The sequence below is a fragment of the Alcanivorax sp. genome (genome assembly GCF_017794965.1).
In the GTDB taxonomy this organism is placed as follows: Bacteria; Pseudomonadota; Gammaproteobacteria; order Pseudomonadales; family Alcanivoracaceae; genus Alcanivorax.
On sequence record NZ_CP051240.1, the window covers coordinates 1,834,565 to 1,892,235 of the forward strand.

Here is a 57,671-nt window from a genome sequence, read left to right on the forward strand (position 1 = left end):
GCCGTATTCCGGAGTCATGTTGGCGATGGTGGCACGGTCACCCACGGACAGGCTGTCTGCACCTTCACCGTAGAATTCCAGGTAGGCGCCAACCACACGCTCCTTACGCAGGAACTCGGTCAGGGACAGTACCAGGTCGGTACCGGTGATGCCCGGCTTCAGCTTGCCGGTCATTTCCACACCGACGATGTCGGGCAGACGCATCATGGACGGGTTGCCCAGCATCACGTTCTCGGCTTCCAGACCACCCACACCCACGGAGATCACGCCCAGGGCGTCGACCATGGGGGTGTGGCTGTCGGTGCCCACACAGGTGTCCGGGAAAGCCACGCCGTCACGCACCTGTACCACCGGAGACATCTTCTCCAGGTTGATCTGGTGCATGATGCCGTTACCCGGCGGGATCACGTCGACATTATCAAACGCGGTCTTGGTCCAGTTGATGAAGTGGAAGCGGTCCGCGTTGCGGCGCTCTTCCACGTCACGGTTCTTCTGGAACGCGTCTTTCTCGAAACCGGGGTGTTCTACGGCCAGGGAGTGATCCACGATCAGCTGGGTCGGCACTACCGGATTGACTTTGGAGGGGTCACCGCCCTTCTCGGCGATGGCATCACGCAGACCGGCCAGATCAACCAGTGCGGTCTGACCCAGAATGTCGTGACACACCACGCGCGCCGGGTACCACGGGAAATCCATGGTGCGCTTGCGCTCGATCAGCTGCTTCAGGGAGTCGGTGAGATCCTCCGGGTTGCAGCGACGCACCAGCTGCTCAGCCAGGATACGCGAGGTGAACGGGAGTTTGTCATAGGCCCCAGGCTGGATGGCGTCGACAGCCGCACGGGTGTCGAAATAGTCCAGCTGGGTGCCGGGAAGCTGCTTGCGATATTCAGTGTTCATAGCCTGGGACTCTTTGTGAGTGTGCTTTCAGGATGAGCCTGGGATTAGATGAAACTGTGGGAGTCTGCTTGCAGACGAAAGATTTCGCTTGCAAGCAAGCTCCCACAAAAGGCTATTAGCCTCGCTCTGCGATCGGAGTAACCGGACGCAGTTCTTCACCGGTGTAGTCCGCGCTCGGACGGATGATGCGGTTGTCCGCACGCTGCTCCATCACGTGGCCAGCCCAACCCGTCAGGCGGCTCATCACGAAGATCGGGGTGAACAGCTTGGTCGGGATACCCATGAAGTGGTACGCAGAAGCGTGGAAGAAATCAGCGTTACAGAACAGCTTCTTCTCGCGCCACATGACTTCTTCACAACGTACGGAAACCGGGTACAGCACGGTGTCGCCCACGTCGGCAGCCAGCTTCTCGGACCATTCCTTGATGATGGCGTTACGCGGATCGGATTCGCTGTAGATCGCGTGACCGAAGCCCATGATCTTTTCCTTGCGCTCCAGCATGCCCATCATTTCCTGCTCGGCGTGATCGGCAGAGGTGAACTTCTCGATCATGTCCATGGCAGCTTCGTTGGCGCCACCGTGCAGCGGACCACGCAGGGTGCCGATGGCACCGGTGATGCAGCTGTGGATGTCGGACAGCGTGGAGGCACACACGCGAGCGGTGAAGGTGGAAGCGTTGAACTCGTGCTCTGCGTACAAGATCAGGGACACGTTCATGACGCGCTCATGCAGCTCGTTGGGCTTTTCGCCACGCAGCATGTGCAAGAAGTGGGCGCCGATGGAATCGTCGTCAGTGTTTTCTTCAACACGCACGCCATCGTGGCTGAAACGGTACCAGTAGCAGATGATGGACGGGAAGCAGGCCAGCATGCGGTCGATGGCTTCTTCCTGGGTCGGGAAAGCGCCCATTACGGTGGTGTCTTCCTGCTCCAGGTTACCCAGCATGGAACAACCGGTACGGATCACGTCCATGGGGTGGGCGTCAGCCGGGATGCGCTCGAGCACTTCTTTCAGCGGCTGGGGCAGACTACGCAGACCTTTCAGCTTGGTCTTGTAGGCATCCAGTTCTGCCTGAGTGGGCAGCGCGCCCTTCAGGATCAGGTGTGCCACTTCTTCGAATTCGCAGTTCTCAGCGAGATCCTTTACGTCATAACCACGGTAGGTCAGACCGGAACCGGATACGCCCACGGTGGACAGTGCGGTTTTACCTGCTACTTGGCCACGCAGACCCGCGCCGCCGAGTTTTTTGCCTTCTGCCATTGTTCATCTCCTGGTTAATCTGTTTACAACAATGTCTTGATCACCGTAGGGCGGAAATCGTTAACACCGACCTCCTCCGTCCTTTCTCTGGCGGAGATGGGCTGACGCCCATTTCCGCCCTACGATGTTGAATCTTTCATCTCTGCTGTGGGAGCTTGCTTGCAAGCGAATGATTCGCCTGCAAGCAGCCTCCCACAATGAGGTGCTTGCTTAGCCCTTGTTCTGGGCGAACAGCGCGTCCAGTTTCTGCTCGTAGTCGTGGTAGTTAAGGAAATCGTACAGCTCCATACGTGTCTGCATGATGTCCACCACGTCTTTCTGGTGACCGTTTTCGCGGATGCTCTGGTACACCTGCAGGGCCGCCTTGTTCATGGCACGGAAAGCGCTTAGCGGGTACAGAACCATGTCTGCACCGGCTTCAGCCAGCTCTTCACGGGTGAACAGCGGCGTGGCACCGAACTCGGTGATGTTGGCCAGCAGCGGTACATCGCCCAGACCTTCCTTGAACGCCTTGTAGTCTTCCAGGGTGTGTACGGCTTCCGCGAAGATGCCGTCTGCACCGGCTTCGATGCACGCCTTGGCACGTTCTACCGCAGAGTCCAGACCTTCCATCTGGAACGCATCGGTACGGGCGATGATGAAGAAGTCGTCGTCGGTCTTGCCATCAACAGCGGCCTTCACACGGTCAACCATTTCAGCCTGGGTCACAATTTCCTTGTTGGGACGGTGACCACAACGCTTCTGGGCAACCTGATCTTCCAGGTGCACGGCGCCCGCGCCAGCCTTGATCATTTCCTTGACGGTGCGGGAGATGTTGAACGCCCCGCCCCAGCCGGTATCGATGTCCACCAACAGCGGGGTTTCTACGGCACTGGAGATACGACGCACGTCTTCCAGCACGTCATTCATGCTGGTCATACCCAGGTCAGGCATGCCGTAGCTGGCGTTGGCCACGCCACCACCAGACAGGTAGATAGCACGGTAGCCGGTCTGCTCGGCCATCATTGCCGCGTAGGCGTTGATGGTACCCATGATTTGAAGGGGCTTTTCTTCCGCAAGCGCTTTACGGAAACGGCCGCCGGCGGTCAGGTTTGCTGACATGGCGTTCTCCTATTAGTCGGATTTCAGGTTTTCCGCCTTGTGGGCGGCATATTGGGTTTCAATATTCTTTCTGGCACTGCTGATATGACGGCGCATGAGCAGCTCTGCCATTTCGCCATCCCGGGACTCGATGGCCTCGAGAATCCGGCGGTGTTCGTTAAGGGCTTTCTGTGGGCGGTTTGCCACGGAGCTGAACTGGTAGCGATACATGCGCACCAGATGGTAAAGCTCGCCAATGAGCATCTGGCTGAGGGTGGCATTGTGGCTGCCCTGAATGATGCGGTAGTGGAAATCCAGGTCCCCTTCCCGCTGGAAATAGGCAGTGTCTTCGCGCAGGTCCTGCTGCTGTTCGTGCTGGTCGAGCACATCGTAGAGGCCCAGAACCTCTGCCGAACTCATGCACTCTGCCGCCAGACGGGCGGCCATGCCCTCCAGCGCTTCACGGACATGGTAAATTTCGATCAGATCATCGAAGCTGAGCGAGGCGACACGGGTGCCCACATGGACTTCGCGCTGCAACAGCTTGCGGGATTCAAGACGGCGAATGGCTTCACGGAGGGGGCCACGGCTTACCCCGTAGCGGCTGGCCAGCTCGGTTTCGCTGACCTTGGAACCGGGGGGAATCTCACCACGCACAATATCATCCTGTAACCGGGCAAATACCCGGTCAGCAAGGGTTCGTGCGCTTTCAGGTGAGGCAACAGACATAAATCAGCCCGATTGTTGACAATCTGAACAACCGGGCTGGACTTTACGCCCCTATACGGGATGTTTCAAGGACCATTGTTGACAATGAGTCATGCAGGCCTGAGTGATCATGGCAATCCATGCAGGGCTCAGGCTGTTGCAGAGGAGAAAAGGAAAATGACCTGGGAAGTCGCTGACAGGCGCGCCCTCGCCTGCCAGCAAACTGCCCCGCCGGGCTTATCCGGCAAGACGAATCAGGGAGTACAGCCGTCTTCGGCGAACTGCACCGCACCAGACTGCAGAGAAGCGAATACCAGACTTTCAATATCGGTGGGGGATTCCTGACTGGACCACCCTGAGCGCTGAATGGCTGGCAGGAATTGCAGATCAACCCAGCCTGCACGAATCTGGTCATCGAAATTGGCATCACCCAGGCGGTACATGGGAGAACAGGTGCCATCCAGATCGATGCGCCCTTGAATTTCCACGTTATAGTGCGGCGCCACCCCACGAACATCCAGCCCCGGCGCCAAACGCAAGAACACATTGACGCTATTGGAGTCAGGCAAGGTACGGGTCACCATGCCAACCTCATGGGCGGTGCCACAGGCGCCATTATCACCAGTGGTAATCAAGCCATCAGAACCAATGGACAGACAAAAGTCCGCCAGATCGTTTTCATCTTCACGCACGCGCTCGGTGGTGATGTCCACGGTTGTGGATCCCCGAGTGATGGATTCAGGATAGTTCGCGCCAATCTCGAGGGTTGGATTAGGGATAGACTCGCACTCACTGCCATCATCAGCCTCCCCGACACAGGGCCGCATCAGGCTTACCCGATAATCCCCGACTACCGAAGCCAACACTGCCGCATCAAGCGCAATCTCTACCGAGCCGGTTTTGGTGCCACGCACCGGCATGGGGCTTTCTGAAGTCCCGGGATCGCCATCATCCGGACGGGGTACAGCTCGGCCAAGCAGCTCTCCCGCTACTTCACCCTTTTCGTTCCCCTGCACCGTGTAACTGGTGTTCGGATAATCCAGATCAAAGTCACTGCCACCCCCGGTGGATATGCCCGTGTAAATGGTTTGCCCCAGAATCCTGCCCTGCAGCTGGGCATCCGTGTTTGAAGGAGGGGTATCGCCAATCCCGGCACCGGTCAATTGTACTGACTCGGTCAGAGTGTCGCTGTTGACCAGCAAAAGGGTATCGGACAAAGACGCCGTGCTTTGCAGACCCACGAAATCCACTTCCGATTCCGTGTCCGTAGAACGAATCAGCTGCCCACCCGCGAGCACCTTGCCCGAGGGGAGGAACAGACTGTTCATGGCGAGGGCAAAACGGGAGCCGTCTTCCGCCCTGAAATCACAGTCATCAACCAACAGGCACTCACCGGCACTTTCCAGTGAATAAAGCCCGGCACGGGTACGATTGGCAGCCTGTGCGATGCGCGCTTCATAGGCGGTTGTGTCAGCCTCGAATCTGGCAATGGCATCCTTGGACTCTGCCGCGAGTGCAGCATCGATCTTGTCCAACAGATCCTGCCAGGCCAGTACAAAGGCATTGTAATCACTGTAACCATCGAACGGTTGGCTGGGAATATCGCCAGCGTTTTCATCAATAACATCGTTAATGTCGACGCCCGTGCCAAGCTCCAGTTCTGCAGCACTGCGTGTCTGAATGCTTACCTCGTTATCCGCATCCCCATCGTTGTCCAGCGCCTGCAGCAACGCAGAGCGATACAGTACCGAATCATCGACAGCACTTCGGGTCGGAGGCAGAATCAGGTCAGCAACGGTGACCTGAAAGTTATCCTTGCGCAGCTGCTGGGGAAACAGGAAGGAACCGAGGGTAATCTTGTTGCCTTCAAACAGGCCATTGCCCAGGAAAAATTCGATTTCCCGGCTACTGGCCGGACAAAGCGCGGTGTAGGGAGGAATGACCGTCGCTTCACCATCCGTATCCGTGGTGGTGCGCTCTGTGTCCGAGGTGAAAAACACCACTTCGGTACCGGTGCAGCGATACCCCACGTTACTGATCTTGGGCCCGGTGAGCTCAACAAATACCTCACCACGCACAGTCTGGTCGCAAGGCGCCCCTGCGGGACACCCGGGGACAGTGGCATCAGAAAAGTCCTCACCGCCGTTACAGCCCATCAGAGCCAGAGACAAGGCAGTCAAAGCAAACAAAGCACGCATATTCAGTTCCTGTGATTCAGCAGGAGAGCCGATTATTGCCCCATCAGGACAAGCTCACCCTGCGTCACTTGTAATAATCCGTCTGTACCTGGCTGCTCTTCAAAATAAGGAAGGAAAACAACCAGGTACCGTTGACCTGTTTCCCGCTCGAGGGTTCCCTGCAGATAGCCAAAGCGGTACCAGGTTTCCGGGTACCGACGGCTGAAAGGTTGATCCACCAGCATGACCGGCGAGCCATTGGCATCCAGCCAGAGCAGCTCCACCGCCAAATAGCCTTTCTTTTTGACAAAGGCATTGAGCGTGACAGCCGCCACCCCCTCGTCCACCTTGAAGACCATGGCGCGATAAGCGCCCTCACCTGCCATCTGCGGGCTGTCGGCATGGAAATCCACCAGCGTCTCGCTGCCGGTCTTTAGCGTCTCCGCGGTGTCCAGCATATGAACACAACAGTCCGCACGCAGGGGCCGGTAGGTTTCCAGGTAGCCCACCTCCCCTACTGTTTCATAAGGGGCGGGGGCGGCAGCAGCAGCGGCACGCTCAGCACCCATATCCAGTGGCCGGCTGACCAACTGGCCCGTTTCATCAATATAGGTGACAAAACGCTGGTTCTCACGCTCCGCCAGCTCTTCATCCACCTCGCCACTGGGGCGGTAGTCCTCCAGAGTCTCCATGGGCTGGTCATTGGCTGCATCCACTTTCGGACTGGAGGTGGCTTCAGGCGGGTTGGCCGGTGCGGGTGAAGCCGCTGCCGGCGGTTGGGCTTCTGCCGGGCGCTCCAGCGTCACCAGGTTGCCCTGGGCGTCTGTGTAGACGTACAAACCACTGGATTGATCGCCTGTGGGCATGGAGCTCTGGCACCCTGCCAGAGCCACCAGAGCCAATGCAAGTAGATGTCGCATTAAAATTTCGTTCTGAAGGCCAGGCCGACCATGGTGACGGTGGCCTCTGTTTTGATGTCCAGGCCAGCATAGGGGTTGTAGACCACATTATCGATACCGGTGCAGTTTGCTGCACAACTGATATTGGCCGGAATTTCATCCTTGCTCTGCAGCATGCCAATACCCAGATCGATGTCGGTATCCTTGTCCCACTTATAGCCCATGCCAAGGCTGTAATAGCGGGCCTCATTGATCGGCACCATAGGACTACGGCGGTCGTCAGGAATGGCGGAGGCCCGTGGCTCGTAGCCCGCACGCAGCTGGATACGGCCAGTCAGATCATAGGCCGCACCAAACGCCAGGTTCCAGGTGGACTGAAAGTTCAGCGGATAGCTAAGTCGGGTCGGGGTGGATCCCGGCGAAAAAAGACGCGCCAGACTCAGTACTGCTGAGCTACGATCAAACACGATATTGAACGCATCCCACTCTTTGTAGTCCGCCCAGACCGCATCCACATTGAATTGAAGCCGTTCGGTGGGCTTGATCTTGATACCGGTCTGGAAGGTGGCGGGCATGGTCAGGTCCATGCTTACCCGCCCTACTTCCTCTTCACCCACGTAGGAGGGAATACCCAGCACCGCCAACGCCAGGGCACCGGTGGCCGAACCGCCGATACCGTTGATGGTCTCACGGGCAGCATTGGAATAAGTGATCTTGTAGTCGCCCTTCATGTGCGTCTTGGCGGCAGAGCGCCAGGTGGCGCCCCAGGCAAAGCGATCATTGGGCTCCCAGAGAATCCCCAGGTTATAGGACGGGCTGAAACGCTGATCCATGGCCACATCCAGAGACGCCATGTTCTTGAAGGGGCCCAGACCCTCTTCCGGACGACAGATACCAAACAGGATCAAATCCAGAGCAACGTTGGATTCGCCTTCGAAGGGTGCACAGATGCTCTCATCAATCACCCGGGCAAAGCCGAGCAATTCATTGGGGGCACGAAAATCCTGTTCCAGGGCGATGGCCTGATAACTCATGCCGATGGACGCCCCGATATAGAGCTCGTCGTTAACCTGGTAACCAATGGAGGGCGACAGGTAGGTAATCCGTTCCAGGGCCACCCGCTCGCCCATGTAGTTACCCACATCGTCTTCGTCACGGTAAAAACCGGCTGCCAGCGGCAGGTAGGTCGCGGTGGCAAAGGTGAACTTGGAGCCTGCCGGGCGAATGGAAAACGCCGGCAACGGGCCGGCAATCAGCGGGCCTGGGGGCAGATCCACCGTATCGTTCACGAACGGCACATACAGGGAGATCCCTTCCACCGTACTGGTGGCGGTCTTGAAACTGCGACAAAAATCCACACCGTCGTTGGGCACATCGTCACAGACTACAGGATCGTCAGAAAAGCCGAACACGTTATAGCCAGGAGGCGCACTGAATTCGGATTCCAGTGAGAAATCGGCCCCCACAAACTGAAGATCCATGCGCCGGCCATCCAGCTTTGCCAGACCCGCCGGGTTGAAGTGAATGGCGGAAATCCCCGGGGGATCAGCTGTCACCGCATGACCCATGCTCATGGCTTTCACATCAATGGCGATGTTATTGGCAAGCTGCGCACTGGCCGCACTTGCCATCATCCCGCAGGCGGCTGCCAATAACCGCAATGCTGGCCTTTTATCATTATTCTTCATGGCTCACCCCATCCAACTGCATTCACTGCTCAGGCACCGGGTTTCAGGCCGGAAAAATCGATCGGCATGGACAGCCCTAGCAGTACATCGGGGGAATCTTCGGTCAAACCGAAACCGAAGCTGAGGTTGATGATGCGGTTACTGGATGTCCGCAGGCCCAGCGAGGTGTTGACCACACTGGATGTGGAGTCCTCCGACGCTGCGGTGTAATCCTGGAACACGAAGTCAGTCTGGAAATTATAGGATTGCTGGTAGCTGGCACTGAGGGACACCTCATAGGACAGCGAGTACGCCAGTCCCATGGAGAAATTGAGGCTGTCCCCCGGGCGTACTTCCTCCAGAATCTCGCCGCCGCGGATCTGATTCAGGCCTGTCACATCAAAGGCCATGGTGTAGCCCATGGACCCGAACAGCACCACCGGGTCAATCACCTTGCTCACGCTCAGACCTGCGCCCAACGAGTAGTAGCCTGAACCGCTGGACACCTCTTCCCGCACATTCAGCTCGTAGGGGCTGTCGCCGGTGGGCGTACTCAGGGTGGTGTAGAGCGTAGTGTTCATGGCCCCCGGCTTCACCGGGAACGGCTGAAAGCGCAAACCAAAGGACACATCGCCCAAGGCGGCCTGGGAGACATCTTTCTCGGTGTCATACTTGTAGGACACCGGCAGACGGGTATTGAACGTCAGGTTGTTCCAGATGCCGTAATCCAGCGACAGGGAGGAGGCAAAGGAATGCTGGGCATCCTGCTCGATGCGGAAGCGGCTGATGCTACCGGTGTCTTCATCGATGGCGATATCGATGCGGTCATCCCGGTAATAGTTGTAGTTGGCAGAGAAGTTCAGGGACATCTGGCCGCTGGGCAGCAGTGAATACTGTTTCTCCGCCGCCTGGAAGACTTCTTCCAGGTTCTTTTCCTGGGTGACGTCATCCTCGTGGGTCTGCAGCGCTTCACGGGCTTCATCCACGCTGTCTGCCGCCCAGGCAACATGCTGCGCCAACAAGAGTGCAGCCGCGGCGGCCACCTTCCCAGACATCATCTTCATGCAAGCCTTCCTTTATTCTGTTTGTTATTTGCCACTGCAGGCTGTTTCTTATTTACGGTAGTAAGTCCGGGTCGGCACGTTGATCACCCGTTCCGAGCCATCTTCATCCGTCACCAGGACGCGGGTCAGCGTACTCGCCTTGTCCGCCCAGTTTTCGACCGGCGCAGTAAACACCGGAAACACCTCAAACGCCCAGCGATTGATGGTGCGCTCATCCAGCAACCTCAGGTCGTAATCGGTCAGCTCCAGACCCTCTTGGGGCTCGAAGCCGTTTGGAAACACGATAAACAGCACGTTCTGGTCCCAGATTTCCAGAAACTTGCTTTCGGTAAAGCTGATGTTGCCCAGTGCCGGATCCGCCACAAAGACATGGCCATCCTGGTATTGTTTCAGCACTACGAAGTGTTTAAAGCCCCCGTAGGCGATAGGAACAATGGCCGGGTGATCCAGCTCCCGGATGTCGTCCATTTCTGCCCTGAACCCACCACTGGGATGCCCCAGCGCCGTCGCCAGGCGCTTCATATCCAGCAGGGAGAAGCCCCGTCGTTCTACAATCTTGTCCGTTTCCCCGAACCGCAGCAGACCTTCCATGATCTGACGTTCCTGAAACTGACGCCCCAGATACTGGTTAAGCACCGTGGTCAACGCGGCGGAGCCACAGGAATAGTCGTACGCCTGGCGGGTCACGTTGTGATAGCGGAACTCGGAAACCGGCTTCTCGACCACGATTCCGCGGTCTCTCATTGGGGCAGGACGGGTCGGGTGCTCATAGTAGATCTCCCCTTTTTTGGGGGGCTCGATCACCACGGACTCATTGGCAGCAAAGTAGATCAGCGCCACACCCAGCATGGAAGTCAGCATGTAATGGCATCCAGCGTTATTGTTATTGTGTGTTTCTAATATGAGGACAAATGTTAACTAGGTCATGATGGGTAGGCAACAACCTATTCTGACGGCTGAGGCCGGCATTTCAGCCAATAAAAAACCCGGCCGAAGCCGGGTTTTATATTTCTGCCAGAATTAGTGACCGCTGACAGAGATAGTGGTGCCATTCAGGTTCAGACCAACCAGTTCAACATCACCAATCGGAGTGGAGTTACCCAGTGCCAAATCTGTCATGGCCACAGTCAAACCAGCGGTACCAAGAGTCTCAATACCAATAATAAGACCAGTAGTGCTATCAAGATTTACACCAAGAGAAGTGGTGATATCACCAGCTTCAGCAGTACCAGTAACCGCAATGCTGGTGGCAGAAATGGAACCACCTGTCGTAGCGGTTGCATCGTTCAGGCTGAAGTTGTTGATGGTAATACCACCGGTAATCGTAGTATCAAGAGCGATCATTTGAGTACCAAAAGTACCAACAGTTTGCAGCTCATTACCCAGCTGGATATTCATGGTCGTTGCACCAAGAACGATATCCATGCTATCCAAAATTACTGCTGATTGGTTAGCAACTGCTGTACCCATGCCATTACTGGTTGCAACGCTGATATCACCAGTGGAAATTGAGGTACCAGAGGGAATGGATACGGCAACATTCAGCACAGGAGCAGTTGCCGCTGAGTTACCGTCAGCATCAATAACAACATCGATAGCGTTGCCGCCAGTATTCACAACCATGTTTTCGATAACGATCGCACCTGCATCACCACTGATAGAAGCAAGGCCATCGTTATCATGAACATTAACGTCCAAGCTAAGTGAAGGGGTAGTGATACCCAAGGTAATACCGTCCTGACCAGTTACAGCGGCCAGTGCTTCGTCCTGCATGGGCTCGAGAGCCAGGGCGCTCATGGGCGCGGCGGCTACGGCAGCTGCAAGAGCAAGTTTCTTAAAACCCATTGTTGTTCTCCTCGTGTGCACAACGTTGTGTGTTGTTGTAATCCTTATAAGCACCCTGGTCATTACAGAGTACACATGTACGTTAACACACCGGTTACAAAAGCCAATGCGACAGTTACAAAGAGAATTGAAGACAAGAATGAAGGCCATCCTTTTGAATTTATTGAATAAAAACACCTCAAGAGACAAATTAACACTTTCGTATCATTGCAATTCATTGTGAACCATGTTCTTAGTGTTACGGCGCGTAACACTGTTGGGAACAATTCAGGTTACAGGTACACTGGCCCACCCTGTTTAGACGTGGCGCCATGAATCCGAGCTGTGTTTTTTTACTTGAAGGGCAACTCGTCGCCCTTCCCACCCCGTTGCAGACACTGACGCTGACGGCGCCGGAAAAGGCTTCCGCCCTGATCCAGGAAGTTAACCGCCGGCTGGCCACAGATTGTGCCTTCGCAGCCGGACTGATTCCCTACGAATTCAACAGCGGGAATAATGCCTCACCACTTGTGATCCACCTCTACCCGTCTCGCCCGGTACCTTTACCCACCGCTTTCCAGGCGGGCACGTTTGAGCTTGGCGCTGCCTTCCAGGCGCAAGTCAGCAAAACCGACTATCTCGCCAGCCTTGCACGCATTAAAGCGTACCTGGCCGCCGGGGACTGTTATCAGGTTAATCTGGCCCAGCGCTTTGCCACTACCTTTACGGGGTCACCATTAACGGCCTGGCTGAACCTGCAGGCAGATCACCCTGCCCCGCACAGTTGCTACTTTGATAGCGGCGCCTCAACCGTATTTGGAGTGTCACCAGAGCGCTTCCTTTCTATCCAGGGTCGCAAGGTCGTTACCGAACCCATCAAGGGATCCCGACCGCGCAGCCTGTCACCCGCAGAAGACAAGGCGCTGGGGGATGAATTACTGGCAAACCCCAAGGACAGGGCTGAGAACCTGATGATTGTGGATTTGCTACGCAATGATCTGGGCGCCGTCTGCACCCCCGGTTCTGTCACCGCAGCGCCACTGTTCGAATTGCGCAAGTTCAGCAATGTGCAGCACCTGGTCAGCACCATTCAGGGGGAGCTGCGTAGCGATGTATCGTCACTGGAGGCGCTGCTCCAGGCATTTCCTGGCGGCTCTATCACCGGGGCCCCGAAGAAAAGAGCCATGGAAATCATCGCGGAACTGGAGCCGGCTCCCCGTGGCGCTTACTGTGGCAGCTTCTTCTGGATGGATAATCAGGGCAATCTGGACAGCAACATCCTGATTCGCACCCTGCAAACGGAAGGCAACAACCTCTATTGCCATGGCGGCGGTGGCATCGTGTTCGATTCCGATCCAGAGGCGGAGTATGAGGAAAGCCGCTTCAAGGTGGAGAAGCTGATGGGGGCGCTGGAGAGTCGCTTTCTTGCCAAAGACTGACACACACATTCCTGCGAGCTACCTTCACCGGACTATCTCCCGTCGAAGCCATCTGCCAGGTCCAGAAAACCTTCGTTTGCAAGCAAACTCCCACAAAGCTCTCCTGCGCATCTACCCCCTCCTTAGTGGGAGCTCTCTGTGCTCGTCAGGGTATGCTTACAAATGAAGGGCTTCTGCATCTCCATGGCTAAAGGCTTCCCTTGCAAGCAAGGTCCCACAATTGCATCTCTACCTTAGAGATCCCCCCTGTGGGAGTTTGCTTGCAAACGAAGTTATTTGCTTGAAGGCTGGTATAGACCGGCCTTGAGACAAACGCCTACGGGATATACACAAATGGCTTACAGATTTTAAGGAGCCAGCCTCAAGATAGTTCCAATGCTCTTCGGCATGCTTGAGAAATGAAAACTCATTTCAAGAGCAAAGCCCTGAGACAGGGCCGTTATAGCGCCGCCGACAACATCTACCTTGTCACCACCGCTTGCCATGAGCGCACGCCAACGTTTCTGTTATTCAGCCATGCCCGTATCGCAATAAACGCCATCCGCCATAGCGACATGCAGGGGTTTTCCTCGACCTATGCCTTTGTCATCATGCCCGACCATCTCCATTGGCTTTTCCAGTTAGGATCAAAAGACAAGCTTTCCCGGGTTGTGCAAAGAGTGAAATCACAGGTTAGCCGTGAAATAAGGCAGTCTGATTCGTCGAAGCAGCAGGTCTGGCAGTCGGGCTTTCATGACCATGCCGTTAGGGATGAGGAAAGCCTTGTTGAAATAGCCCGCTATATCGTAGCGAATCCATTACGGGCCAGGCTTGTTCTGAATGTCGGGGATTATCCCCACTGGGACTGTATCTGGGTGGGCGAAGGTGATGTTCTGTAGGGCATGGAGTGACTGGCAGGGGAAACCTTCGTTTGCAAGCAAACTCCCACAGGGGGGGGGCCCCCTTAGGTGGAGGTGAACTGTGGGACTTTCTGCTTGCAAGGGAATTTTTTAATCTGGAGGGAGAAGCCCCTTTCGCATGCAGGCAAACTCCCACTGGGGTGACCCCTTAGGTGGAGGAGCAATTGTGGGACCTTGCTTGCAAGGGAAGCTTTTACATGTGGAGTGGAGAGCAGCCCTTCGCTTGCTAGCATACCCTGATGAGCACAGAGAGCTCTCACCAGGGCACACCGACACCGCTGCGCGGCACAAAAAAGCCGCGCCCGACCATGGGTGCGGCTTTTTCAGCTTCAACTGGCACCGACACGCCCCCGCGTTGTTGCGTGAAGCGTGATGAGTGCAGCGTCTCTTACAACGGAATATCCCGCGGGCTGGCCTTGACGATTTCCTTTTTCAGGTCTTCGTAGCTGTGCACGGCCGGGAACTGCGGGAATTCAGCAATCACATTATCCGGCGCATGGAACAGGATGCCCTGTTCCGCTTCTGCCAGCATAGTGGTGTCGTTGTAGGAATCACCCGCTGAAATGCAGTGGTAATTCAGGCTGTGGAACGCCTTGATGGACATCCGCTTCGGGTCTTTCTGACGCAGTTTGTAGTCGGTGATCTTACCCTTCTCGTCCACTTCCAGACGGTGGCAGAACAGGGTCGGCCAGCCCAGTTTCTTCATCAGCGGCTTGGCGAATTCGTAGAAGGTGTCGGACAGGATAATCAACTGGAAGTTCTCGCGAGCCCAGTCTACAAACTCCTTGGCACCGTCCAGCGGGTCCAGGGTGTCGATGACTTCCTGGATATCGGGAAGGCCATAGCCATTCTCGTCCAGGATACGCAGGCGCATCTGCATCAGTTCATCGTAGTCCGGGATGTCCCGGGTGGTGGCTCGGAGCTCTTCGATTCCGGTTTTTTCGGCAAAGTTGATCCAGATTTCCGGGATCAGGACCCCTTCCAGGTCGAGACACAGCAATTCCACGGCATTCCCCTATGGGTTGATCAGGCGCGCACAATGTAGCCGCGGGGCCTGTAGAAATCAATTGGCGTGGGTAAAGGGGGGAGTTACCACAGAGGGAACCGGGGTCGCTGGATGCCTGAAGCCAGATGCCTGACGATAAGATGGCAACAGCAGGTTGCACCATGTGCTTGTGCTTACACTATGCGTTATAGCGATATCGGTCCGGCTGCTCTGATTTGGTTACCATTGGCTTCTTTCGCGGAATACAGCCTTTCTGCCCAGGATTTGCTTTGCGGAATGCGCTCTTCTTTAGCATCAGGCATCCGGCGTCCAGCGTTTGGCGTAGAGTCGGAAAATCTCACCCTCCAGTCAGTTTTGGCTTGCCTCAGTTACCTCTTGGTAAACCCGGCATTAACGAATCGGCAGTTCGATATCCGCAAACAGGGCTTCCCGCTCTTCCCGGTTGCTGGCCTTGATGGCCGCTTCCACCCGGTCATGGGTGAGATGGGGCGCGAAAGCTTGCAGGAAGTCGAACATGAAGCCACGCAGGAAGGTGCCCTTGCGGAAACCGATGCGGGTGGTGCTGGACTCAAACAGGTGTCCCGCATCCAGCGCCACCAGTCCCTTGTCTTCCACCGGGTCCACTGCCATGTGGGCAATGATCCCCACCCCCATACCCAGCTTCACGTAGGTCTTGATCACATCAGCGTCGGCAGCAGTGAACACCACTTTCGGCTCCAGCCCCTTGTCGGTGAAGGCATCATCCAGCTTGCTGCGCCCGGTGAACCCGAACACGTAGGTGACAAGAGGGAATTCTGCCAGCGCCTCAAGGGTAAGGGGCTTCACCTGCGTCAGCGGATGTCCTTCAGGCACGACCACCGTCCGGTTCCAGCGGTAACAGGGCATCATGATCAGGTCCGAGAACAGGTCCAGCGCCTCGGTGGCAATGGCAAAGTCCACGCTGCCATTGGCTGCCATCTCGGAGATCTGCATGGGTGTGCCCTGATGCATATGCAACGACACATCCGGGAAGCGCTGGGTGAACTGATTGATCACCGGCGGCAAAGCGTAGCGGGCCTGGGTGTGGGTGGTCGCGATACTCAGCTCGCCACGGGACTCGTCACGGAATTCCTGGGCAACCCGGCGAATCGACTCTGTCTGCTGCAGAATCTCACCGGCAATGCGCAGGATCGCCTGGCCTGCCGGGGTAATATGAGTGAGGTGTTTTCCACTGCGGGCGAAGACCTCCACCCCAAGCTCATCTTCAAGCATGCGTATCTGCTTGCTGATACCCGGTTGAGAGGTATAGAGCGCTGCGGCAGTGGCAGACACATTGAGATCATGACGCGCCACTTCCCAGATGTAGCGTAATTGCTGCAACTTCATCCTTGCCTCCGCACGCTTTACTACTGGTTATAAGAATATAAGTAATTATGCAGCAAAAGCATACAGACGTAACGCCCTGCTCACAGAATTACCCGTTTTCGCCCGAAGCGAGGTTCGAAATGCCATGGGGAACATGCCCCGCCGCCACATGCTCGGCGGCGGACTCGCAATGGCCCTGTTGATCATCAAAGAACATGTCTGCCCCGAACGCTCTCAGGAAATCGCCCTTGGGGAGTCCACCCAGAAACAGGCTTTCATCCAGACGGATATCCCATTCCCGCAGGGTGCGCACTACTCGCTCGTGGGCCGGGGCACTGCGAGCCGTTACCAGTGCGGTGCGAATGGGACACTGGTCATGGGGAAAACTGTTCTGCAGCTGGTGCAGCGCAGCCAGGAAAGGTTTGAACGGCCCTCCATCCATGGGAGTCCGCGCAGACCGTTTCTCGTTCTCGGTAAACGCCGCCAGCCCATCGCTCTGGAATATCTGCTCGGACTCATCAGAGAACAGCACCGCATCGCCATCGAACGCCACCCGCAGGATGCCATCCTCTCCCTGACACTGGCCACCGGAAAGGATGGTGGCGGCGGCATACCCGGCTTCCAGCACCTGCCTCACATCGTCAGGGTCAGTGGAAAGAAACAGATGGGCACCGAAAGCCGACACGTAACGGTGGGGGCTCTCCCCACCGGCGAAGGCCGCCCGGGTAATAGGCAGCCCGTAATGCTCGATGGAGTTGAAAACCCTTAACCCGGTATCGGAGCTGTTCCGGGACAGCAGGATCACTTCCACCCTGCCCTCCCCCTCCGCCAGATCATTAATGGCCAGCAGCTTCCTGGCCAACGGAAAAGCATCACCGGGCTTGAGTACATCTTCCTCATGCTCGATCTGATACTCCTGAAACGCATCCAGTCCCTGCTCCAGGTACACCTTGTGACTGTCGGAAAGATCGAACAACGCACGGGAGCTGATAGCCACCACCAGTTTCCCGTCAAACGACACAGGCATGATTCATCTCTTTCGTTGCGATAGCGGCCAGTATCCTGCCGCTGGATCGAAAGCGCAATGCGATCCATCACAGTGCCGTTCGCCGTGGAAGTTCTGCCAATCACGACTCTTCTTCATGGAAGATCCATCAAAATGGCTACTTCTGTCCGACACAATTTGATCAATGGTTGTTCAGTTCATATATGTGGCATAGAGTTGTTCAAGCGCTGTTCGCAGCGTCACGCCAAGCTGTTTCATACCATCCGAAGGGGAAAGGGAGTCGTCCATGGCTGCTAACAAGGTAAAAGATACCGTTGAGGAACTTCAGGCGCAGATCCGCAAGTTGGCCGAGCGCTTTGACAAAGAACGTGAGAAGCAAATCGGCCAGCTGGAAAAACAGCTGGATAAAGCGCGTGAGCGTCTCAACAAGGAAATGGAACGTCGTCGCGAATACCTGACCAAGCTGGAGAAGCTGCAGGCGGAATACCGCGAAAAAGCGACTGCTACCGTCAAGCGTCAGCTTGATCGTGCCCGCAAGGCTGCTGACGATGCCCGCTCTCAGGTGGACGACTCTCAGGCGCGCAAGCGTATCCTCGAGACCGAGGTAAAGGTACTGAAAGCGACAGCCAAGCAGGCCCACAGCCTGGCACGAGTCATTGGTCAGTATGAAAAAGACCTGGAGAAGCGCGCCAAGGAAATCGAGAAAAAGGTAGCACCGAAGAAGGCCGCTACCCGCAAGGCACCGGCCAAGAAGAAAGCCGCTGCCAAGAAAGCGCCCGCCAAGAAAAAGGCGGCCGCCAAGAAAGCCCCTGCCAAGAAGAAGGCCGCTGCGAAGAAAAAAGCAGCCGCCAAGAAGGCGCCGCCAGCACCGAAAGCTGATAGCTAAGACTCTCTACTGAGTCCGAGCCACAAAAAAGCCCCAACCTTTCGGTCGGGGCTTTTTTGTGGGCCGCGCAATTGCGGGAAGTTGCTCCTACCGCGGTCTTCCCGTAGGAGCGTCGCTCGCGGCGCGATTCCAGCGGTTTACTCCGCCCAGGGGCGGAATCGGTGTCTGGTGGGAGATTCAGCTTGCTGAACGAAGATTCTGGCAACAGCTCCCGATCCGAGGTTTCAGCGATCCTTGTGGCGAAAACGTTTTTGATCTTGCTCTCAAATCGCGCCGCCAGCGACGCTCCTACGGAAAGGTGGGGCCTTCCCGGAAATCCGCGATGAACCTTTGTTGTGGGCCGCGCTGCGGCTGCTTCACGCTTCACGCAAAACCCAGCACAAATCAATCTGGAGCGTCAGGCATCAAGCGTCCTGCATGTATTCATGCCTGATTCGGCAGCAGATCTTCCATGCCAGCCAGGTAGCGGATCTGATGTTGATCAGACTCTCCCGCCAGCTCCTTGAGCGTTTGGTAGGTACGCAGCCCCATTCGGTAGGCCTGCCCGGCTCGCTGACAGCTGACCACTTCCGCTTCCACCTGGCGAAGAATCATGGCCGGGGAATAGAGATCTACCTTGACCAGGGTGCCCGGCGAAAGGCGCACCGGGGAAGTCACCCCAATACCGTATCGGTTGTAATCCAGCGCCTTGGCACGCGTTACAAAGCGCCAGCCGCCAAATAGCCGATGGCGAAAAAGGTCTACGCGCATCTGTGTACTGATGCGGGCCAGTTTGCGCCGATTGGCGCCACGGTTTTCTCTGCTATCCATGGGGGTACCCGTCTTGATTTTCTTACCTGCTGTGCGCCTTCCTGGCGCGGGTTCAGATCAGCACAATCGTGCCGCACTTTAAGCCTGGTTACAAATGTTAACACGCAGCAACAATGTGGCGACCACTTCAAACCGCCTGCCTTTTCGCTGTTCCGTCATGATCAGCATGGTATGATTTGGGCACTTTCTCAGGATCAGGATCACAGGGACGTGACAGTCACCCTCCGATACGGGTTTCAGCCTGCCATGCTCGGCCTGTTGCTGCTGCTCGGCACAACAAGCGACGGCGATGACACGGTAACTCCCTCCACGCCCCCCCTGTTCCCCCAGGCTCTGCCACAGGTAGAAGCGTCCTATCGTGTGACCGTGAATGGCATTCCGCTTGGGCTCAACGCCACGATCAGACTCACCCGGGACACCGGCCATTACCTGCTGCACTTCAAGGCAGAAAACAAGCTGTTTCGCCATGAAGAGGTTGCCCGATTCGATTGGGACAACTGCACAGCTGTACCCCATCATTACCGACATGAAAGCGCCGGATTCGGGATCAGCCGCGGCGGGGAAATTGCGTTTGACTGGGATAGCGGTACGGCCAGAGGCAGCAAGGCAGAATATCCCCTGGCCGCAGATGCCCTGGATGCGCTCAGTGTGGCCATGGTGGCACGGTGTAACATGGCCCAGGCCGATTCCGCCTTTACCTATTCGGTGGCCGAACCCGATGGCATGGATCAGTACCACTACCAGGCGCTGGACAGTGAAGTGATCAAGACCCCGGCGGGAGAATGGCAGGCATCTGGATTGGAAAGGGACTACGAAGAGCGTGGTCGAAAATCCCGGTTCTGGGCCGCCCCTGAGCTGGATTATTTCATGATCCGCATGGATCACCAGGAAAATCCGTTTATTCGTGGGCGAATAGAATTGACGGATTTCCGTTATCTGGAAGCCGAAGAAAGTCCCAGCCCGGAACGCCAGGCCGGCAGCACCGTTTCCAGCCGCTGAGCACAGGCGTCAAGACGTTCCTCGTAATCCTTTTCCAGCTGCCAGCGGTAACTGTCCTGCTGGTGCCGCCTGCGGGGGGTCAACCCCTTGCGGGCCTCACCACGATCAAACTGCTGACAGGTCTCGGCGAACTGGTGTAAATCTGACAGGTCCACTTTCGGTGTGATCGTCTCCGGCAAGGTATCCAGCAGCGCACTGATCCGAATGGCGGCCTCACTCAGCTCCACCTGTTTCTGTGCTACGGCCATGCATAGCACTTCCAGGCTGTCCAACACCGCACCCTGCTGCTTGATGGTTTCCCTTCGCTGCTGCCGTGCCAACCAGAGCCGCCACAACAACAAGCCCAACACGGTGCCGATTACCAGCCCGATCAGGGCAGCCAGGAGGATTTGCCAAGCGAGACTCATGTGGACTCCATTGCAAGAGAATGAGCAAAACCTGGGAGCCTCTGAATAACTCCTTGCGTGCTCAGCGTGGCCTGGAGTGTGCAGCTGTTGTGTCTTGTCTCGATGGTCAGGGTGGTTCCCTTTCCGAGAGGCAAGGCGCAGCAGATGGGCACTCCAGGCCGCGCCCTTTGGGTCTTCCAGGCTGGCCCACACTCGTTGTTGCGCTTTTTCGACAGGCAACCAGCATGCCTTCAAAAGCGCGCCTAGATTGAAAACCAGCCTGAAAGACTGAGCATGCAAGGAGTTATTCAGAGGCTCCCTAGAATTGAAAATACCGGGTCAGGGTACCATTGTAGCCGTCAGCCCTGATCTCTTCATCCTGGAGCCTGCATTGACCCCTTCATTAACGGATTGGCTATCTCCTCTTGCTGACCAACTCGAACCGTGGCTACCTGCCCTGACGGCTTTCGGGGTCATCATGGCGGTGGCCTCAATGATTGCCATCCCGGTGTTGATCGCCCGTATGCCCAGCGACTACTTCACGGCGTCGTATCAACCCCTTACCCACCGTCATCCACTCGGGTGGGTATTGTGGTGCTTTCGCAACCTGATAGCGCTGGTTCTGCTGGTGGCCGGCATCATCATGCTGGTGCTGCCCGGACAGGGCTTGCTGACTATCCTGATAGCCATCATGACCAGCACATTTCCGGGGAAATACCGCCTGGAACGCGCTATCATGCGCCGCCCGGGCGTCTACCGCGCCGCCAACTGGATTCGCCGCAAATACCAAAGGCCGCCGCTGGAACATCCGGATAATGGCTTCTCTGAACATCGCGCCGAGGACCCCAACCATGGTGATTAACAGCGCCGCTATTCGCTGGCACGGAGATTTTCTCGAATTGCTGGATCAACGGGTGCTGCCCACGGAAACCGTATGGTTGCCAATCCGTAATAGTGACGAGGCCGCCGCAGCAATCCGGGACATGGTGGTCCGGGGTGCGCCAGCCATCGGCATCACCGCGGCCTATGGCCTGGCTCTGGAAGCAGGCCGACAGGCAGAAGATGCCAGCATGGAAAATCTGGCTGACGCTATCGACACCTTGGCTGCCAGTCGCCCTACCGCAGTGAACCTGTTCTGGGCACTGAAGCGGTTGCAGGCCACAGGTGACGCCCTGCGTGGCAGCGCATTAGTCGATGCCCTCACCCAGGATGCCGAAGCAATTCATCAGGAAGACATTGCTGCCAACCATGCACTGGGAGCCTTTGGCGCCGCCCTGCTCCCTGATAACGCTACGGTTTATACCCACTGCAATACCGGTGCACTGGCCACTGGAGGCCACGGCACGGCGTTGGGCATCATCCGGACCGCGTGGGAACAACAGCGTCTGAAAGGTGTATATGCCGGCGAGACCCGACCCTGGCTGCAAGGCAGTCGTCTGACCAGTTGGGAGCTGGCCAACGATGGCATCCCCGTGACCCTGGTGGCCGACAGCACAGCCGGGCAATTGATGGCACAGGGCAAGATTCAGGCTGTGGTTGTCGGCGCTGACCGCATTACTGCAAATGGCGATACCGCCAACAAGATCGGCACCTACAATCTGGCCGTGCTGGCACAATATCACCGCATTCCCTTTATCGTCGCCGCCCCGGTTTCCACCCTGGATCCGGCCCTGGCAGACGGCTCCCACATCATTATCGAGGAGCGCCACGCGGACGAAGTGCGCCACGTACAGGGCAAACCCGTTGCTCCCAGCCAGGTCGCCGTATATAACCCGGCTTTTGACGTCACCCCTGCCGGGCTAATCACGGCTATCGTCACAGAGAGAGGCGTGATCGACAGGCCAAACACTGACAAAGTACTGGCTCACCTGCACAAGCCGTGATGCGGAGACATCCATGACAGAACGCCCCTATTCCACCGCCGACTTTCGCGAGGCCAGCCGTGCCCTGGCAGCCATTGGCCAGCGCATATATGGCAATGGCTGGTCCCCGGCCACCAGCAGCAACTATTCGGTACGACTGAACGACCAGTACGCCGCGGTCACCCAGTCCGGCAAGGACAAGGGCCTGCTGCGCGAAACCGACATCATGGCCGTGGACATGCAGGGCCTGCCGGCCAGCAGCGGTAAACCCTCCGCCGAAACCCTGCTGCATACCCAGCTGTATCGTCGCTACCCTGATGTGGGCGCCGTGCTGCACACCCATAGTCATGCCAGTACCGTGCTGACCCTGCACTGGCCGGCCAATAGCCTTTCACTGGAAGGTTATGAGCTTCTCAAGGCGCTGGATGGCTACACCACCCATGAAAGCCGACTGGTGATCCCGGTGTTCGACAACACCCAGGATATCGCTGCACTGGCCGAACAAGTGGATGCGGCCATGGCACAGGGTGATGCCAGCCACGCCTATTTGATCCGTGGACATGGCCTGTACACCTGGGCGGAAGATCTGCCAACCTGCTACCGACAACTTGAAGCGCTGGAAGTCCTGCTCGCCATCGAGCTGGACCGCCGGCGACTGAGTGGAGTCTAAGATGAGTGAATTGAAAGTCTTCGCAGAAGGCGCCCCCGATAGCCCCGTGCAGCAATTGACGGACAAATCCGCCATGGCCAGGGTGCTGGCTGGTGCCGGTGTTCGCTATGAGCAGTGGGAGGCCTCCGCTCCACTTTCCGAGCATCCCTCCCAGGAAGAGGTCATCGCCGCCTATCAGCCCGATATTGATCGTCTTATGGAAACGGAGGGCTACCAGACCGTGGACGTGGTGAGCATGGTGCCTGACCACCCGGAAAAAGCGGCTTTCCGTCAAAAGTTCCTGGATGAGCACCGTCACAGTGAAGATGAAGTGCGCTTCTTTGTGGAAGGACAAGGCCTGTTCACCCTGCATATTGATGACAAGGTCTATGAAGTGCTGTGCACCAAGGGCGACCTGATCAGCGTGCCGGCCAATACTCCGCACTGGTTCGACATGGGCTCACAGCCCCGCTTTGTGGCCATTCGCCTGTTCAACAATACCGAAGGCTGGGTGGCCAACTTTACCGGCAGTGATATCGCCAGCCGATTCTCGCGCCTGGACTAACCCAGTCGCCGCAGGAGCCTGCCAGCAGGCGATGGATAAGCAAGAGCGAGTTACGAGTTACGAGTTACGAGTTACGAGTTACGAAGATCAAAACCCGCCAAAACCTGAAGGAAAAGTGGTTCAGGGTTTTCGCTACTCGAAACTCGCACCTCGCTTCTTGCATTCAAGAGCCTCACAACCCACCTAACCGCAATCACGGATAGCACCATGATCAAGGCCATCGTCACCGATATCGAAGGCACCACCAGCAGCATTTCCTTTGTGAAAGAAGTGCTGTTCCCCTATGCCGCCAAGGCGTTCCCCGCCTTTCTGCAAGCGAATTGGGACGATGACAGTGTGTCCGCCCAGATTGCCGCCGCGGAAGCGGAATACGGACAACCACTACCGACAGCAGATGCCGCCAATGCGGTCTTCCAGCAGTGGATTGCAGAAGACCGCAAGGCCACGCCCCTGAAGGCCCTGCAAGGGATGATATGGAAACAGGGCTACCAGAACGGCGACTACACCGCCCACCTCTACCCGGACACGGCCAGCGCCCTGAATCAGTGGAAACAACAGGGGCTGGCTCTTTACGTCTACTCCTCAGGCTCCATTGCCGCCCAGAAACTGTTCTTCGGCTACAGCGATGCAGGCGATCTGACCCACCTGTTCAGCGGGTACTTTGACACCACCTCCGGGCACAAGCAGGAGACACAGAGCTATCGCAACATTCAGACTGCCATCGGACTGCCTGCAGAGCAGCTGCTGTTCCTGTCGGATATAGAAGCCGAGCTGGATGCCGCACGGCAAGCAGGCTTCAAGACCATCCGCCTGGACCGGGAAGGCAGCCAGGGAGAGAGCAAGCACAAGGTCGTCACCAGCTTCAACGAGATTGATCTCACCAACCTGTGATCCTTAAATACAGATTGCAGAAGAACCTCCAAAGGTGCGACCCAGCCAGCTGTAGGAGCGAGCCTGCTCGCGATCCGAGCCTCAAGATGCGCTCCTACAGCGGCTTCGTAGAAACGCCGGTTCCTTTGTAGGAGCCCAGCTTGCCTGGGCGAATCGGGCAGCTAAACAAACCGCCCAGCCCCGGAAACTTTTAGACCTTTCTTATTCCAATCGACCGTAGCTCGTAGCTCGTAGCTCAAATCATTTCGGCTCGCGGCAGGAAAGCACCACAAACTTCCGGTTACTCCCCACGACCTGCACATTGGCAAACAGGCGGCGGAGCAGCTTGTGATAGCCCAGATGCTGATTGCCAATCACCCTCAGTTCCCCACCCTTTGCCAGATGCTGGCTCGCCTGACGGAAAAGACGGCGGGCAACGTGGTCACCCACCGCATGCCCCTCATGGAATGGCGGGTTAAGCAGGATGCAGTCAAAGCGGCCTTCAAGGCCTTGCAGACCATCGCCATGATGGAAGGCGACACTGGCCTCGGCAAAGTAACCTGCCACATTCTCCCGGGCACTTTTCAGCGCCTGCCAGGATTCATCACAGAAGGTGACAGAGGCGCCAGGCTGCTGCTGGAGAACGGCCAGGCCGATCACACCGTTCCCGCACCCCAGATCTGCGACGCGGGCGTCGTTTGCCAAGCCTTCCGGCAGGTGATCCAGGAAAAAGCGCGCCCCGATATCCAGCTGCTGCTGGGAAAACACCCCGGCGTGGACCACCAGAGGCCCCATTGGGCCCTCCACATGGCTGGGATACGGCGCTTCCGCCAGCACCTTGCCCGGTGCGACGGCACTGAACAAGCGGGCTTTTTTCCAGCCATACTCTGCCTGGCCATTGCCCAGATACGTTTCAAGCAACGGCACCAGTTGCCGAGGCAGATGCTTGTCCATGCCACTGAGCCATACCGGTACGCCCTCCGCCAGCTGCATGCTGAGCCAGCTGAGCTGAGCTTCCAACAGGGCCAATGACTTGGGTACGCGCATCAATACCTGATCCGCAGCGCCGGGCAGGTCCTCACCGGGCCAGCAATAGGGTACTGACGGTATTTGATTGGCCTTGGCATTACGCTGGATATTGTCCATGGCCAGCCAGGAATCGCCACTTGCCACCACCCCACCAGCAGCGGATGCAGCCAATGCCAACGCGCCATGGTTATCGTTCACCACCAGGGTCTCCCCCCCTACACTGGCCCGCTCTGACAGGGTATTCAGCAGGTAGCGGTCTGCATTATCCCAGGCCTGCAGGGCCTCATTTCGCTGGCGAGGCCAGCGATACAGGGTCAGGGTTCCCCAGGGATGTATCAATGCATGCATGGCGGCTGGCTCCAGCAGTCCGGCGTGAGAGGGGCCGCATTCTGCCTGCAGATGCAGCCGTTGGCCATATTATGCGCAAACGGCCATCATGGCGGCATTTAGGTATGGCAATTTCGAAATTCGCTGCTAGAATGCGCCAGCACAACTTCCGGAATATAGCTCAGCCTGGTAGAGCACTACGTTCGGGACGTAGGGGTCGCAGGTTCGAATCCTGCTATTCCGACCAATTAAAAAGGCCGCTCAATGAGCGGCCTTTTTTTATGCCGCTTCGCGGCTGCAAGGTACCTGACGCTAGATGCCTGACGCTAAAAGTCGAAACCAAAGCCGTTTTCACCACAGAGGGCACAGAGAAAACCCTCTTTCCGCAGTGCTCTCTGTGGTAAATCTGCCTTTAACAACGCCGGGCTACAGCACAGCCTGACTTGACGATCACAACAGCGACTCTCCTGCCGGCAGCCTCCTCAGCAGTCGATTCCCGCTAATTCGCGATGAACCTTTTCTATGCCCCCCTGGGGGACGCTGAACTTCGGGAACCTGCCCTCACGCGAAAGATCGCGCTCAAGGCAAATTCGCTTGCAAGCAAGCTCCCACATCAAACAACGAGGCCGTACTCTATGCCAGCCTCGGGTTGAGGGTGTAGGTGCCGGTGATGCTGGCAGAATCCAGCGCGTGGGCCTTGATGATTTCTGCCAGTGCGGCGCCACTGAAATCGTCTGCAGTGGGCAGGGTATCCACATCCAGCGCATACACGGTGAAGACATAGCGGTGAATGATGCTGTCATTCCAGGGTGGGCACGGGCCGTCGTAACCGAAGTAATCCCCTTCCATATCCGCATCACCCGCGAACCAGCCAGTATAATCATTCTTGCCGTGCCGCAGGCCGTTGCCAGCCTCCGGGCCTGACTTGCCCTTTGGCGTGATGCCATTGCAGAACGCTCCTTCCTCCACGCTGCTCTGATCAGCGGGAATATCGAACAGGGTCCAATGATAAAAATCCACACGCGGAAGTGACTCAGGTACTTCACGGTCTTCCTGGTTCACATCATCACCTGCGCTGGGTACATCCGGGTCATGCACCACGATGGCAAAGGAGCGGGTGCCCTCCGGCGCGCCGGTCCAGGCCAGGTGCGGACTCAGATTATCGGACAGTGCGACGTGATTCTCAGGATCGATCACCGCAAATACATACTTCGCGCCGACGGGCTGCTGATCGGTCAGGCTATTGCTGACTAACTGCATGGTTGGACTCCTGTTGAGGGAATGAATGTACTCATGACACAGGCTCAGGATGACATTTTCAAGGACAAGAAAACGGGAATTGACCAAGAGAATGATAAACCGGTCTGCCATCAGCACCCCGCTGGCTTTGATAGAGCTGCAGCGTATTCACTGGCAGTGTCCACGCCCCGGAGACTCTGGTAACCGGGCCTCCCGGCTTTGCCAGGGTGATATGGGGACGAAACGGACGGGATTCCAGCATCATTTCCTGGTCCATCAACAGCTTGGCCACACGGCCGTGCAGGCTCTGCAACGGTTCGGTCAGCGCGCCGCTCAAGGCGAAATAAGGTCCCCGGTCACGGGGAAAGGGCTCGCAGCGGGTCAGCGCCACCGAAAAAGCAGTGAACGTCTCAGCAATGCGCGGCAGAGCGAACATCAAGTCATCGACCTGGGTCTGCTGGCAGTCGCCAAGAAACGCCAGGGTCATGTGCAAATTTTCCTTGGGCACCGCCCCAGGGTGTGGCTCCGCAAGCCTCACACACTCATCAGCCAGGGTGTCGCAAACCGGTATACCGATAAAACAGCGCATGGTCTTCTCCCGTCCGTGACTCAGCCAGCCAGCAGGCATGGCTTCATGACGCTGACACCGGTAGAATTGCGCCCCCACGACCTACTACCCTGCCGCCAGCGAATTCGCCAGCCAACCTTGAGGTGCATTATGTCCGACAACAAGTCCGGCAAAGTCGGTTTCATCAGCCTGGGCTGCCCCAAGGCTCTGGTGGACTCTGAACGCATTCTCACCCAGCTGCGCACCGAAGGCTATCAGGTCAGCCCCAGCTACAATGACGCAGACGTGGTGGTGGTGAATACCTGTGGTTTCATTGACGATGCCAAGGCGGAATCCCTGGATGCCATCGGTGAAGCCCTGAACGAAAACGGCAAGGTGATCGTCACTGGCTGTATGGGTGTGGAAGAAGACACCATCCGCAATGTTCACCCTTCGGTGTTGTCGGTGAGCGGGCCCCAACAGTACGAACAGGTGGTCAACGCGGTTCACCAGGTGATCCCGCCCAGCCAGAATCATGACCCCTTTCTGGATCTGGTTCCTCCACAGGGCATCAAACTGACGCCGCGCCACTATGCCTATCTGAAGATTTCCGAAGGCTGCAATCACAAGTGCAGCTTCTGCATCATCCCTTCCATGCGTGGCAAGCTGGATTCGCGTCCCATCGGCGACGTGCTGGATGAAGCTGACCGGTTGGTGAAAGCCGGGGTACAGGAACTGCTGGTGATCAGTCAGGACACCAGCGCCTATGGTGTGGATCGCAAATACCAGACCGGTTTCTGGCAAGGCATGCCGGTGAAGACCCGCATGTTGGAGATGTGCCAGGCTCTGGGACAGCTGGGCGCCTGGGTGCGCCTGCATTATGTCTACCCGTACCCTCACGTAGACGACATCATTCCGATGATGGCCGAAGGCCACATTCTTCCTTATCTGGATATTCCTTTTCAGCATGCCAGCCCGTCGGTGCTCAAAAACATGAAGCGCCCGGCCCATGCCGAGAATACCCTGGAGCGTATCCGTCGCTGGCGTGAAATTTGTCCGGACATCACGCTGCGTAGCACTTTTATCACCGGTTTCCCCGGTGAAACCGATGACGACTTTGAAATGCTGCTGGACTGGCTGGAAGAAGCCCAGCTGGACCGGGTTGGCTGTTTCACCTATTCACCGGTGGAAGGCGCTCCTGCCAACGCCCTGCCCGATCCTGTGGATGCGGATATTGCCGAGGAGCGGCGCGAGCGCTTCATGAACGTGCAGGCCCGCATCAGTGCCGACAAGCTGCAGAAGAAGATCGGCAAGACGCTGGAAGTGCTGGTAGATGAAGTGGACGAGGAAGGCGCCATCGCCCGTTCAAAGGCGGACGCCCCTGAAATTGACGGTCTGGTCTACCTGAACGGGGAAACCGACCTGAAACCCGGCCAGCGCCTGCAAGTCAGCATTGAGCATGCGGATGAACACGACCTGTGGGGTACTCCGGTGCCCGGCAACGCCTGACGCGTGAACGACCAACCCCTCAAAGGCGCCCTGCTACTGGTACTGGGTGAAGGCCTGCTGGCGGTCATGGCCGCCATGATCAAGATGCTCTCCGATCACCTCGATACCGAGGTGATCGTGTTCGCCCGTAATCTGTTCGGGCTCATGTTTCTGCTACCCATCATCATGCATCGTGGCGGCTTTGGTCAGTTGAAGACTCGCTACCTGCACTTGCATCTTATCCGCGCCCTTACCGGCGTATCCGCCATGTTCTGCTTCTTTTACACCATTGGACACATTCCGTTGGCGGAAGCAGTGCTGGTCAAGATGACGGTGCCGTTTTTTCTGCCGGTAGTGGGCTGGCTATGGCTCAAGGAAACCATTCGCACCCGCACCTGGATCGCCATCCTGGTGGGATTCGTTGGTGTTGCCATCATCATGCAGGCAGACAGCGGCAATATTGACCCGGTCATGTGGGTAGCGCTGGCAGGGGCGGCCATCATGAGTGTCGCCAAGGTCAGCATACGGCGCATGGCTGTCTCCGAGCCTGCGCAACGGGTGGTGTTCTACTTTGCCCTGTTTGCCACCCTGTTCTCGGCCATTCCCCTTCTGTGGATCACCACCCTGCCCACCGGTAGCGACTATCTCTGGCTGATGGGTATCGGGCTGGTGGCCACCGGCGGCCAGTTTGCGCTGACCAATGCCTACCAGATGGCCAGCCCCGGACAGGTCGGGGTCTACAACTACTCCGCCGTGGTGTGGGCCGCCTTGCTGGGCTGGCTGTTCTGGGGCGAGACACTGGTGCTGACCACGGTAATGGGTACCCTGCTCATCGTGGCCGCCGGGGTATGGAACCTGAAGGCAAAAACACGGTAACGTTATCAGCGGGTACGGGCCGGGATCATCCCCCAGGGAACCTGCAATTACTTATGGATCGAGTACACCTATGCGTAAACCATTTCCGCTTTCTCTTGCCTGTTTCATGCTGTTGGCGACCCTCCTGACCGGCTGCGACGATGCTGCCCGCCGGGTATATGAGATGGGCCTGGATCTGGAAAAATCCCGGGCCGGCCTGGTGGAAAACCAGCAAGAAACCAGCGACGGCATTCAGTGGCATCTGCTCACTTCCGAGGGGAATATAAACCGGCCTGTGGTGTTGCTGGTGCATGGGTTTGGGGGGGATTCCGGGAATTGGTTGCGTTTTGTGGGCGCCCTCAGGGACGACTTCTATTTTGTGGTGCCGGACCTGCCCGGACATGGCCAAAGCACCCGTGATATCACCCTCAATTACCGTATGGCCGCGCAATCACGCAGACTCCTTGGACTGATGGATGCACTGGGCGTCGACAAATTCCACGTGGCCGGCAATTCCATGGGCGGTGCCATCACCCTCTCGATGGCACGCCAGGCGCCAGACCGTGTGATGTCCATGGGGCTGATTGACTCTGCCGGCCTTACCCGTCAGACCCCCGAATTTCGTGCCCTGATGGGGGACACTGACACCAACCCCCTGATCCCCCGTACGCCAGATGATTTCACCACCACACTGGAATGGGCCATGGAAGATCCGCCTTATATGCCGGAGTTCTTTGTGGACATCATGGGTCAGGAAAAGGCCAGTAATGCGGCGGTGGCGCAAACCATATTTGAGCAACTCGGAAGCGACCCCGGAATGAATCTGGAAGGCACCGGCAAACTGGCCAGTGTGACAACCCCCGCCCTGATCGTATGGGGGCAGAAGGACCGCCTTCTCGGCATCGACAATGTGGCGGTGTTTCTTGAAGAGCTACCCAACGCCCGCTCTGCGATCCTCGACGACATTGGTCATGTTCCCATGGCTGAAGCGCCGGAGAAGACCGCAGACCTGTTCCGCACTTTCTGGCAGGAAACCGGGCCTCCCAACGACCAGGAGAGCCCCTGAAGAAACGGGTCAGTCCGTGACGTCTTCCCCCTCCTCCGGGACCGGCGTCGCGGACGGTATGCGCTGTTCCGGCGGAGTCCAGTCAAAGGGCACGTCATAGTTCATCAGAAACCCACCCAGGGTAATCAGGACCCGCGAAATACCGATGTAGGAATCGGGAATGGCAATTCGCTCTTCCCGAAACCGCTCCATCAGTTCCCCCATGGCGGCCACCGGTCCCTGTTGCCGCACCTGATCAGTCAACACGTACAATGCCAGTGTTTTGAGCGTCTCCGGTGAGCCGCCCTGGAACCCGGCCTGAACGAACAGCTCACCGATATCCACAGGCCCCTCAAACCCCATCAGACCGTACAACAGACGCGAATAACGGCGCACCTCATCAGGTGTCAAGATTCCGATGGCACCAAAATCCAGTATCACCACTTGGCCGGCCTCGTTGACCAGAAAATTACCGGGATGGGGGTCCGCCTGATAGACACCGAAACGGGTCACCTGCTGGAGGTAACTGGTGAGCAGCACACCCAGCAAGTCCGCCGCCTTGTCGCGGTTCACGTCCAGATAATCCCGCAGCCGCGTCTCCCCCTCCCAACTGGTCACCAGAATCCGCTCGCCACTGAGCCCGGCAAAGAGCTCGGGAATTCGGATGCGGGGGTGATGCTGCTGCCGGGCAAACCGCTGCATATTGGCGGATTCATTACGGAAATCCAGCTCGATGGCCGTCATGGTCAGTAGTTGTTCGAATGCCTGACGCAAGTCGAATTCCCGAAACCGCGGTGCAGCCAACGCCGCCAGGGCACGAAACACGCGTGCATCCTGCTCGAACAAACGTTTTACTTTGGGCAGACGCACCTTGATAGCCACTTCTTCACCGGACGTCAGGCGGGCGCGGTGCACCTGGGCAATGGACGCCACCGCCACCGGGGTTTCCTGCACCCAGACAAACCGCTCACGCCAATCCTTGCCCCAGGCACGGGCAAACACCCGGGCCACCGCAGAGAAAGGAACAGGCCGGGCATCATTCTGCAGACTCTGAAAGGCTTCGATATACTCACGGGGTAACACATCCGGGCGGCAGCTGAAAAACTGCGCCGCCTTGACCCAGAACCCACCGTTGTGTCGACAGAGTTCGGTGACGACCTTCGCGCCACGCCGGTGTGCGTTGCGGTTGTCTCTCAGACTCCCCGTTGCATAGAAAGCGGCCAATTGACTCATGGCAGCCATGGCCCGGAGATAGCGCGTCCTCCCCGCAGCAATCCCGGAAAGACCAAGGACACTTTCTTTTATCATTCTCGATCAACCACCCCAGATATCGTGATGAACATTATGCACACCCAGGCATTCGCTTTCAGGACTTGAATCGCACCGGCCTTGACCGTACTGTTTCATGCTTTTAGCGCAGTGAGCGATTATGTCTTCATCAGGGGTAGTTATAAGGGCTGGAGAGCCACATACCATTCGCACCCGTGGCATTACCCTGCTGCGCTCAGGTCACAAGGAAATCCGCCGACTGAAACGGTCTAACCATACCCCCTCGATTCATGGCAACAAGGTGTGGAATTCCAGCTTCCTGATCATGGATCACCTGACTCGGCAGAAAATGACCGCCGACCAGCACCTGCTGGATATCGGGTGCGGCTGGGGCCCCCTGTCTATCTTTGCTGCCAGGCGTTTTGGTTGTCATGTGACCGCGGTGGACGCGGACCCGGATGTCTTCCCTTATCTGGACCTGCACGCCCAGATTAACAAGGTAGCGATCGAACAGAAGGTACTTCGTTTCGAAAAGCTCACCCAAAAAATGCTCACGCCAGTGGACATCATGGCCGGGGCGGACATCTGCTTCTGGGATGAATTGACCCCCGTGCTGTACAACCTGATCCGTCGGGGCCTGCGCGCCGGCGTAAAGCAAGTCATCATTGCCGACCCAGGCCGCAGTCCTTTTTACGCACTCGCTGAGCGTTGTGAACAAGCGGGGCTGGACGCCAGAGTGGTGGAGCGCCGCACCAAAACCCCCAAGAACCTGTGTGCGGATCTACTCATTATCAACAATTGAAATCTGCGTCTTAGCCACCATGTTGTTTCCATCGAGTTCGGATGCGACATCATGACAGACGATACACAGAAAACAGATCAGATCCCGCAGGGCAGCCTGGCCCTGCCAGACCAGCTTAAGCCCCAGCGAATCTATGTTATCCCGGTGCGATACCGCCCCTTCATGCCCGGCCTGGTACAGCCGGTCATGCTCGATAAGGATACCTGGACCCAGACCCTGGAACGGGTCAGCCAGACACCGCACCAATCCCTGGGATTGCTATACATCGGTGACGCGGACCCGGATACCATCGAGGCGGAGGCATTCCCTGAATACGGCTGTCTGGTCAAGGTTCATGCGCTCAACGAGGAGAACGACCACTTCCAGCTGGTGGCACAGGGCGCCGCACGCTTCAAGGTAGAAGGGTGGCTTAACCGCAAACGCCCCTTCATGGGAGAGGTCAGCTATCCGGAGCCTGACAGGGAATCTGATGAGACCATCCGTGCCTATGGCATGGCGATCATCAACACCATCAAGGAATTGCTGCCGCTGAACCCGCTCTATAACGAGGGGCTGCGTCACTATTTACAGAATTTCTCCCCCACAGAGCCCTCCCCGCTCACCGACTTTGCGGCCGCATTGACCAGTGCCAGCGGTGATGAGCTGCAAGCGATCCTGGAAACCGTTCCATTGCGCCCACGCATGGAGAAAGTCCTCACGCTGGTGAAAAAGGAACTGGAGGTCGCCCGCCTGCAAAGTGAGATCACCGAAGAGGTGAATGAGAAGGTCAGCAAGCATCAGCGTGAATTCTTCCTGCGCGAGCAGCTCAAGATCATTCAGCGGGAACTGGGGCTGAGCAAGGATGACAAAACCGCAGAAGCCGATGAGTTCCGTGAGCGCATGAGCGCCCTGTCACCGCCGGAACCGGTGCGTAAACGCTTCGAGGATGAGCTGCACAAGCTGACCGTGCTGGAGACGGGTTCCCCAGAATACGGCGTGACGCGCAATTACCTGGACTGGCTCACCAGCGTGCCCTGGGGACAATACAGCGAAGACAACCTGGATCTGAAACAGGCCAAGGCGGTACTGGAAAAGCACCACAGCGGCCTGGACGACGTGAAAGACCGAATTGTGGAATTTCTCGCTGTCGGCGCACTGCGCGGTGAAATCAAGGGCTCCATTGTTCTGCTGGTGGGCCCACCCGGTGTGGGCAAGACCAGTATTGGCAAATCCATTGCCGAGGCCCTGGGCCGCCGCTTCTACCGGTTCAGCCTCGGCGGTATGCGCGATGAAGCAGAGATCAAGGGCCACCGCCGCACCTATATCGGCGCCATGCCTGGGAAGCTGGTGCAATCGCTGAAGGAAGCCGGCACCGCTAACCCGGTGATCATGCTCGACGAGATCGACAAACTGGGGCAATCCTTTCAGGGCGACCCGGCATCCGCGCTGCTGGAAGTGCTGGATCCCGAACAGAATCAGGATTTCCTTGATCACTATCTGGATGAGCGCATGGACCTGAGTCATGCCCTCTTCGTGTGTACCGCCAACACCCTGGACAACATCCCCGGGCCGTTGCTGGACCGCATGGAAGTGATTCGTCTGTCCGGTTATATCACTGAAGAAAAAGTAGCCATCGCGCGGCAGCATCTCTGGCCCAGAGCGCTTGATCGCGCCGGCGTGAAACCTTCACAGCTGAAGATCACTGACAGTGCCTTGCGCCAGGTGACCGAAGGGTATGCCCGCGAAGCCGGGGTGCGCAATCTGGAAAAGCAGCTCAACAAAATCATCCGAAAGGCCGCCGTGCGGCTGCTGGATGGCGAGAAACGCCTCAGTATCAATGGCAAGAATCTGACCGATTTTCTTGGTCAACCCTACTTTCAGACCGAGAAGACCCAGCGTGGCATCGGCGTGGTCACCGGTCTCGCCTGGACCAGCATGGGCGGCGCCACCCTGCCTGTGGAAGCCAGCCTGGTGCACAGCCGTCAGCGCGGCTTCAAGCTGACCGGACAGCTTGGCGATGTCATGAAAGAGTCCGCGGAAATTGCCTACAGCTATGTGGCCAGCCACCTGAAGGAATACGGCCTCGAGGAGGACATGCTGGATAATGCCTTTATCCATCTGCATGTACCGGAGGGAGCCACCCCCAAGGACGGCCCCAGTGCGGGCATCACCATGGCCACGGCCCTGCTGTCATTGCTGATGAAGAAGCGTCTGCCGCGAAAAGTGGCCATGACCGGCGAGCTGACACTCACCGGGCAGGTGCTGGCGGTCGGCGGCATTCGCGAAAAAGTGATTGCCGCCCGTCGCGTTGGCATCCGTGAGGTCATCCTTCCCGATGCCTGCCGGCGAGATTTTGATGAGCTGCCGGACTACCTCAAAGAAGGGCTCACCATCCACTTTGCCAAGCAGTACAGCGATGTCTTCTCCCTCCTCTGGGGCTGATGCAGCCCCCTATTACGTTGTCCCCACCTGCCATGAGCGGGTGGGCGTCATCCATAGGGATGCGGATATCCTGTTGGTCAACAAGCCGGCTTTTCTGCTCAGCGTCCCCGGAAGGGCACCGGAAAACAAGGACTGCGCCATTACCCGGTTGCAACAGCAGTTCGACGATATCCGGCTGGTGCACAGACTGGATCTGGATACCTCGGGGATCATGGTGTTCGCCCTCAGCCACCAGGGCCAGAGCAAGTTGAGCCGGCTGTTTCAACTGCGCACAGTGAAAAAACGCTATCAGGCGGTGCTGCATGGCCTGGTGGAACAGGACCGGGGCAGCATCGATTTACCCTTGATTGCCGACTGGCCAAACCGGCCATTGCAGAAGGTATGTCATGAGACCGGCAAGAACGCCCTGACCCACTATGAGGTGCTGGCACGCGATGAGAAACGGAACCGCACCCGTGTCGCTCTCAGTCCGGTTACCGGGCGCAGTCATCAGCTGCGTATTCATTGCCGAGAACTGGGCCACCCCATTATCGGCTGCGACATGTATTCCCCGCCGGAGGTGGAAGCCCTCAGCCCCCGCCTGCTCCTGCACGCCGAATGGCTCGGCTTTAACCACCCCATCACCGGCCTTTGGAGCGAGTTCGCTTCCCCCTGCCCGTTCTAAAGCCGATTCGCGGTCGAACGACCGCTCCTACAGTTCCTGCGGCGCATGCCCCCCCCATCCACCTCCCGGAGGTTCTCTTGTTTTGTAGGAGACTCAGCTTGCTGAGCGAATGGGAGGCGAGATAAACCCGACCGCCAGGTTCGCCCGTCAAGCGGAGCTCCCACAGCCGGAATGCCAAGGTGTTGGGCTTTGTTTTTTGGGTTTTAGCTATTAACTATTCACTGTTAACTATTAACTGCTCTTCACTCCCACTCATCCCCATAATCATGCAACAACTCCTCCCCGGCCTTGATCTTCTTCAGGGCCACCACAGTCAGGTCTTCGTAATACGCCACATTGGGCTTCTTGCCATGATTGATGAATTTCAGGTCGCATTGGACCTTGTACTTTTCCTTGCCCTCGTCATCGATCCACAGCACGTGAGGGCCATCCCCCTTGGTGCGTCGTGCCTTGCACAGGCCCAGCTCAGTGCCTTTGGCAATAGGTTTGGCGGCGAACAGGCCGCGTCCATGCAATTTGCTTTCACGCACTTCCAGAAGATCATCTCGCAGATACGGTTTGGCCATGGGGGTCAGCTTTCCTGTTGATTAACGCTCTGGCATTTTGCCAGAGAATGTCACAGTCTTCAGGGAATCACTTTTTTATGACAGATCGACAAGGATACGTTTTGTGAATCTGATGCATACCGGTAAAGACCTGCTGCGCATGAATGAACTGGCAGCCATCCTGTTCCGTTATGGTTTTGCTGATGTCATTCGCCGGCTCGGACTTGCCACTCCCATCGAGCAGGCCGGCAAGCTGGTACGCAGCCCGGTGAAAGGTGACATGCTGCGTATGGGCACTGCAGAGCGCCTGCGTCACGCCATGGAAGAAATGGGGCCGACCTACGTCAAGCTGGGCCAGGTACTGGCAACCCGGGTGGACCTGTTTCCCATGGACTGGATCAATGAATTTGAGAAACTGCAGGACCAGGCCTCACCGATTCCGTTTGAAGAACTCAGCCCGCTGGTGGAAGCATCGCTGGGAAAACCCATCGACACGCTCTTTGCTCGCATTGATCCGGAGCCCATTGGGGTCGCGTCCATCGGCCAGGTGCACAGTGCCCTGACTCGCCGTGGCCAGAAGGTGGTCCTGAAAATCCAGAAACCCAACATTCGTGAAAAAATCGAGTCGGACCTGCGGTTACTGGACCAGCTGGCCAAGATTGCCTCGGACAACTCCGTGGAATTGCGACGATATCGTCCAGTGGAGCTGGTGCGTGAATTCCGCCGCTCCCTGCTCCGGGAACTGGATTTCACCATTGAAGCGCGCAATGCAGACCGGATTCGCAAGAATATGCGCTCGCTGAAATGGCTGACCATTCCCCGTGTTCACTGGGACCTGTCTTCACCCACGGTGCAGGTACAGGATCTGGTCCAAGGGATACCCGCACGTGCCGTGGAACGAATTGAACAGGCCGGCATGGATCGACAGCTGGTGGCACGGCGCGGTGCGCTGGCCGCCTGGAAAATGGTGCTGGAAGACGGTTTCTTCCATGCCGACCCCCACCCCGGCAATTTCATCATTCTCAGCGGCAACCGCATCGCCATGCTGGATTTCGGCATGGTCGGCAAGCTCAGCCACAGCCGGCGTGAACAAATTCTCCAGTTGACCCGATCTGTGGTCATGCGCGAGGCGGAGCAATGTGCCGGTGTACTGGCCAACTGGTCGGACGGGCAACCGATCAAATTCGAACAACTGGTGTCTGATGTAGAAGACGTGATCAACCAGTACCACGGGGTATCCCTGTCACAACTTGATATCACCGCCCTGCTGGCGGATGTCACTGCCATGGTCCGCAACCATAATCTGGTGCTGCCCAGCGATATCGCGTTACTGATCAAGGCGATCATTACCTTGGAAGGATTCGGGCGCCTGCTCAACCCGGATTTCGACCTGATGACTGAAGCGGAGCCCCTGCTCAAGCGGATGATTCGCACCCGCTACTCGCCAGTGAGACTGGCCAAGAGCCTGAGCATGCGCGCCCTGGACGTGGTGGACAAGGTCTATGCTCCACCTTCAGTGCCCGGCCAGGGATCACAACAGGACAGTGGCATTGATCCACGCCACCTGGAACGACTGGTCACTCGACTGGAGCGGGGTCAGTATCGACAGGTGCAGGCGCTGTTAGTGCTTGCAGGCTTCATCGGTGGCAGTATCCTGTTGGCCGGCAAGGTAGCCCCGGCCCCCTGGGGTGTGTCCGTTCTGGGGCTAGTGGTATTTCTTGGCAGTGCTGGCTGGGCCAGCTGGCTGATGTTTGTTTCCCGCCGATACCTGAGGGAATGGGAGTAAAATTGATGACCTTTCGTGGAAAAATCCTTATCACCGTTCTGGCGGGCAGCCTGGCAGCCTGTGCCACCTCCCCCTTGGGGCGCAACCAGTTTCTGCTCATGCCGGAAGACCAGATGAACGAGATGGGCGCCACCGCCTATGCGCAGATCAAGCAGGAAACCCCTGTCAGCAAGGATCAGCGCCAGACGGCCTATGTCCGTTGTGTCACCGATGCCATCACTACCACGCTTGCTGACAAACAAAGCTGGGAAGTGAATCTGTTTGATGACAACGCCGCCAACGCCTTCGCACTTCCCGGTGGCAAAATCGGCGTCAATACCGGGTTATTGAAAGTGGCCAAGAACCAGTCCCAGCTGGCCACCGTGATCGGTCACGAGATTGGCCATGTACAGGCGCAACACTCCAACGAGCGCATGTCACTGGAGTACGCCACCCAGAATGGTCTCGGCTTGCTGGGCACCATTGCCGGCCAGGATACCGCCGTCAAACAAGGCATCTTCGCCGCCCTGGGCCTTGGCGCCGAGTATGGAGTCACCCTGCCCTTTAGCCGCAAACATGAGGCCGAGGCGGATATTGTAGGACTGCAGCTCATGGCCAATGCCGGCTTTGATCCCCGCGAGAGCGTCAATCTGTGGATCAATATGGCGGCGTCCAACGGTGGCGAACCCCCGGAGTTCATGTCCACCCACCCGTCCAACGAGACCCGGATCAACGGCCTGCAGTCCAAACTGCCTGAAGTGATGCCGCTGTATAACAAGGCGAAGGCTGCCGGGCGTAACCCGAGCTGCGGGTAATAAACGCAACACGCATCACGCTGCACGCAACAACGCGAATGCAGTCTTGGTGCAACTTCAATGCGGGACTTCGCGCTGAAGCCAAAATAAAAAACGCGGCCATTGGCCGCGTTTTTGCGTGTTGCATGATGCGTGTAGCGTGATGCGTTAACTGTAGTAAGCGTTTTCGGTCACCGAGTGGTCCGTTTTGTCGCGGACACCGGTGAGCTCCGGAATGCGCTCTTTCAGGGTCTTTTCCACCCCGTCACGCAAGGTCACGTCCACCACCGAGCAGCCCTGACAACCGCCACCGAATTCCAGTACGGCGACCATATCTTCGGTCAGTTCCAACAGCTGAACGCTGCCCCCGTGACTGGCCAGGTTGGGATTGATCTCGGCGTACAGCACGTAATTGATCTTTTCCTCGACAGAGGCATCCTCGCTGATATCCGGTACACGGGATTTGGGTGCGCGGAAGGTGAGCTGGCCCCCCATGCTGTCCTTCTTGTAGTCGATGACGGCATCTTCCAGGTAGCGAACACTTTTGCCCTCGATCCAGGCATGGAAACCCTCGTAGTCATAGCGAACATCATCCTCTTCCTGCTCGCCATCAGGACAGTAGGCCATGCAGCACTCCGCATGTGGGGTGCCGGGACGCTCAACAAAAATGCGCACACCAATGCCGCCCTGGTCCTGTTTACCCAGCAAATCACGCAGGTAGTCCTGAGCGGGTTCGGTGATGTCGATCAACTGCTCTGCCATTTCGGTTCCTGATCCGGTTCGTGGCCACAGGCATGATTCAGCCCGCGGAACTATCCTGACTATTTTAGTCAGGTACTCGGCAGTTGCAAATGATCGCGCTCACGGATTCACCCTCCCCCCTGTTAGTTGTCCGTACCGAGGAGTAGAATAAGCTTATTCTCAAATTGGTATCTGGCAGCCCCCAGGACAGCAATGACTGAACATAGCGACAGCGACAAACAGGACAAACCCTCCCTGCTGCAAACCATCCAGAGCATTCTGGCCGCCCTGTTCGGGGTCCAGAGTGGCAAGAACCGGGAGCGGGACTTCACCAAGGGTGACGCCGGCAACTACCTGGGCGTTTATGTGGTGCTGGTTATTGCTCTGGTCATCGGCATGATCATCACGGTCAATATGGTGCTGGACGCGGCGGCAAAGTAACTTCACGCTGCATCCCTGTCTATCGTCAATGACAGGGCGCATAAACGTGATCCTCCCGCTTTTCACTACCAGAAAGGGCTGGCAGCCACCCCATTTCAAACATCTGAAAGTTATAGAGATATGCCAAGATATTTCTTTTAACTATAAGGGCGCTTTGCTAGAGTGCCGCACTGCCTGAAGAAGGCACTCCTTTCCTTTTGAATTCTCGAGCATTAAGGACGGTGATACGGTCCCATGTACGTATATCAGGAGCATGATCAGCGATTGCTGGAAGAACGGGTCGCACAGTACCGCGACCAGACCCGTCGTTACCTGGCTGGTGAACTGAGCGAAGACGAGTTCCTCGTCCTGCGCCTCCAGAACGGTCTCTATGTTCAACGTTATGCGCCGATGATGCGCATTGCCGTGCCCTATGGCCTGCTGTCCAGTACACAGCTGCGCCGTCTGGCTCATATCACCCGAACCTATGACAAGGGCTTCTGCCACGTCAGCACCCGCCAGAATATCCAGCTCAACTGGCCGGCACTGGAAGATGTGCCTGACATTCTGGCCGAGCTTGCCGAGGTGCAGATGCATGGCATCCAGACCAGTGGCAACTGCATCCGCAACACCACGACGGATGAGCTCGCTGGCGTCAATCCCGAGGAAATCGAAGACCCGCGCCCCTGGTGCGAGATCATTCGTCAGTGGTCCACCTTCAACCCCGAGTTCGCTTACCTGCCGCGCAAATTCAAAATTGCGGTGAACGCGGTACCCGGCGCCGATCCGGCTATCATCGGTGTCCATGATATTGGCGTTCAGGTGGTGCACAACGATGCCGGTGAAACCGGTTTCGAAGTATGGGCTGGAGGCGGCCTGGGCCGCACCCCCATGACCGGTGCTGTGATTGGCGAATTTGTTCCCTGGCAGCACCTGCTTTCCTACCTGGAAGCTATCCTGCGGGTTTACAACAAGTACGGTAACCGCGACAACAAATACAAGGCCCGGATCAAGATCCTGGTCAAGGCACTGGGCGCGGACAAGTACCGGGAACTGGTTGAGCAGGAGTTTGCTGAGCTCAAGGATGGTCCGATGACCCTCACCGAAGATGAGGTTCAGCGTATCCATCAGTGCTTCACTGGACAGGATTACCGCAGTGACGTGGACAGCAGCGAGCTGGAAGCCCGACTGGCAGATAACAAGGCCTTCAGCCGCTGGTATCACACCAATACCCACGCTCACAAACACGCGGGCTATCGTGCGGTTACCCTGACACTGAAGAAGACTTCACGGGTACCGGGCGACATCACCCATGAGCAGCTTGATGCGGTAGCCGATCTGGCCGACGAGTACAGCTTCGGCGAGGTGCGCAACAGCCACCAGCAGAACATGGTACTGGCGGATGTGGCAGCCAGCGATCTGTTCTCCCTGTGGCAAAAACTGGATGAACAGGGCTTTGCCACCCCGAACCTGGGCCTGCTCACCGATATGGTGTGCTGCCCCGGCGGTGACCTGTGTGCCCTGGCCAATGCCAAGTCCATTCCTATTGCAGAAGCGATCCAGCATCGCTTCTCTGATCTGGACTACCTGCACGATCTTGGCACGCTGGACCTGAATATTTCAGGCTGCATGAATGCTTGTGGTCACCACCACATTGGCCATATCGGCATTCTTGGCGTGGACAAGAAAGGCAAGGAGTTCTACCAGATCACCCTGGGCGGTCGTGGCGACAAGTTTACCCGCGTAGGCGAAAAACTGGGCCCGTCCTTCGAGGCTGATGAAGTCACCGACGTGGTGGAAAAGATCATCAACCTGTACGTGGAAAAACGCCACGAGAACGAACCCTTTATTGATACCTACGAACGCATTGGTATGGACACGTTCAAGGAGCGCATCTATGGCTAAGGTAATCATCGATGGTGCCATCGTGGACAACCAGTGGCAGCGTCTGGAAGCAGAACAGCTGGAAAGTGCCCTCCCGGAAGGCAAGGTCATCGTGCCCCTGGCCTACTGGCAGGAAAACCGTGATGACCTGCTTGCCCGTGGAGATGTGGCCGTATGGCTGGCACCGGGTGAAGAACCGCGGGATCTGGAAGATGATCTGGACAAGCTGGCGCTGATCGCCATCCACTTCCCGGCGTTCAAGGATGGCCGCGGCTATTCCTATGCCCGCGAACTGCGTACCCGGTACCACTTCAAGGGCGAAATCCGCGCGACCGGTGACGTGCTGCGTGACCAGTTGTTCTATCTTCAGCGTTGTGGCTTTAACGCCTTTGAAGTGCGCTCAGACCGCAGCATCGAAGATGCGCTGGCCGGCCTGCGCGACTTCACTGTCACCTATCAGGGCGATGTGGCCGATCCGCGACCGATCTATCGTCGCGCCTGATCAGCTACTTCACTCTGCAAACCGAAAACGCCGCTGTCATAACCAGCGGCGTTTTCGCATCCAGATCACCACGCCAAGCGCAATGACACTCATTCCGGCACAGAACCACCAGAAGGCACGCTCGTTCTCTACCCCCGGCAATCCCCCCACGTTGATGCCGAAAAGCCCGGTGAGAAACCCCAAAGGCAAAAACAGCGCAGAGATAATGGCCAGCAGGTACATGCGGTCGTTGATGGCTTCATTCTGAACGGCGAACACCTCTTCCTGTAACAGGGTGGCATGTTCACGGGCCGCATCCAGATCTTCCACCAGCCGCAACAACCGATCTGTGGCCTCCCGGATCTGAATCACATCCTGCTCGGCAAACAACCGGTCGGACTGCAGCTTCACCAGCGCCTCGCGTTGCGGGGTCAGGTAGCGGCGCAGGGTAATCGCCCGCCGCCGCAACCGCCCGAGCTGAGGCGTCAGCGCGGCGGTAGGCGCGTCTTCCAGTTGCTCGGCACAGGATTCCACTTCGGTCTCCAGGTGCTCGATCACATCTTCCATCCGCCAGGTCAGTTCATCGACCAGCGCGGCCACCAGCGCCGGTGCCGTTGACGGGCCCTCACCGCTCTTAAGCTGGGACTCTTCCGTTTCAACCGAGACAAGGGTTCTTTTCTGGGTGCTGATGACTCCCTGGGGCCCCAACCACAAGCGCAGGGCAATCATGTCTTCCGGGCGGGCACCGGGCTGCAGATTCACACCGCGCAGGTACACCAGCAAGCCACCGGCAATCTCTGTGGCTCGAGGACGGGTTTCCGCCGCAGTGAGCGCATCAATGACGCGCTCCGGCACCTGGTTGTTGTGCATCCACTGAGCAGTCTGTGGATGGGTATAATCCATATGCACCCAGTGGATACGATCCCCATCCAGCCGCTCATCCGCGCCAAAGCCCTCTAAACCACCCTTGCCATCAAGATAACAGGCAATTTTCAACCAGTGTTTGCTATCCATTAACCGTCCCTGTGGCCACCCTGTAATCCCGGAATAGTCGCTCAATTAGACCAACGGAATCCAGACAAAAGATGTATCAGCCGAACATAAAAAGTTCATCGCAGAATTGCGCAAAACAGAGCGGGAAAACAGGGGCATGCCAGCATTGGGCGAAGGTAGTTTTTGATTCTGCTGTGGGAACGTAGCGTAGCGAAGTAATGCACTGAGTGCGGCCCGAAGGGTGCGCGAAGCGAAGAACTTGCTTGCAAACGAAGCCTCACCCTACTCCTACCAGACCGCTTCGCGAGCAAGCTCGCTCCCACAGTGCACTTCAACCGGGTTTGCGTGTTACGTGTTGTGTGAAGCCTGGTCAGCCGCAGAGCGGCTCAAGGCAAGCGAACCACCACACGGCCACGTACCCCGCCTTTGAGAATCTTTGCGACCCAGTCATTGACCTCATCCAGCCCAATCTCTGCCGCCTCCAGTTGCGCCATATCCCGGGGAATCCACTCATCGGCCAACAGCTGCCACATCTGCTGCTTGATCTCCACCGGCAGCTCCACGCTGTCAACGCCCAGCAGGTTCACACTCCGCAAAATGAACGGGAACACTGTCATGTTCAGGTCCGGCGAGCCGGCAAGGCCGCAGGCGGCCACACTGCCGCCGTACTTGACGCTCTTGAGGGCCGTTGTCAGCGCATCGCCCCCCACGCAATCAATCGCCCCCGCCCACTGCTCTTTGAGCATGGGTTTGCCGGCATTTTCCAGGTACTCATCACGGCTGATCACCTGAGCGGCACCCAGCCCCTTGAGCCAATCAACCGCATCGGCCTTTCCCGACACCGCCGCCACATTGAAGCCCAGCTTGGAAAGGATCGCCACGCTGACACTGCCCACACCACCGGTGGCACCGGTCACCAGCACCGGCCCCTGATCCGGGTTTACCCCGGTGTCCAGCAGTGACTCGACACACAGCGCGGCAGTGAGCCCGGCCGTACCCAACACCATGGCATCCCGGGCGGAGAGGCCTTCAGGAAGGGGAACCAGCCACTCCGCAGGCACACGGATATACTCGGCGAAACCACCATCCGTGTTCATGCCCAGATCGTAACCGGTGCAGATCACCGCATCGCCCTGGGAGAACGGGCCATCCCCCGCTTCTTCCACAACTCCCACGGCATCAATGCCGGGAGTATGAGGGAAGTGCCGGGTCACGCCCTTGTTACCGGTGGCTGACAGGGCATCCTTGTAATTAAGAGAAGACCACTGCACACGCACCAGTACACCACCGCTGCCCAGTTCGCTCAGTTCACGCTCTATCAGGTCATTCTGATAGCCGCCGTCCACTTCTCGGGTCTGTAGTGCCTGAAATGTCATGATCATCTCCTGAGCTTGTAGTTCAGTGAATCTGGCGCTGACTACCGCGGTGCCAGATCTTTTCAATGACGCGTTGCAGTGTCGCTTCCATGGAAAAACCAAGGCGTTCACCCAACTTGCGCTTCACTTCCCAGTTCACCTGGTAAAGGGTAACCGTGTCCTTGCGCTGTTGAAGCAGCTCATCACTGGTCATGATCTCATCCACCAGACCCAGCTCTTTTGCCTGACTGCCAAACCAGTGCTCGCCGGTGGCGACCTTGTCCAGATCCAGACTGCGGCGATTCTCACGGACGAAATCCTTGAACAGCTGATGGGTATCTTCCAGCTCTTCCTGGAACTTGGCCTTACCCTTCTCGGTATTCTCACCGAGCATGGTCAGCGTACGCTTGTATTCGCCCGCCGTCATGAGCTCAACATCAATATCATTTTTCTTCAGCAAACGGTGGAAGTTGGGTATCTGCGCAACCACACCGATGGAGCCGATAATGGAGAACGGTGCAGCCACGATACGATCCGCAATACACGCCATCATGTAGCCGCCGCTGGCAGCCACCCGGTCCACAGCCACTGTGAGCTTGATGCCGCTGTTTCTGATGCGGCGCAACTGGGATGCCGCGAGACCATAGCTGTGCACAAGCCCGCCCGGGCTTTCCAGACGAACCAACACCTCATCATCCTTGTTGGCGACTTGCAATACCGCACTGATCTCACGACGGAGGGTTTCCACGTCGCTGGCCTGCACATCACCATCAAAGTCCAGTACAAACAGTCGCGGAGAAAGTTTGTCTTCGGTGCCGGCCTTCTTTTTCTGCCTGGCTTCACGCTTTTCCTGTTTCTGCTTCGCTTTCTGGGCCTTCTTGCGCTGGGCCTCAGGAAGAATCTCCGCTTCCAGGGCGTCTTTCAGATCATCAAACTCATCATTGAGGTGGCGCACCTTCAGCTCGCCGTCCTCGCCGCCCTTGTGGCGACCACGGGAAGCGGAGGCAGCGATGCCGCCGATGATAAACAACAACGCCACTACTAGGGTGGCCACCTTGGCCAGAAACATGCCGTATTCGGAAAGAAACGCAATCACGAGTTACCTGCTTTATTAAATGGGATTGCCTGACTACAGGCGGAATGCGGATGATTCTACCTAAGCGAGGCGACCGGGGATACGTAGGAGCGGGCCAATCGCCGGGATTGGCCCTGGATCAGTTCCAGCCGGAAATGGCCTGCTGGGCACTGCCATTCATGGGGCGGGCGACAAGGCCGGTCTGGCCTGCGGTCACTTCGAACAGGGCACCATCCGCCATGGGCAGATAAGCAGCGCTGCCATAACGGGCATCGATCAACAGACTCCAGCCCTCTTTGGCCATTTTCCACACGTCCAGCCCCACCGGGTCACGATGAAGACTGTAGACAGTGCGATCCTGGGAACGCTCATCCTCCAGCGCGAAGTAGCGGCCTGAAATGCGGTCAAGCTGATAACCGGGCTTGAGACCCAGCATGGCAAAGGGCATCTTCCACTTGATCACCCGGGCATCCAGTTGCCACTGGTCACCCTTGAGCCGGTAATCCTCTGCGACACCGTCGGTACGGGTCACCGTGGCGATGAAAGACTGCTCACCGGATTGGCGGAAGCTGACGGTGGCTACGGGCACTTCCTGTGCGTATTCCCGGTAACCATGAATATTCAGTGCGAAGATACTCAGATAAACCGCCAGGGCGACCAGTAAAAGTCCGCCCGTTCCCTTGAGCCACTGCAGCAACCATTTCTGGCGCAGCAGCACCCAGGCACCGGCAAGGACAAAAAGCAGACTGAAGGCAAACAGTATCAGGGGGGCGAGCGTGTAATTCATGACGGGTCCTTGGACTTCAGGTTGGTAACCCAACTATCGATCAATGTCCTGGCGATACTACCCGGGGGCGGGATGAAAGGCAGTGACTCATAGTGAAACCAGTCAGCCGCCACAATTTCATCATCATCAATGACAATATCCCCGCCGGCGTATTCCGCATGGAAAGCGAGCATCAGCGAGTGCGGGAAAGGCCAGGACTGGCTACCGAGGTAGGACAAACGCCCCACTTCGACTCCCGTCTCTTCCCGCACCTCCCGCACCAGCGCCTGTTCGGCACTCTCCCCGGCTTCCATGAAACCGGCAAGGCAGGAATACATACCATTAGGGAAGCGAGCAGACCGCCCCAGCAGGCAATGATCTCCCCGTGTAACCAGGGTAATGATGCAGGGGGTGATCCGGGGATACTGCGTGTACCCGCACTGCGGGCACTGCATACACAGCTCACGCCCATGGGCCTCAGCGGGCGTGCCGCAGCGGCTACAAAAACGATGGTTATTCTGCCAGCTGAGAAACTGAAGCGCCCGGCTGAACATGGTAAAGCCGGCTTCATTGAGATCGCCTGCCAGCATACGTCTCTGGGGCACCGGCTGGAGGTTGCCATCATCCAGTTCGTGACGGGCCATCTCGCAGACGTAACAAGGCTCACCATTGAGCCAACCGATAAAGTGATAATCAGGGTGCTGTCGCAGCAGAAATGCCGGCAGGGCCGGAATCTGCATATCCATATCGAGCAGAATGCTCTGCTCGTGGATTACGTAGCAGCGGGCATTGTCTGCATCACTGCCTTCCGGACGGGACAGGTCTATCATCATGCAACCTTGTTAACGGGGTACCCCAGAGCTTTCATGCTTTCTTCCGCCACTTCCAGCACCCCATCGCCAATCGGCTTCTGCTCTTCCATGCTTTCCAGATAGTAATCCACACCGGTGAGCGCATCGGCCAGCGTTTCCATGTGTTCCCGGGTCGGGTTGGTAGCGCCTTCGATAAGCTGCTTGACGATGTACTTGTGACAGGATTCGGTGACCCCCTTGGCACGTTCCAAATCCAGGAACATCAGGCCACCGGCAACGGAAGCAAAGGTACCGGGCAAATTGGACAGGTGCATGGCGTCCCAGTTGTTGTCCATGAAGGAGCTGATGGAACGCTTGGCCAGTGCCAGACCAGCACGGCACTCACCCACCACGGTCATGCGGGCTTCATCCAACTGATACAGCGAGATGGACGTATTGCTGTCAGCGCGATGCACATCATCCTCGGGTGCCAGGCTGCGCTCCAGGTTGGCAGCCACGTTTTCCACCGTAAGAAGATCGTCCACCAGGGCGTGAAACGCCTCACTTTCAACGCTTTGATCGGATGTCCACTTAATCACTTCGGCGCCACGGTGCTTGATGGCCGCGGCCTCCTCATCCTTGCCAATCATGGACAGGGTGCTGCCAAGACGCTGCAAGCTCTCGCCCACCTGATGGTAATCCGTGTCTGCCACCCCCTGGGAGGCCATATCCAGACTGTTCTTCAATTCGGTAATTTCATCGCGCATGGCACTGGCCACTGAGCGGATTACGGAGCCACTGGCGCCTGTCATCAGAGAGAGCTCTCGCTGGAGCTCCTCGTCGGTAATACTGCTTTTCAGGGAGAAGGCGCGCTTGATCTCGTCTACCACGCCGAACTGCTGCTGACTCAACGACACCAGATAGAGGCTTTCCTTGAGCATCAACAAGGGGGGCTCTGCACCGAAGGCCTGCTCGCCGCCGTAGACCAGATTCTTCAGCTGACGGTCATACTGGGACAGCAATGCCTTGCGCGCTGGCGTGATCACCATGCCATCAAGGTACATGGCCGTCAGAACGCCCTGCGCCACCCACAGAAAGCGGCTCATGCCACAAGGGCCGGCCGCCTTGTCCAGTCGCGCCAGGGCCCGGGCCATGAGTTTGAGATTGGGCCGGGGATTCTCGTTTCGCAGGATCCCCAGCAAGCCCACCTGATACATATGACGCAGACGACGGGCCAGTGCCGGAAGCTCGGACTGTTTCAATTCGCTGGCCTTGGCCTCAGGGGTGCGGGCTACGGACAGGTCGGCGCTGAAAAAATGGCTCTCCTGGATCAGGGCCTTGCCGTTGGCGCGACGCAGATCGTTGAGACCACCGATCAGCAGTGCCGGCAGGGTCCGATTCTTGAGCTGGACGTAATCAAAATAGCGAGTCAGCAGGACAATGGCGTTACCCAGGGCCTGAATGCGGGCTTCGGAGACCTTTTCCCGCAGCTCACGGGCTGCGAGCCCCATCTCTTCGCTCATCAGCGCAGCGGCAGGGAGTTCGACCACCTGGCAAATGCCACGCAATTGCTGGAAAGACTCGGCGATATAGCCAAGTTCTTCCTGAAGACTGTGATTCTCGGAAAACACTTCCAGGCGATTTTCCGCCTCGGTCAGAGTGCTATCGATCGCTTCCTTGAGAAACGTCAGGGAGGTGGTATTTGTTATGGCAACCATGGACTCTCCGCAAGCACCAAACTGTTATTATCTAGACCCTTTCCCCAGGTGCACAGAGAAACTGTAAAAAATCAGCCTCTCAAGACACACCAAAACACCCCTCAGGGAGCGAATTGAGGCTCCCATGATTGTAAAACAGGGCGCATCAACTTTGGCATGCGATTAAACAATGCGTCAACTTTCTTTTGTAAGCAACTGATTTATTGGATTTTTGCTAACCTGCCCACACTATCACCGGGCAGCTCGCCAACGCCGTATTACACCTGTTCCATGTCCCTCTCAATAAGACCTTGATCTAGGACAATATGTCCCACCTTTGCACTGTACTGGTTCACAGCAACTCCTTATCATTGCGCCGCCTCCTCTCTACACACTCGACGTCAGCAGGTAATGATGATGCCCGCGTCCTTTGGTCGTGCTTTTTTGCAGAATTTCCTGGGTCAGGCCCCTGCCTGGTACAAATACACCATCATGGGCTTTCTGGTGATCAACCCCCTGGTCGCCCTGACCCTGGGCCCCGTGACTGCCGGATGGCTGCTGTTGGCCGAGTTCATTTTCACCCTGGCCATGGCGCTGAAGTGCTACCCCTTGCAGCCTGGCGGCCTGCTGGCAATCGAAGCGGTGATGATCGGCCTGACCTCAGCGGATACCGTACTCCACAAGGTCGAGAGCAACCTTGAGGTAATGCTGCTGCTGATCTTCATGGTCGCCGGCATCTTCTTCCTCAAAGACCTGCTGCTATTCATGTTTACCCGCATCCTGCTGGGGGTAAAATCCAAGGTGCGACTCAGCCTGCTGTTCTGCATGGCCGCAGCCATTCTCTCAGCCTTCCTGGATGCACTAACGGTAACCGCAGTGGTCATCGCGGTTTGCACCGGTTTCTACGGTATCTATCACAAGGTGGCCTCCGGCAAGACCTTCCAGCAAAAGCACGATCATGGCGACGATACCAGCGTGGAAGAGCTGCATCGGGAGGACTTGCGCCGGTTCCGCTCCTTCCTGCGCAGCCTGCTGATGCATGCAGCGGTAGGCACCGCCCTGGGCGGCGTCTGCACCCTGGTGGGTGAGCCGCAGAACCTGTTGATCGCCAACAAGGCTGGCTGGGAGTTCGGCGAATTCTTCCTGCGCATGGCGCCCATTACTTTGCCGGTTCTGGTGATTGGCCTGCTTACCTGCGTCTTTCTTGAGATTAGCGGCAGCTTTGGCTATGGCGAGGACATCCCTGAGAAAGTCCGCGGCATCATGCGCCAATACGCGCTGGAGCAGGATCGCAAGCGCACGCCACAGAATCGCGCCGCACTGGTCATCCAGGCACTCACCGCCGTTTGGCTGGTGGTAGGTCTGGCCACCCATGCCGCCTCAGTAGGCCTGGTGGGCCTGACGGTGATCATCCTGGCCACCTCGTTCACCGGCATCATCGAAGAACACCGACTCGGCGCCGCCTTTGAAGAGGCCCTGCCCTTCACCGCCCTGTTAACCGTTTTTTTCGCGGTGGTAGCAGTGATCGCCGACCAGCAGCTATTCGCCCCTGTGATCGAATACGTGCTGAGCCTGGAAAAATCCGTCCAGGGCCCGGCCTTCTATATGGCCAACGGGATCCTGTCTGCGGTGTCAGACAATGTGTTCGTGGCGACGGTCTATGTGGATGAAGTAGGCCAGGCGCTGATGAAAGGCGAGATCAACCGTGACACCTTTGATCTGCTGGCGGTGGCCATCAACACCGGGACCAACATCCCCTCCGTAGCCACCCCCAATGGTCAGGCGGCCTTCCTGTTCTTGCTTACCTCCGCCCTGGCCCCCCTGGTGCGCCTTTCCTATGGACGCATGGTGGTCATGGCACTGCCCTACACCATCGTCATGTCCATCACCGGCCTGATCATGACGGCCACCGCCCTGGAACCGGCCACCGACTATATGTACGAGAATGGCTGGATTAGCCACCACTCTGCCAGCGAGTATTCAGAGACGCCGGAGCAAGGGCACTAGGGGGAGACGCGGCACGCTTCACGCTCCATGCTGCACGCTCCATAAAAAAGGCCGCACCTGAGGGTGCGGCCGTTTTGTTTATTGGTGGAACTACCCAATGGCGCGATGATGACTGTAGGAGTCCCACTTGAGGGACGAACCGTGCGCAGCGAAGTGAGCAAAGGGCGTTCCTTCCGGGTAATCCATTAACCGTCCTGGTGGTATAGCGAAGACCGTGCAAGCTGCATCTCAGTTCCTCGCTGTCGCTCGGTTCGCGCCTCAAGTGGCGCTCCTACAGTGGCTTCGTAGAAATGCAGAAACCGCTAATTCAGGCCATGCATGTCCCCCGCCTTCACTCGCTTAGCCATGAAAACGCACCAATTCCATCAGCACGGTAGCTTCCCCGTTAGAGTGAGTCGAGGAACGGAGCCCTGTGACGGCGTAGAGCAAAAAACCTGTCTGAGCGGAGCGAGTCTTTTTTGCGTCCGTCACAGGGCGAGTACCGGAGTGTGCCTGCGCAGCAGGCCGAACGGAGTCGGGGTGGCCGGGAGTCCAGAGGGGGAGCCAGTTCCCCCTTTGGGCCCGTCCGGCGAGGACAAGCACGAGCCATAGTGCGATGACATATCAACAGATCCAGGTCACGCAGGTCGGGACCGCAATCACCGCTGGTTCGCACCTCAAGAGGTACTCCTACAGTTGGTACCAAAGGCGTTTCTGGAATCCTTACCTCACTTAGGCTCGGATCGCTTGCAGGCAAGCTCCTACGGGTTCTAACGAATACATGTGCCAGCTGCATCTCAGCTCCTCGCTGTCGCTCGGTTCGTCCCCTGGAAGGGAACTCCTACAGTGGCTTCGAAGGAATCCAGATAGCCGGGAACTTTTCGGCCTTTCCTGTTCCAATCGAGCTTAGCTCGTAGCTAATAGCTCAGTTCAGCTCGCCGCGTTCCATTTTCTCCCACAGGGTCGGCTCGCCGTTGTTGCCACCGATGGCGCTGAGCTTGTCGTTGTGGCGGCTGATTTCGCTTTCTGACGCACGCACGACCTTCAAGCCGGAACGGCCCGCATCCAATCGGCGGATGGCTTCCGCCACCGCGGCACCGCCCTGCTCGGCTCCATCGCTCCCGCCCAGGGACAGGCGGGTCTGGCCACCGGTCATGGCCAGATAGACATCCGCCAGGATCTCCGCATCCAGCAAGGCACCGTGCAGTTCCCGGTGGCCGTTTTCTACATCGTAACGGCGGCACAGGGCATCCAGATTGTTCTTCTGCCCCGGGTGCTTCTGGCGGGCCATGACCAGGGTATCCAGCACCCCGCATCGTTGCTCGATGGTGCCATACCTCCCGCCCAGCATTCTCAATTCGTGGTTCAGGAAGCCCACATCAAAGGGCGCGTTATGGATCACCAGCTCGGCGCCGTCCACAAACGCCAGGAACTCATCCACCACCTTGTCAAACGTGGGCTTGTCCGCCAGGAACTCCTCGGTGATGCCATGCACCGCCAGGGCGCCTTCGTCGATTTCACGCTGGGGGTTGAGATAGATGTGCAGGTTATTCCCGGTAATCTTGCGATTAACCACCTCCACGCAACCAATTTCGATGACGCGGTGGCCATCATTGGGTTCAAGGCCGGTTGTTTCCGTATCCAGTACCACCTGACGCATTAGGCGATCCCTTTCTGTGTATTCATTTCATCAATCCCCTTGTTGGCCAGAGCGTCGGCACGCTCGTTCTCCGGATGACCGCTATGACCCTTGACCCATTGCCACTGGATCTCATGGGGAGCAGTAGCCGCATCCAGTCGTTGCCACAGGTCTACATTTTTCACCGGCTGTTTCGAGGCGGTTTTCCAGCCCCGCTTCTTCCAGTTGGGCATCCACTGGGTCACGCCATCCATGACGTAGCGGGAATCGGTGGTCAAGGTGACATGGCAGGGTTGCCGCAGGGCTTCCAGGCCTGCGATGGCGGCCATCAGCTCCATGCGGTTATTGGTGGTTTCCGCTTCCCCACCGTGCATTTCCTTTTCCTTGTCACCATAGCGCAGAACCACTCCCCAACCTCCCGGACCAGGGTTTCCACGGCAGGCACCGTCGGTAAATATTGCCACTTTCTTTACGTGCTTCAAAAATTCAGGACTCCCGGTTCTGTTGTCCCCAACGCGCCACCGGCACAGGGACCACCGTGTTGGGCGGCGCCTTGCGTTGCCGTGATGGCAGCGGCCTGACCACGCCGGCGCGCTTGCGGGCCACCAGCAGGTAGGTACTGCCATGTCGGGGCCATAGCATGCTGCCAAGCCACTCCAGCAGACGCATGCGCTGCCGGCCGCGCTCACCAAACGGCATAGTATAGAAGCCACTGGCCATGCCATCGACCTCAAATCCCAGAACCTGCAGCCAATCGGTAACACGGTTGGGCCGATAGAAGCGACCCGCCCACCCCGGGCGACCACGCAACCAGAACCAGCGCGCCAGCCCCATCATGCTCAGCGGATGAAACCCCACAACGGCGATCTTGCCTCCGGGGGCAATGGAGCGACAGGCCTCACGCAAGACCTGGTGCGGATCACGGGCAAAATCCAGCACATGATGCAGAAGCACCACATCCACACTGCTTTTCGCCAGTGGCAGACTGTCCAGGCAACTCTGTACCGTCACCCCGGCAAACCCTTCCGGGCCGATGGACATCTTCCAGCGCAGGGGGCAATCTCGCAGCAGATCCTGCTCACGGGAGCTGTAAACCGCCACGGCACGCTGGCCCACCTGCCTGCGCAACCATTCTTCTAGCATGCTACGCTCTGCATTCAGTAATGCCTGACCCGGCTCACTGTCGAGCCAGTTATCGAAGTGCGTCTCCAGATCATGGTTACCGGAACTGAACGATATCCGGTTGAGCGGGGGCAGCTGCATCAGCACAATACCTCATAGTTCAACGGCCTATTCAGGAGCGTAACACGACATGTTACCCAGCCCCATCGCGATTCCCGCATTTACCGACAACTATATCTGGGCCATTTCCCAAAGAGACCAGTGCGTGGTGGTCGACCCCGGCGACGCCGGGCCGGTGGAGCAATTTCTGCAGGATAAAGGCCTCACGTTGGCCGCCATCCTGGTGACACACCACCATCCGGACCATGTAGGAGGCATCGCCACCCTGACGCAGGACCGGGATATTCCGGTTTACGGCCCCGCCAATGAAACCATCCCCTGCATGACACAGCCGCTGGAGGATGCCCAGCAGATCACCCTGCCCGCGCTGGATCTGACCCTGAAGGTCATGGAGGTCCCAGGCCACACCCTCGGCCATATTGCCTATTACGATGACCAGAATGGCTGGCTGTTCTGCGGCGATACCCTGTTTGCCGCTGGCTGTGGCCGACTCTTCGAGGGAACCCCGTCACAAATGTATACCTCCCTGCATCGGCTGGCCGAACTTCCCGGTCAGACCCTGGTCTACTGCACCCATGAATACACCCGCGCCAATCTTGAATTTGCCGTGGCAGTCACCCCCGAGGATCAACGGGTTCAGGCCAGACTGGCGGCAGTAAAAGCGGCCCGGGAGGAAGGCCAGATCACCCTGCCTACCACCCTTGCGGAAGAGTGTCGTACCAATCCGTTCCTGCGGACCGGCGAAGCGGAGGTACAGGCCGCCTGCGAGGCTCGGGAGCCCGGAGCGGGCTCCGATGATGCGCAATGCTTTGCATCCTTGCGTCGCTGGAAAGACAACTTCTAGCTCTTTTGGCTTGCTGGCCGGTCATCCTGATCTCTAAACTAAACGAAAATAATTGCTGTACTCATTGATATGAAAAGACTTTTGACCGTGGCCGTCCTGGTTAGCCTTGGCGTTTTGTCGGGCTGTGCCACCACCCGTTCAGTGGACGAACTCCCTCCCATGCCCGCCGCGGAACCCTCCGTGGATGACGTGGATCTGGCCAACGGCATGGATGAACCCGCGCCAGTGGAACCCACCAGCGTCCCACCGGCCGAGAACGAGGACCTGTGGATCCGCCTGCGTGCCGGCTATGGGCTTGACCTCAGCGTGGAAAACGACCGGATTCGCGTACAACGTGACTGGTATGCCCGTCACCCCAAGTATTTCAAGCGGGTAACCACCCGTTCAGAGCGCTATCTGCACTATATTGTTGAACAGGCAGAAAAACGGGATATGCCGCTTGAGCTGGCGCTTTTGCCCATTGTGGAAAGTGCCTTCGATCCCTTTGCCTACTCCCATGGCCGTGCAGCCGGTCCCTGGCAATTCATCCCCTCCACCGGGGATTATTTCGGAATGCACCGCACCTGGTGGGAAGATCAGCGCCGTGACATCACCAAATCCACCAATGCGGCACTGGATTACCTGCAGAAACTCTCCAACCGTTTTGATGGCGACTGGCTGCTGGCACTGGCCTCCTATAACGCCGGTGGCGGCACCGTATCCCGGGCGATTCGTCGCAACAAGGAAGCGGGCAAACCCACTGATTTCTGGAACCTCAAGCTGCCCCGGGAAACCACTGCCTACGTGCCCAAACTGATCGCCATTGCCCAGATCGTTCAGGAACCGGACAAGTACCAGATCCCGCTGCAACCCATCCGCAATGAGCCCTACTTCACCGAAGTGGACACCGGCGGCCAGATTGATCTGGCCCAGGCCGCAAAACTGGCGGACATTTCCATCGAGGAACTGTATCTGCTGAATCCGTCCTACAACCGTTGGGCCACCTCCCCGGAGGGCCCGCACCGGCTGCTGGTTCCTGCAGACCGTGCCGAGCGCTTCAATAGCGCACTGGCGGCCCTGCCGGCGGATCAACGCATGCAGTGGGCCCGCTATGAAATCCGCCCGGGTGATAATCTGGGTGCCATTGCCCGCCGCTACCGCACCACCCCGGAAGTCCTGCGCAGCATCAACCAACTCAAGGGCAACACCATTATTGCCGGTCGTACCCTGCTGATTCCCGGGCCAGCCTCCGGGAAAGACACCTACACCCTCAGCGCCGATGCCCGCCTGGCCGACAACCAAAACCGCCAACGTGACGGTCGCCAGAAAGTCACCCACAGAGTGCGCTCCGGCGACACCCTGTGGGACATTTCCCGTCAGTACAATGTGGGCGTGAAGGAACTTGCCCGCTGGAACAACATGGCCCCCGGTGACAGTCTGAGCATTGGCCAGTCACTGGCGGTGTGGGCCAAGGGTACTACCAGCACTGCCGTGGCCAGCCGTAGCGATAACAACATGGTCCGTCAGGTCCGCTACTCCGTACGCAACGGAGATTCCTTGTATGCCATTGCAGACCGCTTTAATGTATCGGTGAACGACATCCGTAGCTGGAACAGCAAGGTCGCCAGCAAACGATACCTTCAACCCGGGCAACGGCTGACTCTCTACGTTGATATTCGCCAATCCTACTAAGACGCTGTTCACCCCCCTGCTCTGCCTGTGCCTCAGCCTTTCCGCGCTGGCACAGGCGGAACAGTCCGGCATCACCCGCAGCCACGGCTACCACCCCTTTGGCGACCTTAAATACCCAGCCGACTTCCAGCACTTTGATTACGTCAATCCTGATGCCCCCAAAGGCGGCTCAATCACCCTGTTTGGAAACGGCACGTTCGACAGCCTGAACCCCTATATCCTCAAAGGCATCAGTCCCGCAGACACCCCGGGGATCCAGATGTACGGTGTCACCGAAATCGCTGACAGCCTGATGATGGGCACACAGTCTCACAATCCACTTGGTGATGAGGCCGGCGCCGCCTATGGCCTAATCGCCGACTGGATCGAATACCCCGAAGACCGTAGCTGGTGTATTTTCCATCTGCGCGACCAGGCCCGCTTCCATGATGGAGAGGCCATCCGCGCTGATGACGTGGTTTTTTCCTTCGAGATACTCAACAGCAAGGGACACCCTGAGTACAGCCTGCGCCTATCTGATGTAAAAAGCGTGGAAGCGCTGGATTCGCAGACAGTCAAGTTCAGCTTCACAGAAGGCCGTCGAGATCTACCGCTGGTGGTAGGTGCAATACCGATTTTGCCGAAACACTACTGGCAGACCCACGATTTTGAACGCACCACCCTGGAAGCCCCGGTTTCAAGTGGGCCTTATCGCATCAGCCATATTCAGGGGGGCAAGCAGGTTACCTTTGAGCGGGTAAAAAGCTACTGGGCAAAGGACCTTCCAGTTAACCGTGGCCGGTACAATTTTGACGAAGTTATATTCGAGTTCTACCGGGATGCGGACGTGGGCTTTGAATCCTTTAAGTCCGGCGGTTATGACCTGCATTACACCTACAGCTCCAAACGCTGGGCCACCCAGTTCGATTTCGCTGCCCTGAAGGACGGTCGCGTAATCAAAGCTGAGATACCTCACAAGATTCCCAGGCCCGTACAGGCCTTTTTCCTCAACAGCCGCC

General features: G+C 57.5%; 54 protein-coding genes and 1 tRNA gene (2 of these 55 running past the window's edge). 25 read left to right on the plus strand and 30 right to left on the minus strand.

Annotation, left to right across the window (positions count from 1 at the left end):
- From acnD to HF945_RS08220, 10 genes are all read right to left on the minus strand, one after another.
- Window positions 1-897, minus strand: partial view of a Fe/S-dependent 2-methylisocitrate dehydratase AcnD gene (acnD, locus tag HF945_RS08175; protein ID WP_290525242.1) — the 5' end (the start) only. The gene continues 1,695 nt to the left of window position 1, outside the view; only the first 897 of its 2,592 coding nucleotides appear in the window; the start codon lies at window positions 895-897; its stop codon lies off the left edge, out of view.
- Window positions 898-1,012: 115 nt separating this feature from the next.
- Complete coding sequence (prpC, locus tag HF945_RS08180) at window positions 1,013-2,158, minus strand: 2-methylcitrate synthase (RefSeq protein ID WP_290525243.1); 1,146 nt, start codon at window positions 2,156-2,158, stop codon at window positions 1,013-1,015.
- Between the two features lie 210 nt (window positions 2,159-2,368).
- The gene (gene prpB / locus HF945_RS08185; RefSeq protein ID WP_290525244.1) at window positions 2,369-3,259 is read right to left on the minus strand and encodes a methylisocitrate lyase; all 891 of its coding nucleotides are present in this window, start codon (window positions 3,257-3,259) and stop codon (window positions 2,369-2,371) included.
- 12 nt (window positions 3,260-3,271) lie between these two features.
- On the minus strand, window positions 3,272-3,967 hold the full coding sequence (locus HF945_RS08190; protein WP_290525245.1) for a GntR family transcriptional regulator: 696 nt from the start codon (window positions 3,965-3,967) through the stop codon (window positions 3,272-3,274).
- A gap of 233 nt (window positions 3,968-4,200) precedes the next feature.
- A complete protein-coding gene (locus tag HF945_RS08195) occupies window positions 4,201-6,144 on the minus strand; it encodes a hypothetical protein (RefSeq protein ID WP_290525246.1) in 1,944 nt (647 codons plus the stop codon).
- 32 nt (window positions 6,145-6,176) lie between these two features.
- Complete coding sequence (locus HF945_RS08200) at window positions 6,177-7,043, minus strand: MalM family protein (protein ID WP_290525247.1); 867 nt, start codon at window positions 7,041-7,043, stop codon at window positions 6,177-6,179.
- Window positions 7,043-8,710, minus strand: a complete 1,668-nt coding sequence (locus HF945_RS08205; RefSeq protein ID WP_290525248.1) for an outer membrane protein transport protein — start codon at window positions 8,708-8,710, stop codon at window positions 7,043-7,045. Before HF945_RS08205 ends, HF945_RS08200 begins: the two co-directional genes overlap by 1 nt.
- 29 nt (window positions 8,711-8,739) lie before the next feature.
- The gene (locus tag HF945_RS08210) at window positions 8,740-9,753 is read right to left on the minus strand and encodes a transporter (protein WP_290525249.1); all 1,014 of its coding nucleotides are present in this window, start codon (window positions 9,751-9,753) and stop codon (window positions 8,740-8,742) included.
- A 48-nt stretch (window positions 9,754-9,801) separates the two neighbouring features.
- Entirely contained in the window at window positions 9,802-10,614 is an 813-nt protein-coding gene (locus HF945_RS08215) for a C39 family peptidase (protein ID WP_290525250.1), read from the minus strand.
- 159 nt (window positions 10,615-10,773) lie between these two features.
- The gene (locus tag HF945_RS08220; protein ID WP_290525251.1) at window positions 10,774-11,598 is read right to left on the minus strand and encodes a DUF6160 family protein; all 825 of its coding nucleotides are present in this window, start codon (window positions 11,596-11,598) and stop codon (window positions 10,774-10,776) included.
- A gap of 311 nt (window positions 11,599-11,909) precedes the next feature.
- On the opposite strand from HF945_RS08220, the gene HF945_RS08225 reads away from it, so the two are divergent.
- Window positions 11,910-13,016: an anthranilate synthase component I family protein gene (locus tag HF945_RS08225; protein ID WP_290525252.1), complete on the plus strand. Its 1,107-nt coding sequence runs from the start codon at window positions 11,910-11,912 to the stop codon at window positions 13,014-13,016.
- A 398-nt stretch (window positions 13,017-13,414) separates the two neighbouring features.
- Window positions 13,415-13,894 carry a transposase gene (locus HF945_RS08230; RefSeq protein ID WP_290525253.1) on the plus strand — a complete coding sequence of 160 codons (480 nt, stop codon included), beginning with the start codon at window positions 13,415-13,417 and terminating at the stop codon, window positions 13,892-13,894.
- A 409-nt stretch (window positions 13,895-14,303) separates the two neighbouring features.
- Here the strand turns inward: HF945_RS08230 and thrH are convergent, their stop codons facing one another.
- From thrH to HF945_RS08245, 3 genes are all read right to left on the minus strand, one after another.
- Window positions 14,304-14,921: a bifunctional phosphoserine phosphatase/homoserine phosphotransferase ThrH gene (gene thrH, locus HF945_RS08235; protein ID WP_290525254.1), complete on the minus strand. Its 618-nt coding sequence runs from the start codon at window positions 14,919-14,921 to the stop codon at window positions 14,304-14,306.
- A 390-nt stretch (window positions 14,922-15,311) separates the two neighbouring features.
- A complete protein-coding gene (gene cysB, locus HF945_RS08240; RefSeq protein WP_161317663.1) occupies window positions 15,312-16,286 on the minus strand; it encodes an HTH-type transcriptional regulator CysB in 975 nt (324 codons plus the stop codon).
- Between the two features lie 88 nt (window positions 16,287-16,374).
- Entirely contained in the window at window positions 16,375-17,292 is a 918-nt protein-coding gene (locus HF945_RS08245) for a 5'-nucleotidase (RefSeq protein ID WP_290525255.1), read from the minus strand.
- Window positions 17,293-17,557: 265 nt separating this feature from the next.
- Here HF945_RS08245 and HF945_RS08250 point away from each other — a divergent pair, with 265 nt between their 5' ends.
- Window positions 17,558-18,157, plus strand: a complete 600-nt coding sequence (locus HF945_RS08250; protein ID WP_290525256.1) for a hypothetical protein — start codon at window positions 17,558-17,560, stop codon at window positions 18,155-18,157.
- A 423-nt stretch (window positions 18,158-18,580) separates the two neighbouring features.
- On the opposite strand, the gene HF945_RS08255 is transcribed toward HF945_RS08250, so the two are convergent.
- On the minus strand, window positions 18,581-18,967 hold the full coding sequence (locus HF945_RS08255; protein ID WP_290525257.1) for a PilZ domain-containing protein: 387 nt from the start codon (window positions 18,965-18,967) through the stop codon (window positions 18,581-18,583).
- Window positions 18,968-19,177: 210 nt separating this feature from the next.
- On the opposite strand from HF945_RS08255, the gene HF945_RS08260 reads away from it, so the two are divergent.
- On the plus strand, window positions 19,178-19,966 hold the full coding sequence (locus HF945_RS08260; RefSeq protein ID WP_290525258.1) for a DUF3108 domain-containing protein: 789 nt from the start codon (window positions 19,178-19,180) through the stop codon (window positions 19,964-19,966).
- On the opposite strand, the gene HF945_RS08265 is transcribed toward HF945_RS08260, so the two are convergent.
- The gene (locus HF945_RS08265) at window positions 19,900-20,373 is read right to left on the minus strand and encodes a DUF2489 domain-containing protein (RefSeq protein WP_290525259.1); all 474 of its coding nucleotides are present in this window, start codon (window positions 20,371-20,373) and stop codon (window positions 19,900-19,902) included. The genes HF945_RS08260 and HF945_RS08265 overlap by 67 nt on opposite strands.
- A 457-nt stretch (window positions 20,374-20,830) precedes the next feature.
- On the opposite strand from HF945_RS08265, the gene HF945_RS08270 reads away from it, so the two are divergent.
- The 5 genes from HF945_RS08270 (at window position 20,831) to mtnC (ending at window position 24,319) form a co-directional block, all read left to right on the plus strand.
- Entirely contained in the window at window positions 20,831-21,214 is a 384-nt protein-coding gene (locus HF945_RS08270) for a PGPGW domain-containing protein (protein WP_290525260.1), read from the plus strand.
- Entirely contained in the window at window positions 21,204-22,235 is a 1,032-nt protein-coding gene (gene mtnA, locus HF945_RS08275; RefSeq protein ID WP_290525261.1) for an S-methyl-5-thioribose-1-phosphate isomerase, read from the plus strand. The genes HF945_RS08270 and mtnA overlap by 11 nt, the downstream gene beginning before the upstream one ends.
- A gap of 13 nt (window positions 22,236-22,248) precedes the next feature.
- Complete coding sequence (locus HF945_RS08280) at window positions 22,249-22,884, plus strand: methylthioribulose 1-phosphate dehydratase (RefSeq protein WP_290525262.1); 636 nt, start codon at window positions 22,249-22,251, stop codon at window positions 22,882-22,884.
- A gap of 1 nt (window position 22,885) precedes the next feature.
- The gene (locus HF945_RS08285; RefSeq protein ID WP_290525263.1) at window positions 22,886-23,428 is read left to right on the plus strand and encodes a cupin domain-containing protein; all 543 of its coding nucleotides are present in this window, start codon (window positions 22,886-22,888) and stop codon (window positions 23,426-23,428) included.
- Between the two features lie 207 nt (window positions 23,429-23,635).
- Complete coding sequence (gene mtnC / locus HF945_RS08290) at window positions 23,636-24,319, plus strand: acireductone synthase (protein ID WP_290525264.1); 684 nt, start codon at window positions 23,636-23,638, stop codon at window positions 24,317-24,319.
- 240 nt (window positions 24,320-24,559) lie between these two features.
- Here mtnC and HF945_RS08295 read toward each other — a convergent pair whose 3' ends face one another.
- A complete protein-coding gene (locus tag HF945_RS08295) occupies window positions 24,560-25,675 on the minus strand; it encodes a class I SAM-dependent methyltransferase (RefSeq protein WP_290525265.1) in 1,116 nt (371 codons plus the stop codon).
- A 149-nt stretch (window positions 25,676-25,824) separates the two neighbouring features.
- On the opposite strand from HF945_RS08295, the gene HF945_RS08300 reads away from it, so the two are divergent.
- Window positions 25,825-25,901 (plus strand) — tRNA-Pro (locus HF945_RS08300).
- Window positions 25,902-26,287: 386 nt separating this feature from the next.
- Here the strand turns inward: HF945_RS08300 and HF945_RS08305 are convergent.
- Both HF945_RS08305 and thpR read right to left on the minus strand, forming a co-directional pair.
- Entirely contained in the window at window positions 26,288-26,914 is a 627-nt protein-coding gene (locus HF945_RS08305; RefSeq protein ID WP_290525266.1) for a YbhB/YbcL family Raf kinase inhibitor-like protein, read from the minus strand.
- Between the two features lie 58 nt (window positions 26,915-26,972).
- The gene (thpR, locus tag HF945_RS08310) at window positions 26,973-27,482 is read right to left on the minus strand and encodes an RNA 2',3'-cyclic phosphodiesterase (protein ID WP_290525267.1); all 510 of its coding nucleotides are present in this window, start codon (window positions 27,480-27,482) and stop codon (window positions 26,973-26,975) included.
- A 129-nt stretch (window positions 27,483-27,611) separates the two neighbouring features.
- Here thpR and rimO point away from each other — a divergent pair, with 129 nt between their 5' ends.
- The 3 genes from rimO (at window position 27,612) to HF945_RS08325 (ending at window position 30,849) form a co-directional block, all read left to right on the plus strand.
- Window positions 27,612-28,949 (plus strand): 30S ribosomal protein S12 methylthiotransferase RimO, encoded by a 1,338-nt coding sequence (gene rimO / locus HF945_RS08315; protein WP_290525268.1) that lies wholly within the window; start codon window positions 27,612-27,614, stop codon window positions 28,947-28,949.
- Between the two features lie 3 nt (window positions 28,950-28,952).
- Window positions 28,953-29,804: an EamA family transporter gene (locus tag HF945_RS08320; protein ID WP_290525269.1), complete on the plus strand. Its 852-nt coding sequence runs from the start codon at window positions 28,953-28,955 to the stop codon at window positions 29,802-29,804.
- Between the two features lie 70 nt (window positions 29,805-29,874).
- Window positions 29,875-30,849, plus strand: coding sequence for an alpha/beta fold hydrolase (locus HF945_RS08325; protein ID WP_290525270.1), 975 nt, complete (start codon window positions 29,875-29,877; stop codon window positions 30,847-30,849).
- 9 nt (window positions 30,850-30,858) lie between these two features.
- Here the strand turns inward: HF945_RS08325 and HF945_RS08330 are convergent, their stop codons facing one another.
- Window positions 30,859-32,061 (minus strand): AarF/UbiB family protein, encoded by a 1,203-nt coding sequence (locus tag HF945_RS08330; protein WP_290525271.1) that lies wholly within the window; start codon window positions 32,059-32,061, stop codon window positions 30,859-30,861.
- Window positions 32,062-32,257: 196 nt separating this feature from the next.
- Between HF945_RS08330 and HF945_RS08335 the strand changes: the two genes are divergently transcribed.
- Genes HF945_RS08335 through HF945_RS08345 form a run of 3 tightly spaced genes read left to right on the plus strand, consistent with a single transcriptional unit; the run spans window position 32,258 to window position 35,984 of the window.
- A complete protein-coding gene (locus tag HF945_RS08335; RefSeq protein ID WP_290525272.1) occupies window positions 32,258-32,899 on the plus strand; it encodes a methyltransferase domain-containing protein in 642 nt (213 codons plus the stop codon).
- Between the two features lie 51 nt (window positions 32,900-32,950).
- Window positions 32,951-35,320 carry an endopeptidase La gene (gene lon, locus HF945_RS08340; RefSeq protein WP_290525273.1) on the plus strand — a complete coding sequence of 790 codons (2,370 nt, stop codon included), beginning with the start codon at window positions 32,951-32,953 and terminating at the stop codon, window positions 35,318-35,320.
- Entirely contained in the window at window positions 35,295-35,984 is a 690-nt protein-coding gene (locus HF945_RS08345) for a pseudouridine synthase (RefSeq protein WP_290525274.1), read from the plus strand. Before lon ends, HF945_RS08345 begins: the two co-directional genes overlap by 26 nt.
- A 242-nt stretch (window positions 35,985-36,226) precedes the next feature.
- On the opposite strand, the gene HF945_RS08350 is transcribed toward HF945_RS08345, so the two are convergent.
- Window positions 36,227-36,550, minus strand: coding sequence for an SET domain-containing protein (locus tag HF945_RS08350; RefSeq protein WP_290525275.1), 324 nt, complete (start codon window positions 36,548-36,550; stop codon window positions 36,227-36,229).
- Between the two features lie 112 nt (window positions 36,551-36,662).
- On the opposite strand from HF945_RS08350, the gene HF945_RS08355 reads away from it, so the two are divergent.
- Complete coding sequence (locus HF945_RS08355; RefSeq protein WP_290525401.1) at window positions 36,663-38,315, plus strand: AarF/UbiB family protein; 1,653 nt, start codon at window positions 36,663-36,665, stop codon at window positions 38,313-38,315.
- Between the two features lie 5 nt (window positions 38,316-38,320).
- Window positions 38,321-39,109 carry a M48 family metallopeptidase gene (locus HF945_RS08360; RefSeq protein ID WP_290525276.1) on the plus strand — a complete coding sequence of 263 codons (789 nt, stop codon included), beginning with the start codon at window positions 38,321-38,323 and terminating at the stop codon, window positions 39,107-39,109.
- Between the two features lie 147 nt (window positions 39,110-39,256).
- Here the strand turns inward: HF945_RS08360 and nfuA are convergent, their stop codons facing one another.
- Window positions 39,257-39,850 (minus strand): Fe-S biogenesis protein NfuA, encoded by a 594-nt coding sequence (nfuA, locus tag HF945_RS08365; RefSeq protein WP_290525277.1) that lies wholly within the window; start codon window positions 39,848-39,850, stop codon window positions 39,257-39,259.
- 192 nt (window positions 39,851-40,042) lie between these two features.
- Here nfuA and HF945_RS08370 point away from each other — a divergent pair, with 192 nt between their 5' ends.
- From HF945_RS08370 to HF945_RS08380, 3 genes are all read left to right on the plus strand, one after another.
- Window positions 40,043-40,270, plus strand: coding sequence for a DUF2970 domain-containing protein (locus HF945_RS08370; protein ID WP_290525278.1), 228 nt, complete (start codon window positions 40,043-40,045; stop codon window positions 40,268-40,270).
- 234 nt (window positions 40,271-40,504) lie between these two features.
- A complete protein-coding gene (locus HF945_RS08375; protein ID WP_290525279.1) occupies window positions 40,505-42,154 on the plus strand; it encodes a nitrite/sulfite reductase in 1,650 nt (549 codons plus the stop codon).
- A complete protein-coding gene (locus tag HF945_RS08380; protein WP_290525280.1) occupies window positions 42,147-42,635 on the plus strand; it encodes a DUF934 domain-containing protein in 489 nt (162 codons plus the stop codon). The genes HF945_RS08375 and HF945_RS08380 overlap by 8 nt, the downstream gene beginning before the upstream one ends.
- Before the next feature lie 36 nt (window positions 42,636-42,671).
- Here HF945_RS08380 and HF945_RS08385 read toward each other — a convergent pair whose 3' ends face one another.
- The 6 genes from HF945_RS08385 to HF945_RS08410 all read right to left on the minus strand — a co-directional run bounded on the left by HF945_RS08385 (window position 42,672) and on the right by HF945_RS08410 (window position 49,312).
- A complete protein-coding gene (locus tag HF945_RS08385; RefSeq protein WP_290525281.1) occupies window positions 42,672-43,628 on the minus strand; it encodes a zinc transporter ZntB in 957 nt (318 codons plus the stop codon).
- Window positions 43,629-43,993: 365 nt separating this feature from the next.
- On the minus strand, window positions 43,994-44,983 hold the full coding sequence (locus tag HF945_RS08390) for a YhdH/YhfP family quinone oxidoreductase (RefSeq protein ID WP_290525282.1): 990 nt from the start codon (window positions 44,981-44,983) through the stop codon (window positions 43,994-43,996).
- A gap of 22 nt (window positions 44,984-45,005) precedes the next feature.
- Entirely contained in the window at window positions 45,006-46,058 is a 1,053-nt protein-coding gene (gene sohB, locus HF945_RS08395) for a protease SohB (protein ID WP_290525283.1), read from the minus strand.
- 118 nt (window positions 46,059-46,176) lie between these two features.
- Window positions 46,177-46,824, minus strand: coding sequence for a hypothetical protein (locus HF945_RS08400; RefSeq protein WP_290525284.1), 648 nt, complete (start codon window positions 46,822-46,824; stop codon window positions 46,177-46,179).
- A complete protein-coding gene (gene nudC, locus HF945_RS08405; protein ID WP_290525285.1) occupies window positions 46,821-47,636 on the minus strand; it encodes an NAD(+) diphosphatase in 816 nt (271 codons plus the stop codon). The genes HF945_RS08400 and nudC overlap by 4 nt, the downstream gene beginning before the upstream one ends.
- Window positions 47,633-49,312 (minus strand): hypothetical protein, encoded by a 1,680-nt coding sequence (locus HF945_RS08410; RefSeq protein ID WP_290525286.1) that lies wholly within the window; start codon window positions 49,310-49,312, stop codon window positions 47,633-47,635. Before HF945_RS08410 ends, nudC begins: the two co-directional genes overlap by 4 nt.
- Window positions 49,313-49,708: 396 nt before the next feature.
- Between HF945_RS08410 and nhaB the strand changes: the two genes are divergently transcribed.
- Window positions 49,709-51,298: a sodium/proton antiporter NhaB gene (gene nhaB / locus HF945_RS08415; protein ID WP_290525402.1), complete on the plus strand. Its 1,590-nt coding sequence runs from the start codon at window positions 49,709-49,711 to the stop codon at window positions 51,296-51,298.
- Window positions 51,299-52,202: 904 nt separating this feature from the next.
- Here the strand turns inward: nhaB and dnaQ are convergent.
- From dnaQ to HF945_RS08430, 3 genes are read right to left on the minus strand one after another with little or no spacing between them, the layout of a single operon-like run.
- A complete protein-coding gene (gene dnaQ, locus HF945_RS08420) occupies window positions 52,203-52,937 on the minus strand; it encodes a DNA polymerase III subunit epsilon (protein ID WP_290525287.1) in 735 nt (244 codons plus the stop codon).
- Window positions 52,937-53,398, minus strand: coding sequence for a ribonuclease HI (rnhA, locus tag HF945_RS08425; RefSeq protein ID WP_290525288.1), 462 nt, complete (start codon window positions 53,396-53,398; stop codon window positions 52,937-52,939). Before rnhA ends, dnaQ begins: the two co-directional genes overlap by 1 nt.
- Before the next feature lie 4 nt (window positions 53,399-53,402).
- Window positions 53,403-54,179: a methyltransferase domain-containing protein gene (locus HF945_RS08430; RefSeq protein ID WP_290525289.1), complete on the minus strand. Its 777-nt coding sequence runs from the start codon at window positions 54,177-54,179 to the stop codon at window positions 53,403-53,405.
- Between the two features lie 49 nt (window positions 54,180-54,228).
- Between HF945_RS08430 and gloB the strand changes: the two genes are divergently transcribed.
- From gloB to HF945_RS08445, 3 genes are all read left to right on the plus strand, one after another.
- A complete protein-coding gene (gene gloB / locus HF945_RS08435) occupies window positions 54,229-55,002 on the plus strand; it encodes a hydroxyacylglutathione hydrolase (RefSeq protein WP_290525290.1) in 774 nt (257 codons plus the stop codon).
- A 69-nt stretch (window positions 55,003-55,071) separates the two neighbouring features.
- Entirely contained in the window at window positions 55,072-56,673 is a 1,602-nt protein-coding gene (locus tag HF945_RS08440) for a LysM peptidoglycan-binding domain-containing protein (protein ID WP_290525291.1), read from the plus strand.
- Window positions 56,651-57,671, plus strand: the 5' portion of a protein-coding gene (locus tag HF945_RS08445) for an extracellular solute-binding protein (RefSeq protein WP_290525292.1). 830 nt of this gene lie beyond the right edge of the window; only the first 1,021 of its 1,851 coding nucleotides appear in the window; its start codon is at window positions 56,651-56,653; its stop codon lies beyond the right edge, outside the window. The genes HF945_RS08440 and HF945_RS08445 overlap by 23 nt, the downstream gene beginning before the upstream one ends.

Bases quoted from the DNA above. Each gene is read 5' to 3' on its own strand.
- HF945_RS08370 (WP_290525278.1), top strand. From the start codon at position 40,043: ATGACTGAACATAGCGACAGCGACAAACAGGACAAACCCTCCCTGCTG.
- mtnC (WP_290525264.1), top strand. From the start codon at position 23,636: ATGATCAAGGCCATCGTCACCGATATCGAAGGCACCACCAGCAGCATT.
- HF945_RS08215 (WP_290525250.1), bottom strand. From the start codon at position 10,614: ATGCTGACTTCCATGCTGGGTGTGGCGCTGATCTACTTTGCTGCCAAT.
- cysB (WP_161317663.1), bottom strand. From the start codon at position 16,286: ATGAAGTTGCAGCAATTACGCTACATCTGGGAAGTGGCGCGTCATGAT.
- nudC (WP_290525285.1), bottom strand. From the start codon at position 47,636: ATGATGATAGACCTGTCCCGTCCGGAAGGCAGTGATGCAGACAATGCC.
- HF945_RS08280 (WP_290525262.1), top strand. From the start codon at position 22,249: ATGACAGAACGCCCCTATTCCACCGCCGACTTTCGCGAGGCCAGCCGT.
- HF945_RS08360 (WP_290525276.1), top strand. From the start codon at position 38,321: ATGACCTTTCGTGGAAAAATCCTTATCACCGTTCTGGCGGGCAGCCTG.
- HF945_RS08390 (WP_290525282.1), bottom strand. From the start codon at position 44,983: ATGACATTTCAGGCACTACAGACCCGAGAAGTGGACGGCGGCTATCAG.
- HF945_RS08230 (WP_290525253.1), top strand. From the start codon at position 13,415: ATGAAAACTCATTTCAAGAGCAAAGCCCTGAGACAGGGCCGTTATAGC.
- HF945_RS08205 (WP_290525248.1), bottom strand. From the start codon at position 8,710: ATGAAGAATAATGATAAAAGGCCAGCATTGCGGTTATTGGCAGCCGCC.
- HF945_RS08325 (WP_290525270.1), top strand. From the start codon at position 29,875: ATGCGTAAACCATTTCCGCTTTCTCTTGCCTGTTTCATGCTGTTGGCG.
- lon (WP_290525273.1), top strand. From the start codon at position 32,951: ATGACAGACGATACACAGAAAACAGATCAGATCCCGCAGGGCAGCCTG.
- HF945_RS08350 (WP_290525275.1), bottom strand. From the start codon at position 36,550: ATGGCCAAACCGTATCTGCGAGATGATCTTCTGGAAGTGCGTGAAAGC.
- HF945_RS08255 (WP_290525257.1), bottom strand. From the start codon at position 18,967: ATGGATAGCAGAGAAAACCGTGGCGCCAATCGGCGCAAACTGGCCCGC.
- rimO (WP_290525268.1), top strand. From the start codon at position 27,612: ATGTCCGACAACAAGTCCGGCAAAGTCGGTTTCATCAGCCTGGGCTGC.
- gloB (WP_290525290.1), top strand. From the start codon at position 54,229: ATGTTACCCAGCCCCATCGCGATTCCCGCATTTACCGACAACTATATC.
- HF945_RS08190 (WP_290525245.1), bottom strand. From the start codon at position 3,967: ATGTCTGTTGCCTCACCTGAAAGCGCACGAACCCTTGCTGACCGGGTA.
- HF945_RS08270 (WP_290525260.1), top strand. From the start codon at position 20,831: ATGGCGGTGGCCTCAATGATTGCCATCCCGGTGTTGATCGCCCGTATG.
- HF945_RS08355 (WP_290525401.1), top strand. From the start codon at position 36,663: ATGCATACCGGTAAAGACCTGCTGCGCATGAATGAACTGGCAGCCATC.
- HF945_RS08245 (WP_290525255.1), bottom strand. From the start codon at position 17,292: ATGCCTGTGTCGTTTGACGGGAAACTGGTGGTGGCTATCAGCTCCCGT.
- thpR (WP_290525267.1), bottom strand. From the start codon at position 27,482: ATGCGCTGTTTTATCGGTATACCGGTTTGCGACACCCTGGCTGATGAG.
- HF945_RS08305 (WP_290525266.1), bottom strand. From the start codon at position 26,914: ATGCAGTTAGTCAGCAATAGCCTGACCGATCAGCAGCCCGTCGGCGCG.
- HF945_RS08385 (WP_290525281.1), bottom strand. From the start codon at position 43,628: ATGGATAGCAAACACTGGTTGAAAATTGCCTGTTATCTTGATGGCAAG.
- HF945_RS08220 (WP_290525251.1), bottom strand. From the start codon at position 11,598: ATGGGTTTTAAGAAACTTGCTCTTGCAGCTGCCGTAGCCGCCGCGCCC.
- HF945_RS08430 (WP_290525289.1), bottom strand. From the start codon at position 54,179: ATGCAGCTGCCCCCGCTCAACCGGATATCGTTCAGTTCCGGTAACCAT.
- HF945_RS08210 (WP_290525249.1), bottom strand. From the start codon at position 9,753: ATGAAGATGATGTCTGGGAAGGTGGCCGCCGCGGCTGCACTCTTGTTG.
- mtnA (WP_290525261.1), top strand. From the start codon at position 21,204: ATGGTGATTAACAGCGCCGCTATTCGCTGGCACGGAGATTTTCTCGAA.
- HF945_RS08345 (WP_290525274.1), top strand. From the start codon at position 35,295: ATGTCTTCTCCCTCCTCTGGGGCTGATGCAGCCCCCTATTACGTTGTC.
- HF945_RS08200 (WP_290525247.1), bottom strand. From the start codon at position 7,043: ATGCGACATCTACTTGCATTGGCTCTGGTGGCTCTGGCAGGGTGCCAG.
- prpC (WP_290525243.1), bottom strand. From the start codon at position 2,158: ATGGCAGAAGGCAAAAAACTCGGCGGCGCGGGTCTGCGTGGCCAAGTA.
- nhaB (WP_290525402.1), top strand. From the start codon at position 49,709: ATGCCCGCGTCCTTTGGTCGTGCTTTTTTGCAGAATTTCCTGGGTCAG.
- HF945_RS08375 (WP_290525279.1), top strand. From the start codon at position 40,505: ATGTACGTATATCAGGAGCATGATCAGCGATTGCTGGAAGAACGGGTC.
- dnaQ (WP_290525287.1), bottom strand. From the start codon at position 52,937: ATGCGTCAGGTGGTACTGGATACGGAAACAACCGGCCTTGAACCCAAT.
- HF945_RS08380 (WP_290525280.1), top strand. From the start codon at position 42,147: ATGGCTAAGGTAATCATCGATGGTGCCATCGTGGACAACCAGTGGCAG.
- HF945_RS08285 (WP_290525263.1), top strand. From the start codon at position 22,886: ATGAGTGAATTGAAAGTCTTCGCAGAAGGCGCCCCCGATAGCCCCGTG.
- nfuA (WP_290525277.1), bottom strand. From the start codon at position 39,850: ATGGCAGAGCAGTTGATCGACATCACCGAACCCGCTCAGGACTACCTG.
- HF945_RS08410 (WP_290525286.1), bottom strand. From the start codon at position 49,312: ATGGTTGCCATAACAAATACCACCTCCCTGACGTTTCTCAAGGAAGCG.
- HF945_RS08225 (WP_290525252.1), top strand. From the start codon at position 11,910: ATGAATCCGAGCTGTGTTTTTTTACTTGAAGGGCAACTCGTCGCCCTT.
- HF945_RS08440 (WP_290525291.1), top strand. From the start codon at position 55,072: ATGAAAAGACTTTTGACCGTGGCCGTCCTGGTTAGCCTTGGCGTTTTG.
- prpB (WP_290525244.1), bottom strand. From the start codon at position 3,259: ATGTCAGCAAACCTGACCGCCGGCGGCCGTTTCCGTAAAGCGCTTGCG.
- HF945_RS08330 (WP_290525271.1), bottom strand. From the start codon at position 32,061: ATGAGTCAATTGGCCGCTTTCTATGCAACGGGGAGTCTGAGAGACAAC.
- HF945_RS08295 (WP_290525265.1), bottom strand. From the start codon at position 25,675: ATGCATGCATTGATACATCCCTGGGGAACCCTGACCCTGTATCGCTGG.
- HF945_RS08400 (WP_290525284.1), bottom strand. From the start codon at position 46,824: ATGAATTACACGCTCGCCCCCCTGATACTGTTTGCCTTCAGTCTGCTT.
- HF945_RS08250 (WP_290525256.1), top strand. From the start codon at position 17,558: ATGGCTGCTAACAAGGTAAAAGATACCGTTGAGGAACTTCAGGCGCAG.
- HF945_RS08265 (WP_290525259.1), bottom strand. From the start codon at position 20,373: ATGAGTCTCGCTTGGCAAATCCTCCTGGCTGCCCTGATCGGGCTGGTA.
- HF945_RS08335 (WP_290525272.1), top strand. From the start codon at position 32,258: ATGTCTTCATCAGGGGTAGTTATAAGGGCTGGAGAGCCACATACCATT.
- HF945_RS08195 (WP_290525246.1), bottom strand. From the start codon at position 6,144: ATGCGTGCTTTGTTTGCTTTGACTGCCTTGTCTCTGGCTCTGATGGGC.